This window comes from Ferrimonas aestuarii, assembly GCF_005116665.1.
GTDB classification, from domain to species: Bacteria; Pseudomonadota; Gammaproteobacteria; order Enterobacterales; family Shewanellaceae; genus Ferrimonas; species Ferrimonas aestuarii.
Genome location: NZ_SWCJ01000015.1, coordinates 1 through 57,671, shown reverse-complemented (window position 1 = coordinate 57,671; position 57,671 = coordinate 1). Strand labels below are relative to the sequence as shown.

The window sequence follows — 57,671 nt, the reverse complement described above, 5'->3', positions numbered from 1 at the left end:
AGATAGAACGGCACGCCGGACCAGCGCCAGTTATCGATATCCACTCGAAGCGCCGCAAAGGTTTCCGTGTCTGAGTTGAGGTTTGCCCCCTCCTCTTCTAGGTAACCGGGGACTGGCTGGCCTTTAAGGAAGCCGGCCGAGTACTGACCGCGAACGGTGGTATCGAACACGTTGTTAGCATTGATAGGACGCAGTGACTTTAAGACTTTCACCTTCTCATCACGAATGGAGTCCGCATCCAGATTGACCGGAGGGTCCATGGCCACCAAAGACAACACCTGCAGCAGGTGGTTTTGGATCATGTCTCGCATCTGGCCCGCTTGGTCGAAATAGCTCCAGCGGCCTTCGATGCCCACCTCTTCAGCCACGGTGATCTGCACATGATCGATGGTACGGTTGTCCCACTTCGAGGCAAACAGTGAGTTGGCAAAACGCAGTGCCACCAAGTTCTGAACGGTTTCTTTACCTAAGTAGTGGTCAATACGGTAGATCTGATTCTCTTCGAAGAACTCCGCCACTTGATCGTTGATCACCTTGGAGGACTCAAGGTCATGACCAATGGGTTTTTCTAGAACAACACGGGTGGAGGAGGTAATCAGAGAGCTGGAATGCAAACAGCGGCAGATGGCGCCATAAATAGAAGGGGGAGTCGCGAAATAGTTCACCATGACATTGTCTGGGGCGGATTGCCGCAGTTCATGGAACTGTTGGTAACCTTCTGGCTGGGTGAAATCCATGGAGAGATAGTGACAGCGCTTAAGCAGACGCTGAAGAACGTCGTCATCCACGGCTTCTTTAAGGAATTGACCTAGGGAAGCGCGGATGGCCTCCAGGTACTCCTCTTGACTCATCTCCTGACGAGCTACCCCAAGAATGCGAGTGCCGTCATGCAACAAGCCAGCTTTATCTAACTGGTACAGAGAGGGGATCAGCTTACGGCGAGCTAAATCGCCGCTGGTACCAAAGAGCACGAAATCGCACGGCTTTGCCACCGAGCCGGTAAAGTGGGTCACTATCCAACTCCTATCATCAACTAATGCTATCGCATTGTTTTTGTAAATTTACTACATTAAAGAGAATAATTTTCGAGATTGCAACGGCGGAGTGCACTGAAATGCTAGATAATTTACAACTTCGTTTGTAAACTATTGAGAACTGCATAATTCGGTTTAGCCGCAAGCCGCTCAGTTTCGTCATCGACTGACCCTTATTATAGGACGTGAGTGGCTCCATATTGCAGCCATCTTCTCGGTAAACTGGGCGAAAGATCGCATGAATACACTAGAAAAAATACAATCAAATTTAAGCAACTTCAGTAAGTCCGAGCGCAAAGTAGCGGAAGTCATCTTAACCTCTCCCCAAACCGCTATCCATGCCAGCATCGCGACTCTCGCGAAAATGGCTGACGTCAGCGAACCTACGGTAAACCGCTTCTGTCGCCGCTTAGACACTAAGGGCTTTCCAGATTTTAAGCTACATCTAGCACAAAGTCTGGCAAATGGAACGCCTTACGTCTCCCGTCACGTCGATGAAGACGACGGTCCAGACTCCTACACCAACAAGATATTTGAGTCCTCTATGGCTGCGCTCGACACCGCACGCCAGTCCGTGGATCCGATGGCGGTCAATCGCGCTGTTGATATCTTAACTCAAGCTCAGCACATCTCCTTCTTCGGCTTGGGGGCCTCCTCCTCCGTTGCCCACGATGCGCAGAACAAATTCTTCCGCTTCAACGTACCAGTGACCTGTTTTGATGACGTGTTGATGATGCGCATGAGCTGCATCAACGCCACCACAGGTTCGGTACTGGTGCTGTTCTCCCACACCGGGCGAACCAAAGCCATGGTAGAGGTTGCTAAACTGGCTCGGGATAACAACGCTCAGGTCATCGCAATCACCGCCAAAGACAGCCCGCTGGCTCGAGAAGCCACCTTAGCGATAACCGTAGAAGTGCCTGAAGACACCGACATGTTTATCCCTATGGCGTCGCGCCTGGCCCACCTAACCGTAATCGATGTGCTGGCAACTGGCTTTACGCTGCGCCGCGGACCACGCTTCCGTGACAGCCTGAAGCGGGTAAAAGAAGCGATTCGAGAGTCTCGTTTCGAGAAACCGTCGCACATTTAACACGCACACCTCAAAGTCTGTGCCGCAGTTTAACAAGAACTGCGGCATTTTTTTTCTTATAGCGACTACACTTTTCATCAATATTGGCAGTTTTAGGGTCTTGACCTTGCACTAGGTCACATTTTTGTATTGAACCTACACCTATAATTTGTGTAAGTTTCTTTCAAAATGAACTTTTATCGACTACGGTAAGTTCCAAATTTTTTTTTTATTTTTTATTTCGAGCCTGAATTCTGTATGGAGTCACCTATGCTCAGAAGAACCAAAATCGTAACTACTCTTGGCCCAGCAACCGACCGCGACGGTAATCTTGAAAAGATCATCAAGGCCGGCGCTAACGTAGTTCGAATGAACTTCTCCCACGGCAGCCCTGAAGATCACGTTAAGCGTGCTAATGAAGTGCGTGAACTTGCCGCTAAACACGGTAAGCACGTGGCCATTCTTGGCGATCTGCAAGGCCCGAAAATTCGTGTGTCTACTTTCAAAGATGGCAAAGTGCAGCTGCCTATGGGCCACACTTTCATCTTGGACAGCGATCTGCCTAAAGGCGAAGGCGATGAAAACCAAGTTGGTCTGGACTACAAAAACCTGCCACAAGACGTTGATACCGGCGACATCCTGCTTCTGGATGACGGCCGCGTACAACTGCGTGTAGAGAAAGTAGAAGGCAACAAGGTAATCACTTCCGTTACCGTTGCTGGTCCTCTGTCCAACAACAAGGGCATCAACAAGCAAGGCGGTGGTCTATCCGCTGCGGCGCTGACCGACAAAGATAAAGCAGACATCAAAACTGCGGCTTTGATCGAAGTTGATTACCTAGCGGTTTCTTTCCCTCGTACCGGTGAAGATCTGCACTACGCTCGTGAACTGGCTCGTGAAGCTGGCTGTAACGCCCACATCGTTGCCAAAGTTGAGCGTGCAGAAGCCGTTGCCACTGACGAAGCGATGGATGACGTAATTCTGGCCTCCGACGCCGTTATGGTTGCTCGTGGTGATCTGGGCGTTGAGATCGGCGATGCCGAGCTGATGGGCGTGCAGAAGAAGCTGATTGCTCGTTGTCGTCAACTGAACCGCGTTGTTATCACTGCGACTCAAATGATGGAGTCCATGATCACCAGCCCAATGCCAACTCGTGCTGAAGTGATGGACGTAGCTAACGCCGTTCTTGATGGTACTGACGCGGTGATGCTGTCTGCTGAAACTGCTGCGGGTGACTTCCCAGAAGAGACCGTTGCCGCAATGGCAAGTGTGTGTATCGGTGCTGAGAAGAACCCACGCGTTAAGGTATCTAAGCACCGTCTGGATGAGCGCTTCAAAACCGTTGAAGAGACCGTTGCTCTGGCGACCATGTATGCTGCAAACCACTTGGAAGGCGTAAAAGCCATTGTTGCCCTGACCGAGTCTGGTAACACGCCAATGATCATGAGCCGCATCACCTCAAGCCTGCCAATCATTGCCCTGTCTCGTCACGAAGGCACTCTGGCTCGTATGGCTCTGTACCGTGGTGTGTACCCAGTGAAGTTTGACTCCACTCAACACGAACCTGGCCATCTAGTTAGCGCTGCCATCTCTGAAATCAAGAATGCAGGCCTGCTAGAGAGCGGCGATCTGGTTCTGGTGACTAAGGGTGACATGATGGAAACCATCGGTGGCACCAACACTACCAAGGTTGTAGTGGTTGAATAATCGTTATATTTCCCTGTAACGATAAAGGGTTAGCCAATGGCTAACCCTTTTTTATGCCGTGGCAGAATGGACTAAACAACATTCACAGCCAAACAGCCGAAACACTTGCCTTCACCTCGCCTCATTAAGCCGTCCATCAACGTTAACGACGGCACACTCAACGCTGAGAAAATTCGGCCACCTCACAAAGCGGAGATCATTGGGGACAAGGCCGCTCGCTTTAGTTTGTCTAAAGCTAATGAAACCATTGATGGCTTAACTGACTGGCTTTATGTTGCAACACTTGGAACCAAGTTAGCTCCGCCGCATGCAGTTGATGCTGTGGATCCAAGCCGATGATGCAGTCATTAAAGATACCGCGCGCTGTCTCATAGCTCTCCTGAGCCCGCAGATTATCTCCCAGTTCACCAGCCATCAACTCATCTTCTAGATCGATGTCGTAATGCCGTAATAGCGGGTGGTCCAGCTGCATCTGGTTGGCTTGCAGCTCGTCAATAAAGGCAAGCGGAATCGTATGAAACACCTTTTCTGCACTTAAGGCCTGTTGAGGATCATTGCCTCGTTTGGCCTTCATGTAGCGCTCAAAATAGTGCAGATACATCGGGATAAAATGGCGATACAGCACTTTCTCTGTGACGGATTTCTCCACTAGGTGGGAATCGAGATCTAACCAAGCCCATCGGTCCATGTTTGCAGTCCTCTCGCATCTAAGCTCTCCGAAAGAATGCGACAGAGAGGTGACCGATACCGTGATCAGGATCAATCAAGTTTCCGATTTTGTTATCTGGATCCAGATTCACTCCTAAATAGGTAGAAACACTAGGAGTTTTACCAGCATAAAAAAGGCCAGCAAACGCTGGCCTTCTAAACTGGTCTTTTTAATTACAACGAGGCGAACTCATCCACGTGAATGGCGGTAAGACGAAGCTTCCAAGCGCGCTGTAATTGCTCGGCTTGTGCAGAGCTTATCACGTCCTCATCGGCAGCAAGGTCGATGAGTTCTGGCGTGATTGCCTGCTTAGGCAGCTTGCCTTTCTTCATCGCCTTTTTAATCAGCGCGATCACAGGCTGCATCTCACTTAAGGCCACAAACGCCGACTCCACCTCAGAGATACCATCTTCATGGCCTTCCGGCAGCGCACACAGGTGAGTAATGCGCTCTCGTACCACGTTTGGCTTAGCAACTGTCTGGCACACCGCTTGAGCCAATGCGTCTTTCGGCATGCAGAAATGGTTGCCAACGGGGAAGATAAGCAGTTTCGCCAGCCACGCCATAGGACGAGATGGGAAGTTTCGAATCACCTCTTCCAAAGCATTTGCCGCTTCATAGCAGCACTTTTCGACGCTGTAGTGCACCAATGGCAGGTCGCCCTGCTGACGTCCTTCGGCCTCAAAGTGACGCAGCACGGCAGACGCCAAATACAGTTGACTGAGCACATCGCCAAGGCGAGCGGAGATCATCTCTTTCTGTTTCAAACTGCCACCTAAGGTGGCCATGGCCAGATCCGACATCAGCGCCAAGTTGGCACTCAAGCGGCTCAGATTGCGGTAGTGACGCCCCGTCTCACCGGCAACCGGCGTGCTTTGGATGCGAGAGCCTGTCAGTGCGCTGAGCAAGGACACGCCTGCATTTCTGGCGCCATACAACATATGGGAGAACAGCAGGCCATCAAACACCTTAAGCGCCTTGTCGCTGTCTTCCATCGCCACCGCTTCCATCTCTGAAAGCACATAAGGGTGACAACGGGTAGCACCTTGGCCAAAGATCATCAGATTTCGAGTTAAGATGTTGGCCCCTTCCACCGTGATGGAGACCGGCTGCGCCATGTATTGGTTGCCCAAGTAGTTCTTTGGCCCCAACTGAATGCCTTTGCCCCCATGAATGTCCATGGCGTCGTTAATGATCTGACGGCCAATTTCAGTCATGTGATACTTAGCGATGGCGGTTACCACCGATGGCTTCTGCTTCATATCGATGGCGCCGACGGTGAATTTACGCGCCGCTTCCAATAAGTAGGTGTTTGCAGTAATGCGCGCCAGCGCTTCCTGCACCCCTTCAAACTGACCAATGTTGACACCAAACTGTTGACGCACGCCACAATACGCAGAGGTGGTTCGCGTGGCCACATGGCCTGCAGAGGTTGCCAGTGCCGGCAGAGAGATGCCTCGACCTGCTGACAAACACTCAACTAGCATACGCCAACCTCGGCCAGCGTAATCTTGGCCACCGATGATCCAGTCCAGCGGAATAAACACGTCCTTTCCGCGGGTGGTACCGTTCATAAACGACATATTCAAAGGGTTATGGCGATTGCCAAGCTCCACTCCAGGGTGGGAAGCTGGGATCAGCGCACAGGTAATGCCAATCTCTTTCTTATCGCCTAGCAATCCATCGGGATCGCGCATCTTAAATGCCAATCCAAGTACGGTCGCCACAGGAGCAAGGGTGATGTAACGCTTCTCCCAGTTCAACCTCAGGCCAAGTACCTGTTCGCCTTCGTATTCGCCCATGCACACCACGCCACTGTCGGGAATGGCACCGGCATCGGAGCCCGCTTCAGGCCCAGTCAACGCAAAACAGGGAACTTCGGTCCCATCGGCAAGGCCAGGTAACCAGCGCTGCTTCTGCTCTTCGGTACCGTAGTGAGACAGCAGCTCACCGGGGCCTAAGGAGTTTGGCACCATAACGGTGATGGCTGCGGTTAGCGAACGACTGGCGATGCGCGCCACAATGGTCGACGCGCCCAACGCCGAGAATTCAAGACCACCGTAGCTTTTCGGGATGATCATTGAGAAGAAGCGCTCCTTCTTCAGATAATCCCACACCTCAGGAGCCAAGTCTTTGTTCTCTACCGTCGCATGGTCGTCCAACATGCGCAGCAAGGTGTCGACCTGATTGTCGATAAAGGCTTTCTCGGCATCGCTCAACTGGCCTTGAGGCATGTTGTGCAACTGCTGCCAATCCGGCTTTCCTGAAAACAGCTCGCCGTCCCACCAGACGGTACCCGCTTCCATCGCTTCCCGCTCTGTTTGTGACAGCGGTGGCAGCACTTTCTTAAAGAAGCCAAAAATCGGCTTACTGATAATCTGTCGACGCACGTCAGTGATGCCAAACAGCACAATGACGGCAATGATCAATAGCAGTATGAGAGTCATGACAGTTCCTTAACCTTATTCCCTGACCACCTAGGTGCTGGCGCAACCACGCCAGCGGCCACATAGGGAATCAGTCGTTTGATCACTGACTCCACATCGTTATTTTGAGAAAAATCTGCATGGGCGATGTCGTTTAACGCTTCAAACGACGCCATGGTGAATACCACAGTCCCTAGAGTGAAGTGCAAGCGCCAAAACAGCTCCGCAGCATCGATGTCGTTATCCACTTGGTGAATCAACGCCACGATAAGCTCCAGAGGCTGGCCATAATGGGTAGTCACAAACCAACGCAGGTGACCTTGGCTTTCAATATAACCACGCCCCAGCAACTGCAGAAAGATGCTTGACCCTTTCGGGCGCACGGAGTCTAACGACAGCAATGGCTGCACCAAGCTTTCGAAGATCTCATTCACCGTCAGATTGTCCCGACCTTGCAACCGTTTCAATTCCACCGCAGAGGCTGGCATAAAGGTATCCAGATAACGCGCCAATACTGCTTGGATCAGTTCCTTCTTCGAGCCAAAGTGGTAATTGACTGAAGCCAGATTCACTTCCGCCTTACTGGTAATGAGGCGCAATGATGTGTCTGCAAATCCTCGTTCTGCAAATAGACGCTCCGCGGCATCCAAAATGCGGGATTTTGTCCCTTGCTTGTTAGACATACTTGCGCCTTTCCGATTAAAACACTTGTTTTAACTTACTCGCGACGCTGATTTTTGTCAAAGCGTGATCGAGGCCAATGTTTAATTTTTCTGGGTACGCCAGTAACTTAACCGCCGAGGTTTTGAAGTTTGTTCTCAACTCATACTACCTCTTTATGAGTATTTGGCGTCAAAATTCCCCCTTCCCTGTTTCATTACAACAGCTTAACATTGGCACTTTATAATGATCCGCAAAGGACGATGCGATGAAACTCACTAAGCCCAGTGTCTTAGCTCCGCTATTAACCACCCCAATTCTGTTGGCCTGTTCGCCGGCCCCGCAGACCGAAACCACCAAGCCCACCAGCGCTGAATTTGTGGCTGCTGCCGAAGCCGATCTGGCTCAAGAGATTGAGCGCGCAGGCCGCGCCGCCTGGATCTACAGCAACTTCATCACCGAAGATACCGCCGCACTCGCTTCAGAGGCTGAGCAGGTTTTCAATGACAAAGCGGTGAAATACGCCAGTGAAGCCGCCAATGTCGATGCAAGCAGCCTTAACGACACTGATAAACGCAAATTGGAGATTCTGGGGCGCACCATCACCCTGCCCGCTCCCCAAAACGCGGAGAAAAGCAGTGAGCTAGCGCAAATCAACTCAGAGCTGAACGGCATGTACGGAAAGGGGCGTTACTGCTTTAGTGATGGTCGTTGCCTGAGCCAACCGGAGATCTCCAGCCTGATGTCCACCTCCACCAATGCCGACGAACTGCTTGAGGTATGGCAAGGGTGGCGCGAGATCAGCAAACCGATGCGTCCGCTGTTTACTCGCCAAGTCGAGTTAGCCAACGAAGGGGCAAAAGAGTTGGGCTACGCCAACGTCAGCGAGTTGTGGCAGTCCAAGTACGACATGCCTGCACCGGAGTTTCCTAAAGAGCTGGATCGCTTATGGGGTGAAGTAAAACCCTTGTATGACGCACTGCATTGCTATGTTCGCGGCGAATTGGGTGAACAGTATGGCACCGACGTCATCCCTCAAGACGGCATGATTCCAGCTCACCTGCTGGGCAATCTGTGGTCACAGCAATGGGGTAACGTCTACGACTTGGTGGCTCCTGAGGGCAGCGCGCCAAGTTATGACTTAACTAAAATTTTGGCTGAGCACAACTACGACGAGATCAAAATGGTAGAGCAAGCGGAAAGCTTCTTTACCTCGCTAGGCTTTGAGCCTTTGCCACAAACCTTCTGGGATCGTTCACTGTTTATCGAACCTAAAGACCGCGACGTGGTGTGTCACGCCAGTGCTTGGGATCTGGATAACGAAGACGACATCCGCATCAAGATGTGCATCCAGAAGAACGCTGAGGACTTTGTGGTCATTCACCATGAACTGGGCCATAACATCTACCAGCGTGCGTACAAACACCAGCCATTCCTGTTTAAAGACAGCGCCAATGACGGCTTCCACGAAGCCATCGGTGATACCATCGCCCTGTCTATTACCCCTGAGTACCTGCAGCAGATTGGCCTGCTTGAGGATCTGCCAAGTAAAGAGAGCGACATCGGCCTACTACTGCGCCAAGCCCTGGACAAGGTCGCGTTCTTGCCCTTTGGTTTGATGATCGATCAGTGGCGCTGGAAGGTCTACAGCGGTGAGATCACCCCTGAGAACTACAACCAAGCCTGGTGGGAGATGCGAGCAAAGTATCAAGGCATCACCTCTCCGGTTGCCCGTAGCGAAGAGGATTTTGATCCGGGAGCCAAGTACCACGTTCCAGCAAGTGTGCCATATACCCGCTACTTCCTAGCGCACATTCTCCAGTTCCAGTTCCATCAAGCGTTGTGTGAAACTGCGGGCTTCGAAGGGGATATCCATCGCTGCACCATCTATGGCAATGAAAAGGCCGGTCAACAATTGGCAAGCATGCTGGAAGCTGGCGCTTCCAAACCTTGGCCTGAAGCGTTGGCGATGGTCACCGGCACCAAGCAGATGAGTGGCCAGCCACTGCTGGACTACTTTGCACCGCTGCAAACCTGGCTAGACGAGCAAAACAGCAGCGCCAACCGCCAGTGCGGCTGGTAACCTGACACTGACCGGCTACTCCCTCTAGGCAGTAGCCGGTTAGGCAAACTTTGACTGGGCAATCTGCCAAGGTAGAGTTTCAGTAAGCGCGAGCATGCGCTCCTCACCCCAAGCTCGATTAAGCTCGGCCAACACCGTACTCAATTGCGGACTGCGCTTATCCTGTCGATGGCTGTCGCTGGCCAGATAATCAAACAATCCCCCTTGCATCAATTGCGTTGCCGCCGCCTTTGCTCCCTCACCAAAGTCACCGGTAAATGCGCCGACGGTGCCCTGAAGCAGTGCCCCCGCGTGCTTTAGATCCTGCGCCAAACTCAGGTGCGCCATCACTTCGCGATTGCGCTCAGGATGCGCAATGACCGGTTGAACCTGCTGCTGAGTCAGCCACCGAATCAGCTCAATCGTACCCGCTGGCACCTGACTGTAGGGCATCTCCAATAACAGCACTGGCTTACCGTTTAACTGACCTATAGTGGGCAGTTTTTGCCACGCTGTGCCCATCAGCAGCTCCGGAGCGATGCGCACTTCAGCCCCTAGCGCCAACTGTAGGGGCAACGCTCTCGACTTAACGGCAGCCTGAAAGGCCTCAAACACTGGGGTGAGAGATTCGAGGCTATTGGGGTAGTGGCGCAGATTAATGTGCGGGGTTAACACCATATGAGTGATGCCACAGGCCACCGCCATTCCCGCCATTTCAAGGGCTTCCTCAAGGGTTCGAGCTCCGTCATCCACCTCTGGCAACATGTGGCTATGAAGATCGATCATGCTTTCTCCGTGCCCGTACCGTAGTAACTCTGATAACGCTTGTAGTTAGTGAGCTCTTTGGGGACGCCATTTAAGATCACTCCATCGACACGAACCTGTGCCGCAAACAACCGAGCGATGGAGCGCTTAATGAGCTCGCTGCGCACCTTATTGCTTTTAACCACGTACACCGTGGAATCCACACAGCGGGAGATCACTAAGGCATCACTGACCACATCCACCGGAGCGGTATCGATCACCACTCGATCATAGCGGCCCTTAAGTTGTTCAACCAAATGGGTAAATGCAGTGGATGCGATAAGCTCTAATGGCGTGCTTACCATGGCGCCAGCCACCATCACATCCAGCTGAGAGTCCGGAACACGATAAACGCAGTCTTCCAATTTATGGGTCCCCGTCAACATGTTCGACAGCCCGGGTTTGTAGGCGGGAAGCCCCAACATCTTGCCCATTACCGGCTTTCGCAGATCCGCTTCGATTAGGATCACTCGCTCAAGCTGAGACATCGCTAACGACAAATTAAACGAGGCGGTGGATTTGCCCTCGCCTGGGGCGGTTGAGGTCACGCATAAGCTGTTGCCGCTGTCTTCCAAATGACTCAGCAGGTATCCGGTTCGCACGGTTCGCCAAGCTTCTGCAAACCCTGAAGCCTGCTTAGAGAAGAAGGTCTTATAATCCAAACGGCCTTTGGTTTTCTGCAGCGGAATCACGCCGAGTAACTTAGCCGCCAATTTGCTTTCAACCTGATTGCCATCGGTGATGGTGTCGGTCAAGGCACTGTGAATCAGGGCCACCACGCAAGCAAACAGAAATGAGAGAAACACCGCCGCGATGGCAATTAGCTTCTTCTTAGGCTTAGCAGGATACAGTGGGGGCTCAGCATTATCGGTGAAGCGGGCATGGGCCGCGTCAAAATCGGCCACCGCTCCGGTTTCCTTCATGCGATTTAAGAAGGTTTCGTAGATTCGGCGGTTGGACTCCACCTCTCGCTGGAGCTCTCGATACTCCACCTCAACGCGGTTTTGGTCCTGATACTTATCTTTGAGTTGATTCATCTGCCGCTCAAGGCCAGCGACATTGGCGTTGATGGAGTTGTAGTCCTGCTCGATGCCAGTTACCAGTTTGCGTACCTGAGTGCGCATGTTGGCGCGCACCTCAGCCAATTGCGCCTTGGCCGCAATCATCTTGTTGTGTTTAGGGCCATAACGCTTAGACAGCTCCGCAACGTTACTGGCGGCGGCCACCTCGGCCTTTTTTACTTCTTGAATGACTCGGTGGCCGCTGATCTCCGCCAGCCCATCTAAACTGTCGATGTTGCTGGTGCCCTTCTGGCGCACCACGTTCAGCAGCGAGCGCGCCTCATCACGGCGCTGTCTGGCCAAAGACAACTGCGCCGTCAGCTCATTCATCTCCACACTGGCCAGCCCCAGACTGCCGTCAATCTCAAGCAGACCCTCTCGTTCTCTGAAGTTTTGCAAACGTTCCTCAGACAAGCGCAAACTGACCAGCAACTCATCCAGACGCGCGCTGAGCCATTCCGAGGCTTTACGGGTCACCGCCAGCTTGGCATCCAGATGATTCTCGATGTAGATCTCGCCCATGGTATTGGCCACCAGGGCGGCAAATTTAGGGTCATTGGCATAAAAACCGATATCAACCAGTTGGGTATTCACCACCGGCGATACCGTCAGGCGCTGCTTAAAGGTTTCCAGCAACATCTGCTTTTTAAACTCCAGATTTTTCCCTTCGCCGTCATCACTAAATAAGCCGGGAACCCAATCTAGGTAGGGCTTGACCGATGCCTCAAATGCGGCGGTGTCTTCAGGTAAAACAGGAGATAGCACCCGTTGCCACAGCGGCGGTTTATCGGTAGCAAACTCAGGATGAAACTGCAGGTCCAACCGCTCGATGACTCGCTCAGCCAGCTTTCTGGACTTGATGATCTCAAACTGGGTCTGCAGGTACTCTTTTCGGGAGGAGTCCAAGCCATAAACGTCATCAAATGAGACCGCTTTCGCTTGTTCCGACTCAATCAGCAGGCGCGCCTTGGCTTTGTAAAACGGCGTCATCTGCAGCAGCACCATGACCACCAGCGCACTGACCAGACCGGTGAAAAAGATGATCGGCCACTTGTAGCGCCACAACACAGCGAAGTATTGGGTAAGGTCAATGTCTTTCTCTTTGGAGAACAGTTCCTTCTCCACCGATATCGCCATGTTTGACATCCTAAGTTCCTAATCAAATTGGGCGTAGAATGACCAACGCAAAGACCAAGCCCGCCAACGACGCGCCTGACTCGAAGGTGATTTCATGCCATCAAAGCTAAACTTGCCCTAAAAGAAACTGTCCTTTATCAAGATTGAGTCATCCGGTTTGATGCTGGTGGACATGTTGGCTTTGAATTTACTTTCACGACCGCCAGCCATCCGCGTCACCGTCATCTTGTCTTGAGAAGCTCGCTCAGTGAGACCGCCCGCTAACGCCACGGCACGCTCTAAGGTTAACCCCGGCTGATAGGGGTAGCCTCCGGGGTTTTTCACTTCGCCATAAATATAGAAAGGTCGATACTCGAGAATGCTCACATGCACGCTGGGGTTGATGAGGTAATCCCCTTTGAGGCCACCGATCAGCCGCTGCTCTAACTGGCTTACCGTTAACCCCTTTATTTTGATGCTGCCCAGATAGGGGTAATTGATAACGCCGGATTCCCCCAATCGCGTTTCCAGCGTCAGATCCTCTTCCCCATACACATGGATTGAGATGGTATCGCCCGAGCTCAGGGCGTAGTCTGAGCTGGCAGACACCGCTGCTGAGAACACACTCAGCAACAGCGCCAGCACCACGCCGCTACAGCGCAATTCGAGTCGACAGAAGCCAAACACTCTTGTCATATTCCACCTGCTGCAGATCAGAACTGTGGTCGGAGTAGGCGTAGCTGAATTCAGTCACTAACCAGCGACGCCAGGCGTACTCAAGGCCGACTCGCATGGTCCACTCCTCGTCATCGCGATCAATACCGGTATAGCTCTCATCCAGATATTGAAGGTCAAAGTTGGTGGCCATGCGCTCACGCCACTTATGATGCCAGTTCAGCTGATAACTTTGCTCTTCCACATAATCACCGAAGGTATCTGGGTCTTTGGCTTGGTTACCCGTGGTGAACTCAAACGTCGAATAACTGCGAGGCTTCCATACCACTCTGGCCTCCCAAGCGAGACCATCAAAGTCTTCACGGTCACCGTCGTCAAAATCGCGATTTTCATAACCGACTTTGACCTCCCCAATGGTGTTCGAGGTGGCCTCCCATTTCACACCGCCAAGTAAGGTTTGAGTAAAGCTGTCACGGCTGCCGGTCGCATCACTGCGGTCGTAAGTTTTATCCTCCCCTAACCACTGCAGCACAATGGAGGTCTTTTGCGACAATCGCCAATATCCGGTGATCGAACCTAACACCGCATCGTAGTCACGAAAATCGGAAATGGGCTCAAAATTGGTGTAATCCTTCTGGTAATACCCCAACATAAAATCCGCATTGAGTTTGGCCGTAGGAATACCAAAACCATAGGTGGCGGAAACATCCTGCACATCAAACTCGGCGACTTCATTGACGTTGTTGCCATTGCCCTCGGTAATGCCTTTACCGCGAGCTTCGTGATCTCGGCGATAGGTGTAGTTAAAATCCAGGCGATGGCGGCGGGTAAAGTCGTGGCTAAGATCCACCTTAAATCGATGGTCGGTGTAATCATCTTCACTGCTGGAGAAGTAGTTGCCATCGGTGAGCAGGTAGCCAATTTTATAGCTGGTCACCTCATTTCCCGCATGCAGCAAAAACTCAGGCGCCAGCTCCAAAAACCAGCTGTCAGTTTCATCGCTGTTGGTGTGAGCAGTGTTATCATCAAACCCTACTGCGGCCCGAAGTTGCGGTGTCAATTTCCAACCGGTCCCCAGCTCCATGTTCGCCGGCTTGTACACGTCGATGGTTGCGAAAGCTGGCCACGACATTGCAACAACGAAAATCCCATAACGTGGTTTCATCATACCCATTCCTTAGTAAGCATTCGCTCCGGTAAACCCTTGGCGAATTGTTTTAAAGACAATGCGCAGATCCAGCCAAACCGACCAATTTCGAATGTAGGCCAGATCAAACTCCAAGCGCTTCTCCATCTTTTCCAGTGTGTCCGTTTCCCCTCGCCAACCATTTACCTGCGCCCAACCCGTAATCCCCGGTTTCATGTAGTGACGTAACATGTAGCCGTTAATTAAACTCCGGTACTCTTCGTTGTGAGCAACCGCATGAGGTCTGGGGCCAACAACGGACATTTGACCCTGTAAGACATTAAAAAACTGAGGTAACTCGTCCAACGAGGTCTTTCTAAGTAAAGCACCAAATCGAGTCACCCGTGGATCATCTTTGGTCGCTTGCACGACTTTGGTGCCATTCTCCATGGTATTCATGGTGCGAAACTTCCAGACCATGATCTTGCGACCATCAAGGCCATAACGATATTGCTTAAACAGCACCGGTCCCGGCGAAGTTAGCTTAATACCAATTGATATCAATAACATAGGTATCGACACTAAGGTCAGGATCGCACAAGACAGGGCGATATCCTCCACCCGCTTTAACCAGCTGGATAGGCCATCTAAGGGAAAGTCGTAAACACTCAGAGTTTGAATTTCGCCCACTTCATGCCATCTCGCGTGCAGCAGGTTATAGATAAAGAAATCAGGAAGGATGTGGATGGCTGCAGTGCTGTCACTGCAGTCGATTAAGATCTCATTGATGCGCTTTTCCGCTCGCATTGGCATGGCGATATACAGCACATCCAAAGCACCGCTTTTGGCAAGTTTGATCGCATAATCAACATTGCCCAATAGCGCCTTGCCCTGCTCATCCTCCACCTCGATTCGTTCTGGGGCGCGATCATCAAAAAAGCCCACTAAGCGAATTCCTAATTGTGGGTTCTCTTCCAAGTTCTTAGCTAGCGCGATTCCGGAGCGAGTGATGCCAAGAATGGCGGCGGTCTGCACATTAAAGCCGCGGCGGCGCAGCGAAAAGATCGCCTGTCGGCTAAACAAGCGCAGCAGCACCAACATGGCCGCCCCCACAAACAACCAATAAACCAAAATTGACTCAGTCAATGGCACTCGTTCTGGTACCACAGAGGCACACACCATCAACCACACAATGGTCAGCAGCCATGCCGCAATATTGGTGGTAATCAGTTCCTTAAATCGAGTGGAACGCCATGAGCGATAAAGCGCCAACGATTCGGCAAAAAAGAGGTAACCCGCGATGCCCATGATGGTGACCAGCATCTCATGGGCTGCTATCTGCGCACCGGCGAGCTTGAGCGCCAATTGAAATCCGAGGTGAACGATGCAGATATCTGCCAACCGAAACAGCAGAGCAAAGCCGTGAGATTGAGGATGAACGGCGCTCTGATGGTTACGACCTGAATTAATGCTATCGGACATAATTTATCCCCGCCCCAAATACAGTATCAATGACACATTCATCTACTACTGGCGCAATATTGCGACCAGCTCGCGGGTCTTGCGTCGCATGAGCTCGGCATCGCCAACAGACTCTACGTTAAGCCGCACTACCGGCTCGGTATTTGAGCTTCGTAAATTGAACCGCCAACGACCTTCGGAGCCATTGAAACTCATACTTAGTCCATCGGTAAGGTCCACCGATTCAGCGCTACGGCTGAAGCTCTCTTTCACAGAACTGATGGCCACTTTGGGCTCTGCAATTTTGAAGTTTAGCTCTCCAGATGAAGGATATTGCGAAATGGCCTCAGATACGCACTGGGACAAGCTTTGATTGCGGATGCTCAGCAGCTGCAGCACCAACAGCCAGGGGATCATGCCGCTGTCGCAGTAATGGAACTCTTTAAAGTAGTGATGGGCACTCATCTCACCGCCATACACCGCATCTTCGCTGCGCATTCGCTCCTTGATGAAGGCATGACCCGTTTTGGACATCACCGCTTGACCAGACATGGCCTCAGCAATCGCTTGGGTATTCCAAATGAGCCGAGGGTCGTGAATCACTTTGGCGCCCGGATGGCGGTGCAAGAACGCTTGCGCCAGCAGACCGACAATGTAATACCCTTCGATAAACTCCCCCTGTTCATCAAATAGGAAGCAGCGGTCAAAATCGCCATCCCAAGCGATGCCCATGTCCGCCCCCGATTTCTTCACTGCATCACAGGTCACGCTGCGACACTCCGGCAACAGTGGATTAGGGATACCATTGGGAAATTGGCCATCGGGCTGGTGATGCACCTTAATAAACTCAATGGGCACTTCTAAACGCGCAAATTCAGCCTCAATGGCATCAATAACGTGTCCCGCCGCCCCATTACCGGCGTTTACCACCAACTTAAACGGCCTCAACTGGGCCAAATCCACATAGGTCAGCAGGTGGGCCACGTAGTCAGGAAGCAAATTTTGCTGCCGATAACGACCGCGCTGCTCTGAGGAAACCGCCTCAAAGCGATTCTCCTCCGCCAATCGCTGTATCTCCCGTAAACCGGTATCGCCCGAGATGGGACGGCTTTGTTGTCGCACCAACTTCATGCCATTGAAGTCGATGGGGTTGTGAGACGCAGTGACCTCAATACCGCCGTCAACGCCAAGGTGTGCCGTGGCAAAGTAGATCTCTTCGGTACCGACCATGCCGATGTCGATAACGTCACTGCCGCCATCCAAAAGCCCCTCGGCCAAAGCCAGCTTTAACGGCTCAGAGGTTAATCTGACGTCGCCACCAATCACCACACTTTGCGGCTGAAGATACTGAGCGAAGGCTCGGCCGATGCGATACGCAATGGCGTCATTGAGTTCGCGCCCCAGTTGGCCTCGAATGTCGTAAGCCTTAAAACAGGTTAATTTTTCCATCAGCAGCGCCCATATTTGTCGTCAAAGCGGATGATGTCATCCTCACCCAGATAGGAGCCGGATTGCACCTCAATCAGCTCCAGCGGCACTTTGCCGGGGTTTTCTAAGGCATGCACCACCCCGATGGGAATGAAGGTGGACTCGTTTTCCGTTACCAGAAAGGTACGCTCGCCATTGGTGACTTTGGCGGTGCCAGACACCACCACCCAGTGTTCGGCACGATGGTGATGCATCTGTACGCTCAATTTGGCGCCAGGCTCGACTCGGATGTGCTTCACCTGATACCGCTCGCCGTTATCGATAGAATCGTACTTACCCCAGGGGCGATAGACCTTGCGATGATTGATCACCTCGCTTCGGCCCTGAGCCTTTAAGGTCTCCACCAGATGTTTCACCTGATGAGCTTGGGTACGGTCGGCGACCAACAACACATCCGGAGTATCCACCACGATCAGGTTTTCAAGCCCGATGCCCACCACCAGCTTCTCTCGGCTTCGAAGGAGGCTGTTTTTACAGTTTTCCAGCATCACCTCACCGTGGGTGGCATTGCCATCCTCGTCTTTGGCTGATACCTCCCACAGCGCCGACCAGGCACCGATGTCGTTCCACTGCGCATCCAGCGGCATCACAAGCGCGTCTTGAGTCTGCTCCATCACCGCATAATCGATGGACTCAGACGGGCAATGGCTAAACGCTTCCGCGTCTAAGCGAATGAAGTCCATGTCTTGGGTGGGGGCTAAGGTAGCTAATTGGCAAGCATCAAAGATATCTTTTCGATATCGCTCAAGCTCTCTGAGGTACTGGCTGGCTCTCACCAGAAAAATGCCAGCATTCCAGTAATATCCACCATCGGCAAGATAGGCCGCTGCAGTAGGCTCATTGGGTTTTTCAACGAATTGCGCCACCTGATAACCGCCCTGCTCCGCCGCACCCCGTTGAATGTAGCCATACCCAGTGTGGGGACTGGTAGGCACAATGCCAAAGGTCACCATCTTTCCTGCTTGGGCCGCAGGAATGGCAGATTCAATGGCGTCCACCAAAGCTTGAGGCTTGCCAATGACGTGATCTGCCGCCAATACCAAGAGTAAAGGGTCGTCCTCAGCAAACAGGGCCGACACCGCCATGGCCGGCGCGGTATTGCGGCCACAAGGCTCAAGCACAATTTTTCCGCGGCGATGACAACGCCTGAGCTGTTCAGCAACAATAAAACGATGGTCTTCGTTGCAGATGATGATCGGCTCATCGCAAGCAAGAGGATCCAACCGCTCTAGCGTTTTTTGCATCAAGCTTTGTTCATCAACCAGGGCGAGAAACTGTTTCGGGAAAAGCGTTCGAGACAGGGGCCATAACCGAGTCCCGGAGCCGCCTGCCAAAATTACGGGAACTATGCGAGCCATCTTCCAATACCATCCGTTAGAAAATCGGCGCTACCATGAGCGCGGGTTCCAGTGTCAATTAAGCATAGAATAGTTCCTGAAAATTAGAGGCTTGATTCGCAATAAAGCGATCCTCTTGGTCTACACTCAAAAGGTTTCCGACGTCAAAAGCCGTGATAACGGCATCGGTTTTAGGGAAGGCTGAGTGAGAAAAAACATCACACTGTCGTTTATTGATCAGGGACTGGTTAGCGCATTCAATTTCGCCTTGAATCTAGTGCTGATTAAATGGTGGGCGCCCGAAGAGTTCGGTCTATTTTCGCTAATTTTCGCGATTAGCTTTGTGCTAATGAGCCTGCAAAATGCGCTGATTAATACCCCATACGCCGTATTAGTTCCCGCTTCAGAACACCCTCACGCTTTACGTCATACCTTAAGCCACGCCAACCTCTATTTTGTACTCGTTATCACCGTAAGCCTTGGGGTGCTGCTCACCTTTATCACGCCGTTATCCAGCCAAATCAGTGCCATCAGCATTGCCGCCTTTATTGGCACTCGGCTTCTAAGGGAATACCTTCGAAGCCGCTGGAGTTCAGAGCTGGAATTTAAGCCCGTACTCAAAGTGGATGTGGCTTTTTCATTGTTGATGCTAGTAACTGTTGCAGGGTTAAGCCTGAACAACGCCAACACGCTCATTAATCTAGAGACGCTGCTTTGGGTACTCACCACTTGCCAGCTGCTGAGCGTGTTGACCTTACTCAACCTTGAAAGAAAATTGCTAGTGAGCCTGCCGCTTAAACTCTCAATTCCCGGCTACGCCGCCATCTGGGAGCAGTCTCGGTGGTCACTGGTGGGCGTGACCACCACCGAGCTTCAAAACCGAGGCTATGTCTTTGTGGTTGGTGCGGTATTTGGGCCCGCAAGCCTCGGCCTAATTCAAGCCGCAAGAGTCTTTTTTGGCCCACTAAGCATCATTGCCGGAGCCTGGACTCGAGTGGCTAAGCCAACATTGGCAAGGCTATTTAGCAAACAGCAATACGATGAATTCACCAAGTCGCTGATTCAAGCTGGCATCGCCTTTACGCTGTTCAATCTCGTCTTGGCGCTGACGCTGTATCTGCTTTGGCCATGGCTCAAGTCCACCTTTTTTAATAGCGCCTACGAGCAGATCGGCTTTGTGGTCGCTCAGTGGGCACTGGTGACCCTATTTTTCCAACTGCGCGCCACCACCAGCGTGGGCTTACAAGCGCAGAATCGATTCAAAGAGCTGGCCATGGCCACCGTGTGGGGGGCTGGCGCGGCGATGACATCCCTTGGGATTCTCAGCCTATTAGGTAACGACTCTTGGGTGGTCATGTCGGTCTTTGTTGGCGAGAGTGTTGCCCTGCTCTATCTAATTAAACTATTGCGACAATTTGCCCCTCAACGCATCGATGGGGTATCTGAAGATGTTTGATAGCCTGCTTTCCCGCTTTGTTCAGGCCGATGTGCGAGAGTTCACTCTCAACAATCGCCTCGCCATCGTCCTCATCACCTTGGTTATCGCTTCCAGCTTTGGGGTGTTAACGCCGGATCTGGAGGCCGCGGTTGAACTGGAAGATCTCGAGCTTGATCAACACGCCAGCTCAACCTCTTCGGGAAACCGGTTCAATCAACTGTTTTGGATAACGCTAATGGGGATATCGATATTCAGTATCCTTCGGGATCCGATGCGCTTTCGCAGACTTATCTTCAACCAATGGCCATTGCTGCTACTGATCGCCGTAGCCACAACCAGCGTTCTGTGGGCCATCGCCCCCGGCATCGCATTTCGCCGCAGCATTCTTCTTATCTGCGTTGCCACCAGTATTTTTACTGGCATCTGCTATCTGCGCAGCCCCTATCAGATTCCGCTCATCGTTTACCGAGTTGGTACATTGGGGCTAGGGCTAAACATCCTTGCCATCGGCCTAGGCAGTTTCGATATTGAAGGCTATTTCTATGGCATTCATGGCCATAAAAATGTGTTGGGGGCCGTAGCGCTCATGGCACTGTTTTTTGGATTTGCAGCCAGAGCTTTCAACAAAAGCCAAATTAACTCCCTATTTAACACCCTCTACCTGCTTGGCTGGTTTGGAATCTTACTCATCTCGGTCTCCAAAACCTCCATCGCATTGTTCTTCTTAGTTCCCGGACTGGTGTTTGGGGCACAGTTTTTAGCGCGAAACTTTCGCATTAATTTAGGCCTATTGATGTTATCGACCACCCTGACTCTTGTGGGCATCGTCATGATCATCTTGCTCTACAGCGACCTGCATATTAAGCAATTTTTAGAGTTATTTGTGGCCGATGCCGGCTTTACCGGTCGAGACTTCATCTGGGCGTTTCTGCTAGATCAGATAGACAAACACTGGTATCTGGGCCACGGTTACGGCTCGTTTTGGGGGATAGGCATCCACTCACCAAACATCGTTTATGGACGAGGCTTTTTGACCCTGTTGAATCAAGGGCACAACGGCTATCTGGATCTGTGGGCCAAGCTGGGTATTTTAGGCATTAGCATCTACGCCATCGTATTGGTGCAATTTTCGCGGCAATCAGGCTATATCCAAGATTTATATCCAGGTTTATTTACCCTCTGCTGGATCCTACTACTCTTAACCCTACTGCATAACATCACTGAAAGCAGCATCATGCGCGGCGGCCACTCACTGTGGGTGATACAGCTGCTGATCATCGGATTGATTGCTCGACTGGCCATGGACAAGGAGAAGTACGCATAATGACTGAGGTAACCATCTGCCTTTGCACCTACAAGCGTGCACAACTTTTGGACACACTCGAAAGCATCGAAGCCCAGCAGCTCCCCGATGGCGTGACGCTCTCCCTATCCATTGCCGACAACGATGCCGCAGGCAGCGGCGGTGCCATCGTTGACGCATTTAAAAAACAGAGCCGCATACCGATTCACTATGAAGTTCAGCCAGAAAAAAACATCTCAGTGGCTCGAAACACCACCGTCAGAAACGCCAGTGGTGACTGGCTGGTGTTTATTGATGACGATGAGATTGCCCAGCCTGACTGGATTGCACAGCTACTTGATTGCGCAACGCGCTTTGATGCCGATGTGGTCCTAGGCAGCGTTCAAATTGACTACCCAGAACACTCCCCACAATGGATTGTCGATGGCGACCTATTCAAAAAACACACGGCTCCCACTGGCACTGAGGTGACAGTGGGATCCACTTGTAATGCCCTCGTCAGGCGCAGTCGGCTGCCACACCCAAGTGCCCCATTCGATTTGCAATATGGCATTACTGGCGGCGGTGACACCCACTTCTTTAACCGCATCCACAAAGGCGGCGGCAAGATAGTCACCTGCCGAGAAGCGGTGGTCTCAGAAACCGTGGAAGACAACCGCCTCAACACCGATTATTTAAAACGCAAAGCCACCCGCATTGGCGAAACCTATGCAGTGATCTTCTTTAGCTCACTGCCTCCAATGCAGCGCATTGGTCATTGCCTAAGAGCTGCTCTTCAGGCCGCTGTCGCCGGTCTGCTGGCTCTGCTGACCTCCCCCTTTGGCAAAGCCCGCAGTTTTCGATACGTCATGATGATGATGGCCAATTGGGGCAAGGTTCGGTTCTTCTTCAATACCCCACCGGTCGAAATTTACAAATAGGGTTGCTATGAAACTTGTCCACGTCATTAGGCAGTTCGCTCCCGCCATTGGTGGGCTTGAGAACTTCGTAAAATCCCTTGCTCTGGAACAGATAAAGCAAGGGTTTGAGGTGAAAGTGGTCACCCTCAACCGCCAGTTTCACCAGTCCGGTAGTCTGCTTGCTGATACTGAGACCATCGACGGCATTTCAGTGGTTCGCATTCCCTATCGTGGCAGCTACAAGTACCCCATCGCTCCAAGCGTGTTGTCCCAGGTTGCAGACGCCGACCTCATCCACGTACACGGCGTTGATTTTTTTTGCGACTTTCTGGCACTCACCCGTATCTGGCATCGCAAACCCATGGTGCTCTCCACCCACGGTGGTTTTTTCCATACACCCTACGCGAGTCGATTTAAGACCTTGTTTTTCCACGGCATCACCCGTTTTAGCGTTCAGGCCTATCAGCGGCTATTCGCCTGCTCCGACAACGACTACCGCCACTTCTACAAACTGGGGCACAGCCAGTTACACCTAGTGGAAAATGGCGTCGACACCACCAAGTTTGCCGATGCTGGAGCGGTAGATTGTCAGCCCCATATGGTGTTCATCGGCCGATTCTCACAAAACAAAGGAATACTCAAGCTGCTGGCTGCCTTTAATCAGCTCAAAAAGCAACATCCCCAATGGCAACTAAGCCTCATCGGTAAAGACTGGGACAATCAGCTGCAACTGATTCAGCAGTTCATCAGCGGCCACCAACTTAACGATTCGGTGCACCTGTTAATTGAAGCCAGCGACCAGGAGATCAGTGACCACCTATCGAAAGTCAGCTACCTTGCAAGCGCTTCTGAATACGAAGGCTTTGGTCTCACGGTCATCGAAGGGATGGCCGCTGGGCTATTGCCTTTGGTATCCGACATTCCAAGCTTTAAGGCCATCGTGTCCCAAGCAAAATTGGGCCAAGTTGTTGATTACCAATCGCCCCATCAGGCGGCTGAACAGATTGCCAGTTACCACCAGCACAGACTGGAGGATTACCCCGAAGTTAGGCAGGCCGCAATAGCAGCATCCTCCCAATACGCATGGCCTCAGGTCGCGGAACGTTTTACTTCGTTATATCCAAAAGTCGGCAATCAACCACGCCAGATTCAAGGCGTTAAGATGGATCGTCGAAATGGCGATGAGTTGGTCGCCGAATTGGATCGCCATATAGATGCCAACAGCCAACTTCAACTCGCTTTTGCCAATGCTCACACCATCAACCTGTCTAGAGACGACAATGAGCTAAAGCAGATCCTCAACGACTCACTGGTGGTGAACGACGGTCTCGGAGTGAACATCGCCAGTCGCTGGAAATATGGCTCAGGTTTTGTCGAAAACCTCAATGGCACCGACTTTGTGCCGAGATACCTACAGCAAAGTCAGCGGCACTTGAGGGTCTTTCTCCTCGGAGCCACCGAAGCCAATGTGGCACGCTGCTTTGAAACCTGGCAACAACAGTACCCTAGGCACTCTTGGGTTGGTTACCACCACGGTTTTGAACCCGCCAGTCAACAGGTTGCGCTTTGCCAACGAATCAAAGATTCCGGTGCCAACTTAGTCATTGTTGCCATGGGAAACCCTCTTCAGGAGCGTTGGTTAGCCGAGCACCTAAGCGACACCGGCGCCAACATCGGCATCGGCGTTGGTGCCCTGTTTGATTTTACCGCCAACGCCGTTCCTAGAGCCCCTAGCTGGATACGGCGCTTACGCTGCGAATGGATATTTCGACTGGTTCAAGAGCCCAAACGGATGTGGCGACGCTACATTTTGGGCAACATCACTTTCCTCTATTTCGCATTTAGGGACAAAGCATGAGCACTAATTCGATGAAGCGCGTATTGCACCTGGCCGTGGAGTACCCTTCGCGAAATCGGAAGCACAACACGCCGGCAGTTCGCCACTTTATCCAAGCCAACCCTAAGGTTGACTACCGTGTGTTCGCCCTTCGGCGAACTGCAAACCCGTTTAAATGCAACCTGCTTGAGGGCGATGGTTATGGTGATGACAAAGTCACCTCCATGCGCTATTGGGGTCTCCCGGGAGGCGTGCTGCTGTTTCTGAGCATGACCATCGTAGCTTGGCGCATCCATAAACAGATAAAGCAGTCCGGTGTTAACTTTCACCTAATTCATGCTCACAAGATGGCATTTGAAGGTCTGGCCGGTTGGTGGCTCTCTAAATGGCTAAATCTGCCTCTGGCGCTGTCTGTACGCGGCGAAGCAGAATCCAAAATTCTTAGATATAAACCCCATTACACGCCCTTGCTGCAATCGATGCTCGCGCGAACCGATCATCTATTCTACGTATCCGCTTGGTTTAAGCCGGTGATTAATGGCCGCTTCAAAGTTGCTAAGGAGAAGCAAAGCCTGCTGCCAAATTTTGTTAGCCGGCGGCACTGGTGCCCCAAACAGAGCTTTAATGCCGATCATCTGGTTTCAGTGATGGATCTGAATGTCTATGAAAAAAAGGGCTTGCCAGTCCTACTGGCAGCGATAGCACAGTTAGCCAACACCCGGCCAGAGCTCAAACTGGATATCATCGGCGGTGGCTCTGAAGCTAATGTCGCATTAGTGAATAAATTAATTACTCGCTTAAAGATTGAAAACCAAGTGAGTCTGTTAGGTAAGATAGACAACCAGCAGTTGCTCAACCGATTTGGTGACTATGCTGCAATGGTGCTCCCCAGTCGCAATGAAACCTTTGGCATGGTCTACGTGGAAGCCCTGCTAAGTGGCGTCCCCATTTTGCACTCAAGCCACACCGGTATTGACGGTTTTCTAGAGGGGATCTCAGCTCGCGTTATTGCTGATCCTAAACAAGTCGACTCTGTGGCCAGCGCCCTGAACCAGTTGTTAGACAAACAACATGACTTTCGAATGTGGCTTATCGATAATCACCACAAAGTTGCCGCCCGCTTCGACAGGGCCCCCTACATTGAGCACTACAACCAGTGCTTTAATCTCACTAACGACGAGGCACCAGCAGCTGAAAGTAATGCTTGTACTTCCAAAGTTGAATCAGCGCCCTCAACCCCAAGTAAGCCAGAATCACCAATGACGGCGCCGAGGTGAGCTCAGCCAAGGTCAACGCTCCTTGCCCCCAAAGTAGGCTGACCAACACGGCAAACATCAAGCCATTAATCAGATGCTCCGGCATGCCTTTGCGATCGGCGCCAAAGCGATACGCCACATAGGGAATCCACTTCGACAAGGTGCAAGTTACGATAAAGAGAGCCCCTACGGTCGAGGTGGCAAAAATCAACAAATAACCGCCATTTCGACCCAACTGCAGCAACAGCATCGGGATCAGCCGCCCCTTCTCAGTCAAGCGGTTGAACCACGCAAACACCGCTCTCACGGCCAGAACGAAACTGATAAAAACAAGATAAACCGCGCCAAACGCCGCCGCGCCCTCTAACTGAAAATAGCCCGGAATAAAGCTTGGACCCTGAGCTGCCAGCCACGCCGGAGGAGCGGTTAAAAGCAGAGTGAAAAACCAAGCGAAACTTGGTCGAAACCCTTGGCCAAACAGCGAAAACTCCTTACTTATCTTCGGTTTCTCTTCAAACTTCGCACCTAAATTATCGTTTTCAAAATACCCAATTTCATAGGCGGTAAAATAGGCAATAACAAAACCGAACAGGGCCACCGCAGTATAAAGCGGATAGGGGTTTATTAATGCAAAGGCGAGGATGAGGGTCAGGTAATCATGACCAAGAATCGCTCGAGTAAAGTAAGACTCCGTCGGCCGCTTGACCTTTTTCAAGTACACAAAGGGCAACATTGGCGACATGCCTGCGCGAATCTCCACAGACTCCGGCCACTGACATAGCCACGCATCTTGGCACTGCAATAACAGATCCTTGTCCATCTTGCTGTCGGTAACACAGGCGCCGTGAGTCACCCGTTTAGAACCGATCAATGCTGAAGCTGCCGCCGCTTTGCCTGACATGCGCAGCTGGGCAGCGGTGGTTAAATTAGAGCTGACCAAGAGATTGGAGCCGAGATTGATCTCATCCAAAATCGGTTGAAGCACGAAATCAAAGCCATAGCTGACCACAAACACCTTGCCTTTGTGACGCATCAATGTCTGGTAGAGAGGCTGATTTAGATATTGATCAACAAGTGATTTCGCCTGCTGTTGCCATTGCCGTTTGGCCATCGGATTTAGCCATAAACCGCAGCGAACTCGGTAAAGGTCTCGATAGTGCTTACCTTTACTGCCATGGAGCCAGCGCCAAGGTTTTAGCATATCCATGATCTGCAGCACGATTGCCACCACAACCGAGCGCGCGGCCAATTCAATAAACTGCTCTGTGGAGTTTGTTAGCCAAAGAGTATCGTCAAAATCGACCAAAATTTCCTGCCGCTCAGGAAGTTGACTGACCCCTTCAATGACCGCCTCTGGCGCGGTTAATCCATTTTTCTTTAAGTGCTTGCGATGAAGAAACTCATCCATTCCCAAAACATGATTGTCCATCCACACATACCACTCTGACTGACTCAGTTGATCAAAGTGTAGACCCAGTTGCTTCGCTTCATCAGCCATCACTGATGAGTTTTTAATCACAAAAGCCAAAAATTAACATAATTTTTACACCGCAAAACCGGCTGACAACTAAAGACAATTTCGTTGTCAATTACCTGCAAGCAGAAATAGCCCCGAGATTCGATTGTTATTTACACACCCCTTGTGCATTATGCGGCCACTTGAGCCGTGAATTTGGCTCACTTAAACTCCATTCCGACTGGAATGGTACATCCACGACAGCAGACAAAGGCAAACTCAGCGAAAGCTGAGGACGCAATATCACCGGTCTAAAGATCACCTTGTGATCCATGACAGCGGGATTACCTCATGTCGATGGTTGGACGATTATTACCGAGCTCCGTTAGAGAGCCAGTACGCCCTACCGTCATCTCTTTGTCTGCCGAATAGTTGAGGCAATTGATGACAATTCGGCATAACCCTTCATTGAAGCAAAAGGATTTTGCAAAGCGCACGGCGGCCATTCTACTTAGTGGCTTGTTCCTTCAATACACCCCTGCAGCAACGGCAACCGATTCCGCCTATTTTAACGGCCAGAACGCCTATGCAGAGATCCCAACTTGGCGCCCTACCGGTAAATTCAAGGTTGTTGCGTGGCTGGCTGAACTGGACAGCAACAGTGGCAACCGCAACATTTTGCTCAGTGACGCATCCAGTCACGAGTTTCTTTCATTTACCCACAACAACATTCAAGGTCGCTGGGGCAATGAGTATCCTGGCATCTGGGGCAAATTTGATTTTGCCCAAAGCCGCTACATCGAACTTGAGATCGATTTTGGCCGCCTAACCGCCAGCGATGGCAACAACACTCACAGCATCAGTAATGGCGCCATCGATCCAACCGCCTCGGCCTACCAGTGGCTATTTCGCCGTGGTGGCAACGACTTCTCTCAAGGGGCAATTCAAGGGTTGGCTCTGATCGACCTTGGCAATCCCGCTAACTCAAAAGCGTTTGCATTCGATCAAACCCACGGGCTGGTGGAAGTTGGTGGCAACAGCGATGTGGATGCACTCATTAACGTCGACGGCAGTGACTGGCGACAAGGGCCACACACCATCGTCAACCCTGCTCCAGATCACTTTGATGACGCCCAGTGGGATGCGGCATTTAACGGCGGAAGCGGTGAGGAGCCGGGTGAACCCGAGCCTCCACAAACCGGCAGCGCCACCGCAGTAACGTTCAGTGGCGACAAAGCCTATGGGCAGATCGCCCCGTGGCAAGCCAAAGGCAAATTCCGACTGCAAGCTTACCTAACGGATATGAATCCCGATGCCGGAGCTCGCAACATCCTGCTAAGCTGCTCTCAAAGCAAGGAGTTTCTCTCATTCACTCACACCACCGTTCAAGGTCAGTGGGGCAGCGAGTACCCAGGTGTTTACGGCAAATTTGCCTTTAATCAAACCCAGTATATCGACATCATTGTTGATAACGGCCAGATGACCATCAGTGATGGCATCACCACCCACACCGTCAAAGACGCAGCCATCAACCCAAGCTCTGTGCATTATGACTATTTAATGCGCCGTGGTAGTAATGATTACTCTCAAGTTGGGCTCCAAGCGTTGGTTTTAACCGATCTGGCGGACACCACTAACTCTCGCGCCTACGGATTCGATAGTGAAATTGGTCTGGTTGAAGTCAACGGCAATAACGATAACAGCCTGCACAATGTAGCTAGCAGTGACTACCAAGCAGGCGTGCACACCATCACCAATCCTGACAGCAGCATCTTTGACGATGCCCAGTGGCAAGCCATTTTCGGTGGCAGTGACGTAACGGATCCTGAGCCTCCTGTAGAGCCTGAACCACCTACAGAGCCCGAGCAGCCGGTCGAGCCAACGCCGCAAAGTAATCAAGCGGCCTACTTTGATGGCAGCAACAACTACGCTCAGATCCCCAGCTGGCAGCCAAAGGGCAAGTACAAGGTTATCGCTTACCTAACGGATCTTGAAGATAACTCAGGCACGCGCACTCACCTTATTAGCTCCTCCAAAAGTGGCGAGTTCTTAGGATTTACCCACAACAACGTGCAGGGGCAATGGGGCGGTGATTATCCGGGAATCTGGGGCAAATTTGATTTCAATGCCTCAAAGTACCTAGAGATCACCGTTGAGCAAGGCAAGATGACCGCCAGCGATGGCAATACGGCCGCTACGGTAAACTCTGCCAGCATCAACCCAACGCAGGTTAGTTACGACTGGCTGTATCGCCGCAACGGCAGCTACTCCGAGGGCGGACTACAAGCGCTGATTTTGATGGATTATGCCGATCCATCTAACTCTCGTTCCTATGCATTTTCAGACAGCGGCGAGATGGTGGAAGTAAACGGTAATGATGGCGAGCTTAATAACTTTAGTGACGGCGACTGGCAACAAACGCTGCACAGCATTACCAATCCAGATCCCGAGCACTTCTCACAAGAGCAGTGGGATCAAGTGTATGCGCCTGATGACAGCGGCCCTGAGGAACCGGAGCCACCGGTTGAACCTGAACCACCAACAGAGCCTGAGCCGCCAACTGACCCCACCGACCCAGATCCACAGGTGGACATCTTGCTGGGCGACAACGCTCGAGCCGTTGCCTTTGATGGCAACAGCGGCTACCTAAGCTTTGATAGCTGGAAAGCCAGCGGCGACTATCGTGTGGTAGCTTGGCTGCAGCAGATGGCGGATAACGCCACCACCTATGTGGTCAGCGACGCCAATAGCTATTTTGCGGTCACTGCGAATTCGGCCAGCGCTCGTTTCAATGGCTCTGTGGTACAGTTTGACAGCAACTTTGATTTTGCGGGTCGCGGCTACATTGAGTTTAGCGTCGGCGACGATGAGCTGACCGTCTCCGATGGCAAAACCGAACAGACCATTCGAAACAGTGCCATCAATGCCGTGAGCTTTAGCCAAGCGATGCGTTATCAAAACAGTTACAGCCAAGGTAAGCTGCAGGCACTGGCGCTCATCGATTACGGCAATGACGCCCAGGTACATAGCTTTAGCTTTAACGCCAATGGTCAGATTATCGAGTCCAGCGAGCAGAACAATGACATTGCACGATTGCACAACATCGGCAGCAATGATTTTGTGAGTATCGACACCAACGTCAGCGCCCCAACGGCCATTTTGGCAAGCCAAGCCCAGTGGGATTCGAAGTTTGAGAGTACTTATAAAAACGGCAGACCACTGCTGGATCGTACCGACGGTAACGATGCCAAAAAGTTTGCCTGGGAAGGTCACTACTGGCTTCGCAGTTACCTGACGATGGCCAAAGCCTATCAGGATGACAAGTACTTAGACTATGCGGTCGAACTGATTGACCATATGTTTAACTACACCGACGAAGCCCGTGTGGCCCGTGGCGAGCTCGACCTTAAAGCTCAGCCTTACGATCTGGCACCAAAGAAGTTCTTGAACGAGCGCGGTACTGCCGCTCCAGGGTGGCGTCGTCCCTATAACGGCTGGCGCATCGAAGTACTGAGTGATGGTCAGATCCTAAATGCCATCAGTCGCGTCGCTGATTACATCTTGAGTGAAGGTAAAACCCAGTACAGCGCCAAAGCGATGGATTATTTGACCAAAGCTGAGCGCATCATTCGTAGCCATGACAGCTCTTACAGCAACACTAAGAACAGTGCGATCCAAGGCTCGTACTTCTATGTGAACTATAAGAATTCTGACTACGGTGATTCGGGCCTGTTCTCCAACCCAATGCCATTTAACCACGACATGACCATGGGCATCGCCCTCATGTACGTAAACAAATGGACACAAGGTGGAGTGTACGATTTTGAACGCAAAGTGAGCGACATCGTTGGCTTCTTTACCGATCACATGATCTACAACAGCGACGGTACCTGCACCTGGAACTACGCCTACGATGTGGGGGGCAATAACAAGCTGGAAGACGTTAATCACGCCCACTTGGACGTTGGCTTTATGGTGGCGGCTTACCATGAAGGCTACCTAACTGACGACACAGAGATGAAGTGTTTGGCGAAAACACTGACCAACAAAGTGTTTAAGGCAGGCGGCATCATCAGCTACGACGTAGAGGGCAACAGCATCAGCGGCCGCTGGGATCAAATTGCCACCGGTTACGACTGGTCAGAGCTGCAGCCTTGGGACGATCGCATCCTGCAGATGAACCAACACAGCCTGCGCCAATATGGCCAACTGACCTGGTACCGTCCATACCTAGCCTGGGCCAAAGTACTCTACTGGCAACAGCAGCAGTAATCCGAAAAAAAAGGGTCGCAAACGCGACCCTTTTTCTATCTGTTTCATCCATTACAGACGGTAGGCAAAGTTCAGGCTCAGATTACGCTCTTTACCCGGCATACCACCAAGGAACATCGCCTTTTCGTAGTACTCTTCGTCAAAGACGTTGTTCAGGTTCACCTGCAGTCTCCAATCGCCCATGTCATAGCTGGCACCTAAATCCACCTTGGTGTAAGCGGGCACGTGGCCATCAGGAATGCCGAAAGAAGCCGAGTGAGTGCTGCGCTCATCTTCATAGGTTACGCCCAGGCTCCAGTCGATCACACTTGGCAGAGCAAACCAATCTGACGAATAGGTTACCCAAGCACGAGCGGCAACCTTTGGCACCCCTTTCTGAGGTTGATCATAGGTGCTGCCGGTGGGATCTTTCTTATCACGAGCATCCTGATACATGGCATTGACGTTGACTTTCCACTGCTCATTGATGTGAGCATTGACGTCAAGCTCAACCCCTTTGGTCTCCTCCTCACCATCGTAAACATACTGGTCAACGATTGGGTCGGTTTCATCCCACAGTGGATGGGTGTAACGCAGGTTCGTTCTCGAGGTTTCAAAGACCACCAGAGAGGCCAACAGCTGATCATCAAACGCCTTATAGCGGATGCCCAGATCGTTACTGATCGACTCGGCGTCTTTGCGGTCGCTGTCATCGCCGGACACACTGCCCAAAATGCTGTAGGCGGTACGTCCCTTAGAGTGGTTAACAAAGATAGACAGGTTATCCGTTGGCATGTAAGTCAAGCCAAGGTTGTAAGTTGTGCCATTATCTTTGGTATCTTCTTCAGGCTTTGGCTCCGCTCGGCTTGAGCTGTAGCGAGGGTCAACCCCAAGATGCTGATAGCGCTGTTCAATCTCGTTGAATGCCACCCCAATACGTGTGGTCAATCCCCAATCAAAATAGGCCACATGCTGAATTCCGACGCCCCAGGCACTGACATTCTTATTGTAGTTTTGGGTCATCAGAGGGTCGTAATCATCGAAATTGCCCGTCGGCCAATTTGGATTGCGAATGTCGTAGATGTAAGGCAATTGACCTTGATAGATCTGATTGCCCTCTTTATCGGTAATCACCTTGTCGGCGTCGTAGATGGAGTTCTGTTTAAAGCGAATCTCGCGATCTTCGTAGTTGGCGTTCACCAAAATCTCGTTATCTAGATCGCCTAGGGTGAAATCGTAACGCAAGTCCGCAAAGTACTGCCAAGAGGACTCATCCGCTTCCACTTTACGGTACTCTTGACGACGAGCGGCATACGGGTAGATCACCCCATCTTCCACCAGTGGCGCACGAGGATCCGCGTTGATGGTGCCGCGGCGATTCCAGTACACGTAGTTATAAGCACCAGTTTGACGCACAAATCCGGTGTCATAGTCACGGTATTGCAGCTGCTGATTCAAAAACAGATTCGGCGTGAAGTGGATGTTGTGAGTCAACTTAAAGCGAAGCTCCTCGCCTTTATTGTCCTGAGACATTGGCGACATCAAGCTGGTGTCGCCCAGATCCATAGGCTCGGCGCCATCACCGGCGGAAAGTGACTCAGCCAGCGCTTTGCGCTGCTCGTCCGTAAGCTGCAACCCTTTACCGTTAGGATCGTTAATCAGATCTTCCCAAGTCACATCTTCTGGCGCTTTACCACCGGTAGAGGCGGCGTTGTAGATTCGAATTGGGTGGCCGATGGAGTCAACGCCGATGGAATCATCGATGTAAGCCACGGAGAACATCAAATCCTGATCGTCACCAATCAGTTTTTTCAACGAGGCATAAATCTCATCCCGATCGGTACCGATGTCTCGAAAGCCATCGCTTCGAGCTGACTTAGCAACAATACGGTATGCCAACGAATCGCTCAGGCCGCCGGTAGAATCCAAACCCAACGAGTAGGTATCCCATGCACCCAGCTCAACATCAATCTCATGGTTGGACTCAAACTCGGGCTTCTTCTCAATCAGGTTAATCACCCCACCTGCACTGCCCATGCCATACAAACCCGTTGCAGGGCCCTTGAGCACCTCTACGGATTCGACGTTGGTCATTGAACGAGTCGGGTTAAAGGTGTTCCCCAGACCCGCACCACCGTACATGCCATCATAGGTGTAGTTTGCACCCAATCCTCGGATCTGCAGGTTGTCACCAATGCCGTAGTTGTTACCAGCTTGAGTCAAGCCACTGACGTTACGAATCAGTTCTTGCAGATCATTGGCTCCCTGCGCTCGAATCAACTCTTCATCAACCACGACCACCGCCGCAGGTGTTTCCATCAGAGACATATCCGACTTAGTGGCAAGGCCCGAGTTCATCACCACATGGTTTTGACGGCCGTAAACCGTAATGCGCTCAGGCATCTCGGCGGTAGATTCTTCAGCCATCGCCAAGGAGGGAGACAGCGCAGCGGTACACGCCAGCGCCAAGATTGAATAACGAAACTGCATCATTGTAATCCTATGTAAATTTCGAGCGAACGATAATCACTCCTATTTACAATTGCAATATCAATGTTGTTTAGTTTGATGCAAATCAACCACACCTTTTAACCGCAGTGAAATATTTCGCCCATAAGAACCATTTACCTCGGCTTAAATAAGTCAAAATTCATACCAAAGTTGTTTACAAATGGTTCGATTCATCGAGCCCAGTGGTCAAAACGAAGCCAATTTACCTCAATAAAATTTTCCCCAAAAAAATTTGCCGGACAATCCTCTGAATATGAGGGTGATAATTAAGGGATGCGACAAAAAACCCGACGTGACAGCGCATAAGCGGCAGAGTAAATCACTACAATCAGGCAAGCATGGAAAACTAAAAACCCAATCAAGTACAACTAATCATTAGAATCAAGGCGATTGTTCACCCAATTTAGCCAAGGTGAACAATGCTTGGAAAATGCAAAGACAGCAGGTAGGAGAGCCAAGGCAATGTCCCCGATGCCATCAAAGTGCCAAATGCCACCAAAACGGCAGAGAAAACAGGCATCAGCGTGCGCCCGATGCGACTTAGTTTGGGGATAAAACGACGTAAACGCTCAAAGTAAAACGCCATCAGCAGAAACGGAACCACAAACCCCGCAGCATACAAACTCAACATCAAGTTGCCCATAAAGGCATTGGACTCCACCGCCCCATAGGCGATGATCGCACTGAGTATGGGGCCAGCGCAGGGAGAGCGCCCGAACGCAAACGCAGCGCCTAAACCAAAGCAGGCCACCGCGCTCTTAGGGCGTGCACTGGGTGTGCCCGCACAGGTTCTACATGAACGATGTCTACCGCGCCAATAGGACACCATCGTCATCAGGCCAAAACCGGCAATGAATAATCCAGCCCCCACCTGAAACTGCGTTTGGTAGTGCCACATAAACCGCGCCAGATACCGGGCTCCAACCCCGAGAGCAATGAAAAAACTCAGTAATCCAGCAACAAACCACAAGCTGTAACCAATGGAATGGCGGCTGTGGCTAACGCCCTGTTGTTTGTGACCGCCAATAAAAGAGAGGTACCCCGGTAACAAAATTAACGAACATGGAGAGAGAAACGACACAACGCCCCCCACAAAAGCCCCAAGGGCGCCGACCGTCGCTATGTCTATCACGAAATCAATTCCCTACCATTCATCACGCGTCGGTATCGACATCAGTTTGCGTGGATTCAGTCATCACCGATTCCAAGGCAAATGCCAGAGAGTCCAGAACTCCCACACCGCTGTGAACCCCTCCTTCGGTCGCCTTCGCGGATTTACTGCGAATAAGGTAGCCGGCGTACCCATTATCTTCCGTGGCTGGCACCCCATTCACATGAACCGTAAAAATCCCAATCTCACTGATCAGATCGTCCACCACCTGAGTGCGTGCCTGTCTCACCACCAGAGCCGCCGACGGACGCGGCACCGGCTGTATACGCCGCATCAATGCCCAAGACGGATAATCCGCTACTGACAGTGACTGCAACCGAGGCAAGATCGCCTCATCGAATAAGCAGTGACCGCCGCCCTCTCTCTGGTTTTTAAGCACCCAATCGCTACTTCGCTGAGCCTGAAACCAGTTAATGTTCGCAAGCGTCACCGGGCGAATATCCCCCAAGACCGCTTTAACCAATTTCGCCTCATCAATGTCTAAACCAAAGCGGGAAAAACAGTCGATAGGCATCGCTGCCAATAGGGTTTGCACACGTTTGCTGGTCGCCAACTGCTGACTGACCGTGGCATTAACGGCCACTCGATGACGCTCAATCTGCATTCTGGTTAGCGCCAGCTTTTCGCAGCAATCCTGTTCACTGTCGCTAGGGGAAACGTAATCTTGATACTGATATCCCGCTCTTAAGTACACAAAATCGATGCTACCAACCCCATCCAACATCAACCGTTGTCCAGCTCCCGTCGATAACGCATGGCTAAGGTCATCAAAACTGCGGCGCACGGATTGAATGCCGCGGCGATGCAGTGCCTGCTCCAGTAAGTGCTGGTCATAGACGTTATCTTCGTTCTCTTGCACCACCATTAGAAAGCGAACCGGCCCTTCATCGGCATGCTCTCGCTTTATCTGATGACTTGCCAAGGCAATGCCGTCAGCCAAACCGGTAATCGCCCGATTGGCCACTAACGGCCCTTGATGCGCACTCAACCAGTCACCAAAGGCTTCTGACCACTGTTGCGATAGATACTGATGCAGCTGATGAATCCGCTGCCCAAATGGCCCCATTCCCGCCGCAATGCCATTAAACTCAATTAATTGCGGCCCACGAACTTGGTCATCCATAAAATCGGACCGCATCATCAATACCGGCAATCTAGGGGCATCAGCAAGTTGTTTTTCCATTGCCAACAAGGCTCTGAAAAACGGGTCTCCATCGGCAACCGGCTCAATGGCCTGAATCAAAAACGCGGTATCTTCCGAGATGGCGTGGATAAGTTTGGCCAGCACCGGCGAACTATGACGAATGCGCTCAAACCGAGCCTGCTCAATCACACTAGGGGTAAAACTGAAAGGCACCTGGGTCGCAACGGCGGCGGAACTCTTGAACGCCAAGCCATTGGATAGCCCCCACTCCACCGCCTCTTGAACGGCTCGCTGAGTCATTGAATTAGACATCTTGTTTGATACCGCTTTGTAAATGATGGGCTGGTGAATTCTGGGCGCTGCAGCGAATACAGCGACCTCGGTGAAAAATGGCGTAATCGTTTTGTTGCAGCTGGCACCAGGGTTCATCGGTCAGTGGCTGGGTGGCCACCAAGGAGATAACATCCTGCTCCTGATATTCCGCTGCCAGATTTTGGCTGCCGACGCCGTCGGTAAATTCCACGGAGGCAAAAGGTGCCGTCCGCGTAACCCAAGACAACTTGGTGGCGCAAAAGGCCAACAGGTATTCGCCGTCACTGAGCAGCATATTAAAAACCCCCAGAGTACTAAGGTAAGCCGCTTTCGTGGCCACAAACTCCATCAGTTCCAGGGTATCGCTCGGCGGAGTAACAAAGGTTGTTTTCATCTGATTAAGCAGCCAACAGAACGCCTGCTCACTGTCGGTTTGCCCCAGCGGGTGATGGTCACCGGTATCCAACTGTTCAAACGCATCCAATTGGCCATTGTGGGCATAGTTCCAGCAGCGCCCCCATAGCTCACGAGTAAAGGGGTGAGTGTTTTCCATGCTGACAGAGCCGCGATTGGCATCTCGAATGTGAGCCAAGACCAGCTGGCTGGGGAAAGGCTGCTGTTTTACAAACTCCGACGTTTTTGAGCAGCAGCAAGGATCCGTATCTTTAAAGGTTCGACAACCTCGCCCTTGCTCTCCCTCATAGAAGGTGACGCCCCAACCATCTTTATGGGGGCCGCTGTTGCCCCCTCGCTCTGCCAATACAGAAAACACCTTACGGGAAGAGATCGCCACATTGGCACTCACCCCTAGAAGCTCACACATGACCAACCTCACCATCGGTTAACCTTCGAAGCCCGCGAGCCATAAGGACAATACGCGGAGTCTCAAATTAAACTTCGAAGAAACTAGAAATATAAAACTGATTTTTACGACTTCGCCAGACACTGTCAAGGGATTTAGGCCTGAATTACGCCCACTGATAATTTGAATTGTTTAGGTTATAAGCCTGCCTCGCCTGGTTTATCGAAGGGGAAAAAAATCAGTCACGAGCCAGCTGTGAACTCAATCACTGTTCTTACCCTGCTACGGAAAACCACTATATGGCTCAAATCCACGATTAATTAGTCTGCTAGTAAAGGTCATCAAGACCCATTGCAGAATAATCAATCTACGAGTTAGGAGCCCTCCATGGCAGAACATACTCACCACCTTCGCTACACCCTTACCGCAGCTGCCCTGCTCAGCCTTTTGGCCACTGGCTGTGCCTCTCAAGCGCCACAGGGAAAGTACGTTGATGGTATCCACCAAGTTTCCGGCAAGGGTAAGAAAAGCGAAATCACCCTTGAAGTCGAAGTTAAAGACGGCAGCATTCAAAATGCAGTTACCAAGTCCCATAAAGAGACCGAGTCTCTATATCTCAATGCGGAGCGTCTACTGCCTCAGATCGTAAAAAACAACGGCCATGAAGGTATCGATGCGGTTTCAGGCTCTACCTACTCCTCCAACGGCATTCTGGAGGCGGTCAACAAACTGCCAAGAACCGATGGTTCAAAACCTGAATACCAAAGCGTTGGCGCATCAGAAAAACAGCAGGATGAGTTCAAGTTGAAGTGGTCCATTCAACCACAGCTTGGTTTGATTAAGGGCGACTACTACTACGAGGAAGCTCGCTTTCGTCAGGGGCATCTTGGCAGCATGATCATTGTGCTGGACAGCGCCAATCCAGAGGACGTGATTCTGGCTGAATTTAAGGAGAGCGGCCGTCCAAACTACTACACTCGCTTGTATCAAGACGTGCCCAAACGTATGTCTGAGTACAACTTCTCCATGGGCAAAAAGAAAGGCACCGCCTGGGTTCAATCGGCACTCACTATGGAAAAGATGATGGTCGAAAAAGATAAGCTGACCTTCGAGCCTAACCCAGATTACGACCCGAAACTGGCCAACAAGCTGAATCAGCCAAACCGTCTGAAATACCTAGAGCTGGACATCGTTGCAGGCGCCTCTAACTCCATTCAGCAATCGATGGTACCGCTAACCGCCAAGATCTACGATCGCATTAACGATGGCGGCACCACACTGCGGATGTATCAGAACGCTGAGAAGATGCTTGATAGCAAAGGCCGCTGGACCGGCCTGACCTCAGTACTGCGCTTTGTGGTAGATACCGGCAGCCAAGAGATTGTTGACGTCTACTACGATGAGATCTTTGCCGACTCCAAGTCAGAGATCCGCGACGCTTCCCTGAAGAAGTACTACCGTCAATCCAAATATGACTCCATCAACTACATCGAACCCGCCCGAATTGGCTTTAACGTCATGTTCGATGGTTTAAACGCTCACGTGAAAAACGGCGGCTCCATTTTCGACATCAACGATCTGCCCGCAACCGGAGACAGCGGCAGCTACGCTCAAACCGGCTTTACCAAGCGTTCAGATTCATGGGATCGCTACTTAGAACAGGCCCAGTTGCTCTACAAAGAGATGCGGGCAGACAAGGTGGTTCGCAGCCACAACTAACCCCAAAAGCGAGGCTGGTTTTTCCAGCCTCGTTTGCTTCGTCAAAGGTCTTACTATGACTCCACTCCCAAAATTCTCTTTGGCCGCTATTGGCCTCATCGCCGCTCTTAGTTCCCCTGTGGCCACTGCCCAATCTGAGCCCTTAAATACTAACTTGTGCCAACAGCACGGTCTCATCCAAACTCTGGATGATCGCACCGTGCTCTACACCCTGGACTATTTTGGAACCTCCATTGGCATCGAGATATTCGATGCAGGTACCGCTGATGCCCAAGCGGCTTTATGCCACTCTCTGCAATTGATAAAGCGCTATCACCAATTGGCATCGGATTACAGTACCTATACAGGCGTGACCAACATTAAGTCTCTCAATCTAGCGCCAACACAAACCCATCACGTCGAACCTGAACTATTTGAGCTGATAGAAATGGGCATTCAGTGGCATGAGATCTCCAAAGGCTATTTCAATATCGCCATCGGCCCTGTGGTTCAACTTTGGCGTCAGCAGCGATTTACATGTGAACAGCAAGATGGAGTCCACTGCGCCATCCCGTCCCAACAAGCCTTAGAAGAAGCTGCTACCCACACAAAAATTTCCAATATCACGCTGGATAAAACCAACCACAGCGTCACCATGGCCGACGGCATGAGCCTAGATATGGGCGGTATCGCCAAAGGTTGGATGGTGGAAAAGGTGCTTAATTACCTCAAGCATCAAGGCGTGCGCTCCGTGGTGATTAATGCAGGTGGTAACATTCGCCATTTTGGTCAGCACCCACAAGAGCGTGCCTTTGTCACCGCCATTGAAAATCCAGTTTGTCGCAAACACCAATTCCAACTGCCTGGCTGCGACCAACTGCCTATTCGCTATAGCGAGGTCATTAAGGGGGAAGATATCACCGTAGTGACCAGCGGCAACTACCTTAAGTACTATCAAGTAGGTGACAGGGAATATCACCACATCATCGATCCCACTACGCTCTACCCAAAACAGGGTGGTGTAGCGACCTCTGTAGTGCTGTCCAGCAACCATGTGTTTGCGGATGTACTCTCCACAACTCTCTTTCTTATGCCCACCAAGCAAGCTCAAGCGCTCGCCGAAAGCCTCCCTTATTTGGAAGCGATGTGGACACTGGATGAGTCAGGTAATCGCCTCTATAGCTCAGGCTTCTCTCGCTACACTCAACAATAACCAACCCTAATGGCTTTCAATCGCTCCAGTTGAAAGCCCCCTCCACCTATAGCAAGGCAGCCCCTAAAACACGGCGGCAACAGCCGGCCGCAGTCCCCATCAACCATCGACCGCTAAACGCTGTTAATCATCAGCCCGCTCAACAAGCTTGAATGCCAGATGCAAAAAAGCCCCAGCAACGGAGAACGGTTGCTGGGGCTTTGTCATCACACAATTTAGAAATCGAAACGAAGGCCGACGCTGGTTACCGTGTCATCAAACTCACTGTAATCATCCACCGAGAATTGGCCAACTTCGGTGTGCAGACGCAGCTGTTTGGAGAAGAAGTACTCAGCACCTAACGCCCACTGGCTAACGGTTGGTGCCGTTTCAATGCTGTCACCATGCTTGCCATAGACTCGGCCGGCAATTTTACCGGTACCAGAGTCATCTTCACCATACTGAGCTTTCAGTTTCCAGCCGCCCAGTTTGTAGGTGGTACTTAGGATGTAGCCAAAACCATCTCGCCCCTCATAACCCGCAGCATTTGGGTTTACCAGTTCAGACTGCTGCATGATGGTGCCAAAGGTCCAGTTGTCTAGCTTGTAATGGGCCACAACACGAGTGGCCTCTATGTCCTCAACCCCATCACTGTAGGCAGCAGCAAGGTAGAGGTTGGAGTGACGGAACTTCTTATCACCATAGGTAACCGCTAACTGGTAGTTCCCATTGTCTTTACGAGGATCATTATCGTTGTAGTAGTCGTCTTCCAGAATCAAACTAGCACCAAACTGCACGCCACTAAATACACTGCTGCGATACTCCAAAGAGTCTCCGTGGCGCTTATCACCAGCAAAAAGGCGATCGTGCTTGGTGCTGTAATTATCAAAAGCGTCTGCAAAACCTTTGGTCATCTTAAACACAGGGTCGATGCGGCCAAAGGCGATGGATCCTAACGTCGTATGCTTTAAACCTGCGTATGTTGGGCGAGACGATACCGTATCTTTCGTCTGGTCATCGCCATTCAATCCCACTTCAGCACGATAGAAGAACGCCAGCTGATCATTGATTGGCACTTCACCACGAATACCAACACGGGTGAAGTTGTTCTCCATCGTGGTACCGGACTTACCATCGTGGGTGGCCGAGCCAGAATCACTATTCGTAATCGAATAGTCGATTCGACCATAAAACTGCAGTTCATCCGCTTGAACACCAGTGCCAGCAACGGCTGCCAACAGACCTAACGCAATGGGGGTGAGTTTCATCATTACTCCTCGTGGGCCTTCGCCCTATACTTATCAATCGGTCATTGCAAAGAGAGCCACTGCAATCCTTACTGGCTACTTTCTTCGGCTCACCCTTCCCGGTGAGTCATGCTTTGCGGTTGACCACAGTTCATCAAAGCCGCTGCTTAGCCGATATAGTGGTTTTCCGTATGTCGAGGGTTAAGGTGAACCACCTCACATTCCAAGCCCAAGCTGGCCGCTAAACTGTATTCATTGACAAAATCTGTTCCCATTGACGTGATTAATAAACTGCTAATACCGCTGCTACTGATACTGCTGGCCCAGCCTTTCACCCTCGCCGCCAAAGAGCGAGTACGGATGGCAGTGTTGGCCTTTGATGATCCGGTCAAAGTACGTCAGCGCTGGCAACCCACGGTGGATTACCTTAATCAGCACCTACCGCAGCATCAGTTGGTGCTAGTGGCGCTGCGACCTCATCAGGTAGACCGGTTAGTGGAGAATCAGGCCTTTGACTTTTTCATTGGTAACGCCGTCAAAACCCTGCAACTCAAGCAGCGTCACGGCACCAGCCAACTGTTAACTCTTAAACCACTTAACGGCCGCAACCCAGCACTAGCCGTGGGCTCTGCCGTTGTCATGCGAGCCAACCATCAAGTGGATGATTGGCGAGCACTGCAGTCACTTCAGATAGTCTCAGTGGGCCAACAAGCGTTTGGCGGCTTTATCGCCTTTTGGCGGGAGATTGACCAACATGGATTGTCGCCCTTAAGCGACTTTCCCTACCTCAAATTTATCGGTTACCCGCAGTCCAAGCTGCTGCATAGCGTCATCAGTGGCAGCGCCGATGCCGCCATTGTCCCGACCTGCCTGCTGGAAAGCATGGAAGCGAGCAATCTAATTGCGAAAGGTGAGCTCACCGTGGTACTGCAACAATCCAGTGACAGCCCCTGTGCCACCAGTACCCAGCTCTACCCTTACTCCGCTCTGTCCGCTTTAGGTCATGCCGAACAGGCCTTAGCACGACAAGTGACTCGGCTGCTTCTCGACCTACACCCTCAAGACGACGCCGCCGTCACCGGCCGTTATGGCGGCTGGACAGTACCGGTAGATAACCGCGAAGTTTACGCCCTACTTAAAGACATCCAGCTTTGGCCTTTCGACCTAGAGCTAACCGACTTCTGGCCAGAGCTACTGCCCTATCTAGCCGCCATTGCCGCCCTAGCTCTACTAGCCTACTTGCACCATCTTCGAGTTAGGGCCTTGGTAACTCGCCGTACAGCCCAGCTTAGGCAGGAAATTGACGATCATCGCCTCACTCAAGAGAACCTAGAGCAACAACAGCGAGGATTTTACAAAGCACAGCGGGTTCTGCTAACAGGAGAGATGGCCTCAGGCATCGCTCACGAACTGAATCAACCACTGGCCAGCATTCGTTACCTCACCCAAGGTTGCCAATATCGACTGGAATCAGAGGTAATTAACAAAGATGAGCTGCATCAAGGGCTACAAAGGGTCGGAGAACAAACCGAACGAGCGCGGCAGATCATTCAAAAATTGCGGGATTTCTGTGCCCATAACTCAGAAGCAACTGCCGTTGATATGGTTGAACTCGTTAAAGACACCTTGACGCTGATGGCCCCCGACTGTCGTCATAATAGCTGCCATATTGATCTTGAATATGATCAAAAAACATTGATCATTCAGGGCGACCCAACACTGCTGAAACAAGTCCTAGTCAACTTGATGCGTAACGGCATGGAAGCTATGCAAGATCAGCCTAAAGCCGAGCGTAAACTCAAGGTTAGTCTTACCAGCGACACCTCGTGGTTAACATTAAAAGTGCAAGATAAGGGACCTCAAATCTCCCAAGAAAAACTTGCGCGCCTGTTTCTGCCCTTTGAAAGTGATAAGCCGCAAGGACTTGGACTGGGCATGACCATCTGCAAGCGCATTATTGAAGAGCATCAAGGTCAAATTGAGGCGTGCTCATGCCCTCAAGGTCTGACATTGATCTGCCGACTCCCACTAAGGAAAGCCTCATGAGCTCTATTTTTCTAGTCGATGACGACCATGACGTACGTGAAGCACTTCAGTGGATGCTGGATGCTAAAGGTATCACCTCACAAGGCTTTAGCAGTGCCCGCGAGTTTTTGGACTCTATCGCCCCAGAAACCACTGGGGTGGCCATCTTAGATATCGAGATGCCCGGCATGGATGGCTTGGCACTGCAACAGGAGCTCAGCCGCCGTCATAGTCGCCTGTCGGTACTTATCTTGACCGGTCATGCCAACGTTCCCAGAGCAGTCAGTGCTCTGAAAGCAGGCGCTCTGGACTTTCTCGAAAAACCAGTTAATCCAGATAGGTTGCTACCATTAATAGAAAAAGGATTGTCGCTGTCTGAAGAAAAAAGCCACGACGGCCTTAAAGCCGCGCAATGGCAACAACGAATAGACGCGCTAACCGAAAGGGAAACCCAATTGATGCTGTTGGTAATAGAAGGTAAAACGAACAAAGAGATCTGCGACAAGCTATTCATCGCCCAACGGACAGTCGAAATTCACCGTCATAATCTACTCAAAAAAATGGGCGTTAAAAATGCCGCTGAACTGGCATTTTTAGTAGGGAAAAATCAGTTTTAATCTCCCACTCTCCTTAACGAAAAGCATTGTTCTTCAATACGAAAAAAGCGCCCCGAGGGGCGCTTTTCCGATAGAGTTATCTAATTAGGCTGTGTGAGGGGACCTAATTAGAACTCTACTTTAACAGGCCATTCTTTCTGAACACGCTCTTCCAAGAATTTCTTCTTCTCAGCGTCTAGCTTAGCTTTGTCCAGACCGATAGCAGCTTGAGCAGCGGCTTTGGTGGAGTAATCAGGGTAAGTCACCTTGGTTACACCGTGCTTAGCCAGTACCTTCTTCAGCTTAGCGCGAGCTTCGATGGCGTTTTCTTTCGCAGTACCCAGCGTTTCAACGGCCAACTCAGGGTTGTGAGCGTGGATACCGTGTGAAGCGATGGAGTAATCCCAACGCCACTGAGCGTGACGGATGTCCTGCAGAGCAGCCTTCATCTCAGCTTCAGTCGCACCGGCTTTCCAAGCTTCACCCGCTTCGAAGTGAGCCTTAACAAGCTCGTCTTCTGCAGCCAGTTTGGCAGTTTCAACTTCGTGCTTTTGAGCCGCAAGAGCGTCAACCAGTTCTTGCTTGGTGTCGTGACAACCAGAGCAAGTTGCATCGAAGTTGTCGATGGCGTTGCCAACGTTGTGCTTGGTAAACTCTTTACCAGATGCATTTTCAACTTTCGGCATGTGACAATCGATACAGGTCACGTCCATTTCAGCGTGCATACTGGAAGACCAAGTTTCCCACTCAGGGTGCTGGGCTTTCAGCATTGGCGCTTTAGAAACTTTGTGAGTCCAATCTTTGAAACCCAGAGCATCGTAGTAGGCCAGAATTTCGTCTGCACCCATACCGCCGTTCCAAGGGAACTTCACTTTCTTGCTGTCAGTACCGTCGAAGTAGTATTCAACGTGACATTGACCACAGGCCATTGCAGACTGAATGTTCTCTTCTTGATCTTCAAACTTCTGGCCAGAAGCAGCAAATGCGCGCATTGCGAATGGACGCTGAGGCATCGCTTTGCCGGTTTCGGCATCGTGACAGTCGGCACAACCAATTACGTTGCCCATCTCGTCACCCCAAGCACCCCATTTCTTGCTGGAGAACTCGCCTTCGCCCACTTTGTCGTACATGCGCATCAGGTCAGGAGTCTTACAGCCCCAGCAGCTGGCAGCCATAGGGCCGTCAGTATCGGTCATTGGACCACCGGTACGCAGAGTGCGAATGTTATCGATCAATGCGTAGTAGTGACCACGAGGCTTGTTGTAGTCTTTAGAGAAACCGTAGCCGGCCCACAGAATCACCAGATTTGGATCTTCCGCCAGCGCGTCAGTCAGTTCATCGTCGTCCTTAGTGGTTGCCCAAGAGTTGTACTGTTCAGGGTACTTCTCTTTCCAGGTCAGGTTGTTGGCATCTTCAGGCTTGTTTTTAGCCACTGCGCCGCCAGCAATTGCGGCTGCGGTCATGGCAATAAGCAGTTTGTTCATCGCTTTCATCTCGTCCTCTCCTAGAGGCTTTTTATCTCTCAGGTACATGATAGATAAGCCAAGAATCCGTATGCATACCCCTTAAGGAGTATTCAAACCAAAAGCTGTTTCAGATCAAATTTTTAGCTAAAACCAGACATGATGCCGAAAGAGTTTCACTAACGAATTTATCGATTTATATCAAACGCTTATGACACCACCACAACCTTACTGGCCTTTCGATACTGAACGCGCCACCCGTTCCAGCGTGGCAATTCCCAGCGTTTCGGTCCTGATTTGCGGGTTCCGCTCACATACTCTAGCTCCACAATTTTGCGTCGATAGAGATACTGCACCCTAATTTTTAGCTCAGGTAGCACCAAATTACGAGGGTATTTTTCGTCGAATTCGGATCGTTGCCAGTAGGGAATTCCTACAAATTTAAGATCTTGTGGTTCAATTAGCTCAATATCATCAAAGCCTAACACTCCCAAGTCAGTAAGCGTTGTGGTTAACCAGGCTTCCGGCGTCGAGATAGGTTGCGGATTCTCCTCACAAAGTCCCAAATTAACCCAAAGCTGATACGCATCGATGTCCTGTTGAAGCTCAGCGTACAGCCCTGGGAAAATTCGCTCCTCCTTAATGGCGGTCACCAACAGCGGAATCACATTTTGATTTTCTAATCGTTCGCTCACTCGGCCAATCTCCCGCCCCGCATAGTGCAAAGGAATCACCAAGGTTGCCCCATCTTCTTGCAGCTCCCCAGGCTGAGCCTGACCAATACCGGCGTCAATCAGCTCAGCCAGCGTCACCGGTGCCAGACAGGTACCGAGGTTCAAAGTCTGTTTTACCCCTTTACCCGGCAGGGCGAATTGATCGAAGACCACCGCGGCTTCCGCTCTATCCTCAAGTCGGCTATCGCGGCCAAGTTGCACTTCGCTAAAGCCATTCCCCAGTGCCTGACGACGTTTCGCGCGGCGAACAAAGGCCAAGTCCGGCTGAGCACTGAGCACCTCCCTTAACCAAGGTTTACGCTGGTAGGGGGTGGCTACCGACAACTGGGGCAGCGCCAATGCGGCTCGAATCTGATCCGACAGTTGCCGCGCTTCCTTTAACAGCATCGCATCGGCAATGAGCGCTTCAGGCAAAGGCCGGCGCAACAGTTCAATTAAGGTGGTGGCATCGCAACAGAGAGGTTGCCACTGTTTTAGCGCCTCAACTCCCTCAGCTGAACTTGGTGGCTGCCACAGCCGTTGCCCCAAGCTTAGCGCCGACGCCAGATCCACCATAGCCTCTCGGTGGGGCTGATTGGTCATGGCCGTAATAAGGTGGGCAAATAGGGTATCGATGGGCAGTGGATACAATGCCTTGCCATGCTCCGTCACCCTCCCCTGCTCATCGATCGCCTGCATCTGCAGCAGCTTATCTTTGGCAATCGCAAGGGACTTCTCTGGCAAGCCATCCACAAAACCCAGCTCAGACAGAACAGCGCCAGAGCATGCTGCCGCCAGCATCGGTTCGACCAACTCCTCTCGCTGCATCTCCGGTGGCGTCAACGCTTCCATCGGCGCAAACTGCCCCCACAATCGAAAACAGCTGCCCGCTTGCACTCGACCGGCGCGGCCGCTGCGCTGAGCGGCACTGGCGCTTGAGATACGATGCAATCCCAACACCGTACGCCCATTACGCTGATGAGTTCGGCGCTCAAGACCAGAATCGATAACGCAGGTCACCCCAGGAATGGTCAGTGAGGTTTCCGCCACGTTCGTCGCCAGTATCACCCGTCGTTTTGAACCTTGGGTTAGCGCAGCCCGCTGCGCCTCATTACTGGCGCCGCCGTGCAGAGGCACCAGATGCAGATCCAGCCCCTTTAACTGGCTTTGGCATTGAGCAATCTCTTTTTTCCCCGGCAAAAACACCAAGATGTCCCCTGGCGTTTCGTCGATGGCGCGCTCAACGGCGGCCTTAACTCTGGACTCCAGCCCTCGCACGTCCGCAAGCTGACGGCTGTCTTGAGCTAAATAGGAGATGGCCACATCAAATTGGCGGCCGTCTGCCACCAGACGCTCACCGCCCAAATAGTTGGCCAAGCGCGCGCCATCAATGGTGGCGGAAGTCAAAATTAGCTTATGTTTCTGTTGCCGCTTTAACAGCGCCAGCAGCAGATCCGTATCCCAGCGGCGCTCATGAAATTCATCGATGATCACCACATCAAAATCGCTTAATTCCGTTTCACTCAGCCAGCGCAGCGCCACACCTGGGGTGACGAACGCCACCTGAGTCTGTTCATCCACGGTGGACTCAAAACGGATGGCATGACCAATAATGAGCTCAGACTGACTGTTTAAGTAATCAGACAGCGCCAAACAAGCCACTCGCCGAGGCTCCACCACCAGCACTCGGCCGGTCTCTGCCGCCCAAAGGGGCAATCGAGTGGACTTACCTGAGCCGGTTTGCGACTCCACCACGAGGTGACTTCGTGTTAAAGCCTGATGAAATTCAGCGTAGAGGGCGTCGATGGGAAGGGAGTTTGGTGTCGGCATGGCAATGGTAAAACAGTCTTAGTTGGCGGCCAGTGTACCTCAATCCCGACAACTGAGGTTGCAGTTTTGCCCTCACAGGTTACCCTTGGCCTCTTTGATTTTAGGTTGCTACTGCTTTTTGTTATGTCTGTCTGGTCTCTCTATCTGGTGCGCACCGCCAGCAACCATCTTTATACTGGCATCACCACCGAGGTCGAGCGCCGCTTTAGTCAGCATCAAAACGGCACTGGTGCCAAAGCGCTTCGCGGGAAAGGGCCATTGAGCTTAGCTTTTTGCATTGAGGTGGGCGATCGCAGCGCCGCCTCAAAACTGGAATACGCCATCAAGCAGCTCTCTAAAAAAGACAAAGAGCAAATAGTGAAGTGCCAGCAACTGCCTGAGGCGCTGACCTGCTACCTGCAAACAACCGCCGAGCCGCCGCAACCCTGAAACTTGCCTGCCCCCTACTCCCTAACTGGGCAAGGCATAACGCTTTCCTAGAATAACCATCAAAATGCCGCCGAGTATGATCAGCGCCGATGTCATTAATCGTAAATCGATGGCTTCGCCAACAAAGATAACTCCGCCTAACGCGGCAATGACCGGCACCGACAGCTGCACCACCGCCGCTTGTACCGCCGAGATCTGCCTGAGCACTTGATACCAGATGGCATAACCAAGCCCCGACATCAACGCGCCAGACGCCAAGGCCAAGGCGACGCCTTTACTAGACAGCACCGCAACCTCAGCCGTTGCCATCGTCAGCACCAGCAGCATCGGCATGGTTCGAACGAAGTTATGCATGGTATCGCTGAGCGGGTCGGTTGAACCGCGCCCAGCAAGGGTGTAGAGCCCCCAGGCGATGCCAGATATCGACATCAATACCAAGCCCTTCAGTGAAGGGGTCGCCAGCTCAGGGGCAACCAGATACACAAAGCCAGCAAACGCAGCAATAGTCCCAAGCCACTCCGTCCAATGCAACTTGGTGCCCTTTAGCGCACTCAACAGCAGCATGGTGATCTGCACCGCAGCAAATAGGATCAGAGCGCCAGTTGCCGTCTGCAGACTTAAATACGCGTATGAAAAACACAGGGCGTATAGAAACAGGGCCAGCGAGGCACGCCAACTGCCTTTGGCGTCATCAACAGAGGCCTTTTTTGTCGAGTAGCTCACCCAGTAGTGCAGCACCACTAGGGTGACGGCACCAGAGAGTAGTCGTATGGAGGTGAAACTAGCTGGATCAATGATGCCGCTGCCCAGCGCCATGCGGCACACAATGGAGTTTCCAGCAAAGGCAATCAGGGAGGTGAGCGTGAGAACAACCGCTTTCATACTTGAGTTAACTTGGCGCCTAAAGGGTAAATTATCAAAGGGGTAACAGCATAGAGTATTCCACAATGTTGGGGTTTCACCTTAAAGGCTTATGGTCTTAGCCATAACCTAAAGGCATCGATATCACCTGCCGTTCATTGGCATCGACTTCAGTCGCGCAAGCCCTACAATAGGCAGTCTCAAATCAAAAAATTATCAGGGAAGTACAACATGGCATTTCGAGTTTACCTGTCAGGAGAGATTCATTCCGACTGGCGTCAACGGATCATTGATGCCTGCAAGGCAAAGCAGGTCGAGGTAGAGTTTGTGTCGCCCAATACGGATCACGAATCCAGTGACGCCGCTGGGGATTGCCTCGGAGCAGAAACCCAAAACTTTTGGCGAGACCACAAATCCGCCAAGGTGAACGCCATCCGCATCCAAACCGCGATTCAATCCTGCGACTTGGCGATCATCCGCTTTGGCAACAAGTACAAACAGTGGAACGCCGCCTTCGACGCTGGCTTTTGCGCCGCGCTGGGCAAACCCTACCTCACGCTGCATGATGAAGAGTTGATTCATGCCCTTAAAGAGGTGGACGCCGCCGCCAATGGCTGGGCAACCACCCCAGAGCAAATTGTCGAGATTTTGGACTATACCCTGCGTTAATCTGAGCAGCCACCGATGCAGCCTGAACGGGTTAATGCAAAAACCTCGGCAAAAACTATCCCGCTCAGGCTGAGTCATCACGGCAAAGGCAAACGCAGCCCCAACCGTTAACTACTTTGGCTGCTGTTCAGGTTTGTCTTGGTACTTATCAAACCAAGCCAAGATGTAACCCACTTTGCGCGCCAAGTTCGACGGCTTTGCGGCAATGCCGTGGTACGCCCCTTGAATTCGCACCAACGCACTTTCAACCCCCTGCAAACGCAAAGCGCCGTAGTATTGCTCACTTTCGGCCATCGGCGTGCGCACATCCAGCTCACCGGTAAGCACCATGGTTGGCGTGGTTACATTGCCCACTAGAGACAGTGGCGAGCGGCGCCAGTACTGCTGGTAATCATTCCAGGGCAGATCGCTAAACCAATATTTGGTCATGTAGGTGTAGATGTCTGAGGTGCCAATCATGCTGACCCAATTGATCACCGGCTTGGCCACTACCGCCGCCTTAAATCGATCGGTATTGCCGATGATCCACGCGGTTAGCACCCCACCACCGGAGCCACCGGTGACAAACAGGTTTTGGGTATCCACGTAGCCTTTGGCAATCACCGCGTCCACCATGTCCATCAGATCGTTGTAATCTTCAGACGGGTAATTTTTATCAATCAGGTTCGCAAATTCAGCCCCTTGGGACGTTGACCCTCTCGGGTTGCCATACACCACCACATAACCGGCGGCGGCAAATAGCTGCGCTTCTGCGGAGAACTCAGGACCGTACGCGGTATGGGGGCCACCATGAATCTCAAGGATAAGCGGGTATTTTTTGCTCGGGTCAAAGTGTGGCGGGGTGACCACCCACGCGTTTAGATCCCGTGCATCGACGCTGCTTTTGATCTGAAGTAGCTCAGGCTGGTTCAAGGTTTTGTGATCAAACAGGTCACTGTTTAGGTCAGTCAATGACTGCACCTTGCCGCGACGAGACACCACCGCCAGATCCGCTGGGCGCACACCCGTAGAGTGAGTGAAAACTATGCGGCCATCATCCAGCACATCGTAATGGCCAGAGGTATACGGCCGGCCAATGCTCAAGCCCCCCAGGGCATCGGTTTTAACTGAGATTTTGCCCTTTAGGTTCACATAAGCAACGTGCTTTTTGCCCATGTCATCAAAACTAAAGTACACCCCTTTGCCGTTATCCGCCCACTTAAGATCCCCCACGGAACGGTCTAACTTTGGGGTTAAACTGGTGATGTTCGCACCATCAAGATCCATAACGTACAGCTGATTCACCTGCATCGCCTGGCCGTTATCTTCATAACCAACAAACGCCAGCTTATCCCCCTTAGGGCTCATTAACGGGCTTTGTTCAGGGCCGCTGGCATCGGTCAACGGTGACACTTCACTGGTAGCAACATCGATGCTCAGCAGATCGCTGTTCAGTACATCAAAATCCGAGTCCTCGCGAATGTTGGCGGAAACAATGACTTGCTTGCCATTGGGATGCCATGCAATTGACCCAGTGTAATCATTGGGTCCAAAGGTAATCTGCCTAGGGGTGCCGCCAATCGAAGGCACAACGTACAGCTGCATATTGCCCGGACGCTTCATTCCCAAGCCATCTCGTTGAAATAGGGTTTGATCGATGTAATGGGCATCGTCGGCCCACTTCGCGCCTTCGGGCTTAAAATCTAAGCTGAATAGGGGGTTGGCTTTGGTGGGGGTAAACATGGAAAAAGCAAGCTGCTTACCGTCTGGAGAAAAGCTCAAATGAGTGGGGGTTTTGGCAACGTCAGTGACTCGGGTGGTGTTGCCACTGGCGAGATCGCTAAGATAGATCTGTATCTGTCCCTCTTTGCTCGACAGGTAAGCCATCTTTTTGCCATCAGGAGAAAACAGCGGATTAAAATGGTTTTTGGTATCCGATAGCAGTGGCATTGGGTCACTGCCATCCAACGCCACCGTCCACAAATTGGTGCGCACCCCATCGGTCATAATGTCCATGCTGCTGCGCTGAAATAGGACTCGCTCGCCATCCGGCATCACTACCGGATTGGCGGCGTACTCAAGATTAAACAGATCCTTTAACTCAAGGTATGACGACGGTGTATGTTGCTCTGCGGCCACCGATGCACTAACGCCCATTACCGCGGCCATCGCCACGGCACTAAAAACCCTCTTCCCCATCATGTTGATGCCCTTTTTATAGTGATTCATTCCATTGTTATTTGGCTCATCGACGCAAGCCTTTAGCCAGCAGGCCATGACCTACTGGGAACGAATTAAGGTACGGCAAGGCACCGTTTACGGCATCAACAAATTTGTTAGAAAGTCTGTTTTTTTAATGGCTTGGGGAGTGAAGAATAAAGTGTGAGAGTTGAGAGAGTCAAAGTCCCATGAGAGGGCAAGTGAGGTCTACGGTCATCGGCACCATTTGGCTTTGCTCATGGCTTACCACAAGCAAAGCCGATACACCGGGAGTTAAGCCATACTCGCTTTGAGCTCCAAAGCTTGTTCAAGCAACTCTCGGCTCTCTTTAACAACGATCTCATCTTGATCTTCTTCAATCACAACATTCAATTGAAGGATGGCTTGCTCAAGGTTTTCAAGGCTCTCCTGATCTAGCACGCCGACATACTCTTCCGCCAGGTAGAAATAGGTCTCCGCGAGATCATACTTGTGCTTCGCCGTTGGTTGCAGTTCGATGATTTTTTTACAGATGTCGATGCACTCACCATTGATGCCTTGAGTTGACGTCAGCGACATGTAGAGGTTCAAACAGGCAATGTTATCTGGCTCAATCGCTAGCGCCTGCTCCATCAACTCTGCCCCGCCCACGTCGTCGATATCCAAGTGCAAGTAAAGCGAGGCTTTCTCTGCATAGGCCGCAACGAACTTAGGATCCAGCTCGATGGCTTTTTCGAAATCTGCAATGGCTTGATCGCTATCGCCGTACTCCAGATGAACCAACTTTTCCTTGTTGTAGGTGTAAATGGCACCATGAATAAGCCCGCGCTGGTAATAAGCTTGTGCGCAATTGGGATTCTGCAGCAGATAAGCATCAACAAGGGCTAATCGAGAAGATTCTGGATGCAATTTTAGAGTGTCGAGAAAGTGGTTAAATGATTCCATGTGCGGCGCCATTGAGTAGATAAAACATTACAGGGCAGCCATTAAACAGGGTGAACGCGAGATTGTCCACCTTGTTTTATTAACTAAAAGTCATGAAAATCAATGAAATAGGTTAAAAATAGTATTACAGTCGCAGCGCCTATCGCTGCGGCCAAGCAAGCTCCCTTCACAACTTCATCCTTTTACTCACAACAGGTCACAACTGGTCACTACAATGAAGCTAGCAATCCATTTCATTTCGCCGAGAGACTGTCGTTCTGATTACCCGCGTTTTCACAGGCTGCTGTGACACCTCAGCCCAACGATATTGGGGAAGAACGACAACAAGCCAACTTTAAGCCACTGTTGGGACTGATGGTGTGCAAGCCTGAAAAACGGCTTAAACGAAAAGCCAATCATGAAGTAACCGTCCCGGCATTAAAGCAAACGTACCCGCAACAAGCATGCCTCCGACATATAAGGCCACCATACTCATTTTGTGTCTTTTGATGTTGCCGTTTTTGGCTGAAAAATACGCCACAGGAACCGCATAAATCGTTAAAAAACTCAGTAAATGAATAAACCCAAAGTGCCCTAATACCAATGAACCCACTTGAGCTTCCATAAAAAGAGATGTGGTTGCCGAAAAAAGCATCAGAATCATATAGACTCTTCCGAGCCTTTTATGGCTTGGAGTACCCTTTTTCGTAAAGATCAGATAAGTGCCAATTAAGAATGCAGGAACAACAGTGACAAGATGGATATAGGCAAGTTCAAGATAACTCACGAATTAATACTCCTTATTTTTTTCATAAGCCATTGATATTTAAAAATTAATGACAACCCACCTCCTTGGCGGGCGCCCTCTGCTTAGCTTTAATTGTTGAAATACCAGCGACATGACGGTGGTCAACTTCATGTTCGTCTTAACGCACTGTTCTTCGAAATCTCAGAGATGTAGCGCTTCCTGTCCAGTTTTGGCTACAATTGCACGCTTTATGCTTATAGGTGCGTTAAGCTGGCTTAGGATTACATAGTTTCGAGATTTTACAATGTCCTTATGAAAGATTTTTCTAAGAATTTCTTACTGGTACAAATTGCTGTTTATCGTAGAATCGAAATATTCATTTAAGGGAATTAACAATGTTGGTTAGAAACAACTCTTACAAAGCTCTATTTTATGGGAATGCCCAAAGCATTCCGAAACAAAACCCTAAGATCTCGTCGATGTGGTTTGCTAAAAATGATGAACCGTTTGACCATGCCCCTATCGAAACGGAACTCAACATTAAGTTCCCTGAACTATTTCTATCGTTCATAAAAGAGTGTGGCGGCTTTTACTTTGATCACAGCTGTAATTACTCTTACCCCTGTGCACCAGATGACATGAGCAAATCCCTGTCGATCGGTTTCGATATTGTTGACAACAAACATACGAAAAATATCAAATTTACACTATTTGACGGTTTTTACCTACCGGGTAGTGCAAGCTACTACAATGATAAAGAAACCTTAGATGAGTGCTTTAGCTCTGGTGAATATGATAAAGAGCTTGATGGGCGTGATTGGCGTAAGCTGATACCTTTCGCAAATGATAACGGAGATCTTTTGTGTCTAGACTTTAACGTAAAAGATGAACCCGAAGTCGTTTATATAACTTATGACGGCGTCGATATCTTTCCCGCTCTGACTAGCTTTGAACGTCTATTAATTGAACTAGATTACTAAGGTCTGTTTATCTTTCGTGTGCTTGCTTCGTAGCAGGTTGGATTTAAGTGGAAATTAGTAAGACAGGGGCTGTGACAGCTTATCTAACGATGTTGAGTGCCCCACTAAATCGGGTCAAATTCAAGTTGATCTTGAACAGCTTGTTAGGGTTACTTTATCAGCTCAAAATTATTTATATACTTACTGATATCAACTGTTTTATTAAGCATGAATTTACCTTCATTAATTGAAACCCTGATAGATATAGTATTCGTATCTTTAATTGCACCAGTATTTATAAAAGTCGCAACAACAGAGCTAGGTAATATTACATAATCATGGTGAAAGTGAGAATTCATAAATCTGCGACACAATAAGACATAAAACGTAGGACTTTGGTCATTATTTTCGAATATGTGCTTCTTAATTGAAAAACTAAAACCGCTCGCAGATTCAGATGCGGTTTTGACTTGGATATGGAAATACCTATTACTTTTAGATGCAACTAGATCAATCCCTTCATCAACTGTCATTATTGCAGCGTTGTAACCACGAAATAGTAATTCACTTAAAACGGCATGCTCACCAGCCGCGCCGACAAAATTAGAGCTTGGGGCTTCAATAGGTTGTATAGCTACATGTTGAATTGAATTTGATCGAAATTTTTTAGCTTTATAAATGCCTCGTTTAAAGGAGCCATTTTTATTTTTGACTTTTGAGAATCGCGATTTTGATTTTTTGCTTCTGAACTCAGTCGACAATCGACTCGATAGTTTTGCGGACAGCGAATCTGCATCAATTTTTAGGTTTTGGTATTTTTCCAAAATCAATAAGGCTATTTCATCTACATGTAACCCTTTAGGATTATCTTTCAATATTTCTAATGCCATTTCTGCAATATAAGACATGTAACTCCTTGTAACCCTAACGCTCCACTTAGCGGGAGCAGACTGCCCGGCTATACTCTGCGAGGCACGAGTAAAAGCCAGCCTGGTTGAAATCCGTCTTTAGTGCCTTTTTAACTTGAAGCACTATTATTTTGTTTCTGAAGTTCGGCCTCTAGCCTAGCTACTCGCTCTTCTAGAATCTCAATTCGCTTGTCGGCTCCCTTGAGTTCCCTTACGTCTTCAATGAGCTGCCGAGGATCTACAAAATAGTTCATTACTAACATTAAGATCCCAAAGGCGATCATGAACGATACTAATTCCCACATACCCTAAATTCCCTCTACGAAGTTCCGCTTCAATTTAATGCCTTGCTAAGGTGCCGCTAACACCACGAAAGCCAAGAAAATCAACCGTAGTCACTAAACTCAACCGAAACAAAAATGCCAAAAGTTAGCCGTCACTCTTGAGCAATTTGTTAGGTTCACTTTTGACAATGTTTGGGTTTTCTATACCCAAAGAATTATAGTGATGTTGAACTAGTGGGGCAATTACATTCTCAATATATTCATCAAATGCACTTGAAGGAAGTTTTCCGAACCTTTTATTTATTCTTGCAATTCTATGCCCAACATCTTTTGTAGTACTTCTACCAGATAGCTTTGCCAGTTTTAACAATCCAACTTCAAGATCGTTGAGAGCTTCATTAAACATGAAACCTTTCACATTTGAAAGAAGTGCCTCTTCTTCATCCGAGCTAATTTTTTCTGAGGCAATAGTATCTATATACGAAAGAAGATTTATTAGCATATCATTTTTGTTTAAGTCAAATGCAAGCATTGGATATATTCCAGCTAATTCCTTTACGGATGATTTATATGCTTTCAAAGAGTGACCATCTAAAGATTCGCGATTTCCCATCATCATTGGAATTGATTTCACCATACCTTGCTTTATTAATTTCTTCTCTTTATCCTCTATGCTTTCTGCAGGAAACCGTATTTTTATCTCTTCTATTAATTGGTTTAAGAATGAATCAGAATTACTAAACTTTAGCATAGCTACTAGAGACCAGACGTCTAGTAATTGAAACAATGACTCGTTGACCTTTTCTTTTAATTCTCTTTTTTCTCGAAATAAATATCCAGTCGAACTGATCAATCCACCCAAAACCGCTCCTAATATTACTGATAGTATTTTTATGTCCATATATTCTAAAATTCTCCTTACTTGATAGGTGAACCTAACGCTCCACTTAGCAGGAACAGGCTGGCCGGCTATTCTTTGCGACGTACGAGCGGATCCGGCCCGTCTGGAATTATCTTAAACGCTTTGTTATACTTTTAGTTGCCACAGCGACCAAAGGACTCCTCCCGCAGTAAGCACAGCAACAATTAAACTAAACACCATTACTTTTACTTCAACCTTTCTAGAGCTTATTTCAGTGTTAGAGCTTCTATCTATCGATTTCACTAGCTTTCTTGAGCCTCTGTTTTGATCAAATACCGCTAGAAACAAGTGATTAGTTACGATTGCAAAAAGCAAAGAACCAAAAAACACCCAAAGCCCTTTCTCAACATTTTTATCAATAAAGACGAATTGAACCGTAATAAATCCAGCAGAACCTAAGGCTGTATCTGAAAATAACCTAGCTACCCAATGCGAGTATTTATAAAAGCAATTGTCATGCTCAAACCAAAGTAACAATAAGATCAATATCGGAAGTATTATTGCAGTAACCGCTATGCCATAAAATAGATTAATAACAGTCGCATTACCTTCTATAAAGTCAGTTGATATACCCGTTACGCTACAAAACAACAAAAGAAACAAACTTGCTATTGTCCATATAACAAGCGGACTAGGATCAATTCGAGGGAAGTTTTTCTTAATAAAAAGTCGCATATTTTTCCTTAAAGTATAACGCTCCACTTAGCGGGAGCAGTCTGCCCGGTTAAAATCCGCGAGGCACGAGCAGAGCCGGGCTGGCTGAAATCCGCCTACAGTGCATTGTATGGATAATAACGACTCAATTCGGGTAAGGTGAGGCCCAGACTTTAGCTGCAACTAAAGTTCTCTAATCGGCAGTTCGATACAGTGATGGCTCCTCTATCGAGAGACCGATAACAAGTAAGAA

42 protein-coding genes and 1 riboswitch (1 of these 43 running past the window's edge) are annotated in these 57,671 nt (G+C 50.5%); of the genes, 16 read left to right on the top strand and 26 right to left on the bottom strand.

Going from position 1 to position 57,671, the window contains the following annotated elements; genetic code table 11:
• Positions 1–1,013: the 5' portion of a glucose-6-phosphate dehydrogenase gene (gene zwf / locus FCL42_RS16335; RefSeq protein ID WP_136864500.1), read on the bottom strand. It extends 466 nt beyond the left edge of the window; the window shows 1,013 of its 1,479 coding nt (coding positions 1–1,013); it begins with the start codon at positions 1,011–1,013; its stop codon lies beyond the left edge, outside the window.
• A gap of 259 nt (positions 1,014–1,272) precedes the next feature.
• Between zwf and FCL42_RS16330 the strand changes: the two genes are divergently transcribed.
• On the top strand, positions 1,273–2,127 hold the full coding sequence (locus FCL42_RS16330) for a MurR/RpiR family transcriptional regulator (RefSeq protein ID WP_136864499.1): 855 nt from the start codon (positions 1,273–1,275) through the stop codon (positions 2,125–2,127).
• A gap of 249 nt (positions 2,128–2,376) precedes the next feature.
• Entirely contained in the window at positions 2,377–3,813 is a 1,437-nt protein-coding gene (pyk, locus tag FCL42_RS16325) for a pyruvate kinase (protein WP_136864498.1), read from the top strand.
• Between the two features lie 235 nt (positions 3,814–4,048).
• Here the strand turns inward: pyk and FCL42_RS16320 are convergent, their stop codons facing one another.
• From FCL42_RS16320 to FCL42_RS16310, 3 genes are all read right to left on the bottom strand, one after another.
• Complete coding sequence (locus tag FCL42_RS16320; protein ID WP_136864497.1) at positions 4,049–4,501, bottom strand: hypothetical protein; 453 nt, start codon at positions 4,499–4,501, stop codon at positions 4,049–4,051.
• A 194-nt stretch (positions 4,502–4,695) separates the two neighbouring features.
• Positions 4,696–6,969: an acyl-CoA dehydrogenase gene (locus tag FCL42_RS16315; RefSeq protein WP_136864496.1), complete on the bottom strand. Its 2,274-nt coding sequence runs from the start codon at positions 6,967–6,969 to the stop codon at positions 4,696–4,698.
• Positions 6,966–7,631 carry a TetR/AcrR family transcriptional regulator gene (locus FCL42_RS16310; RefSeq protein ID WP_136864495.1) on the bottom strand — a complete coding sequence of 222 codons (666 nt, stop codon included), beginning with the start codon at positions 7,629–7,631 and terminating at the stop codon, positions 6,966–6,968. Before FCL42_RS16310 ends, FCL42_RS16315 begins: the two co-directional genes overlap by 4 nt.
• Before the next feature lie 245 nt (positions 7,632–7,876).
• Between FCL42_RS16310 and FCL42_RS16305 the strand changes: the two genes are divergently transcribed.
• Positions 7,877–9,691: a M2 family metallopeptidase gene (locus FCL42_RS16305; RefSeq protein ID WP_136864494.1), complete on the top strand. Its 1,815-nt coding sequence runs from the start codon at positions 7,877–7,879 to the stop codon at positions 9,689–9,691.
• Between the two features lie 39 nt (positions 9,692–9,730).
• On the opposite strand, the gene FCL42_RS16300 is transcribed toward FCL42_RS16305, so the two are convergent.
• From FCL42_RS16300 to FCL42_RS16270, 7 genes are all read right to left on the bottom strand, one after another.
• A complete protein-coding gene (locus FCL42_RS16300) occupies positions 9,731–10,456 on the bottom strand; it encodes a tyrosine-protein phosphatase (protein WP_136864493.1) in 726 nt (241 codons plus the stop codon).
• Complete coding sequence (locus tag FCL42_RS16295; RefSeq protein WP_136864492.1) at positions 10,453–12,681, bottom strand: GumC family protein; 2,229 nt, start codon at positions 12,679–12,681, stop codon at positions 10,453–10,455. Before FCL42_RS16295 ends, FCL42_RS16300 begins: the two co-directional genes overlap by 4 nt.
• Before the next feature lie 108 nt (positions 12,682–12,789).
• Positions 12,790–13,347: a polysaccharide biosynthesis/export family protein gene (locus FCL42_RS16290; RefSeq protein WP_136864491.1), complete on the bottom strand. Its 558-nt coding sequence runs from the start codon at positions 13,345–13,347 to the stop codon at positions 12,790–12,792.
• On the bottom strand, positions 13,304–14,494 hold the full coding sequence (locus FCL42_RS16285; protein ID WP_169308424.1) for an outer membrane beta-barrel protein: 1,191 nt from the start codon (positions 14,492–14,494) through the stop codon (positions 13,304–13,306). Before FCL42_RS16285 ends, FCL42_RS16290 begins: the two co-directional genes overlap by 44 nt.
• Before the next feature lie 9 nt (positions 14,495–14,503).
• Positions 14,504–15,934, bottom strand: a complete 1,431-nt coding sequence (locus FCL42_RS16280; protein ID WP_136864489.1) for an undecaprenyl-phosphate glucose phosphotransferase — start codon at positions 15,932–15,934, stop codon at positions 14,504–14,506.
• Between the two features lie 45 nt (positions 15,935–15,979).
• A complete protein-coding gene (locus FCL42_RS16275) occupies positions 15,980–17,362 on the bottom strand; it encodes a phosphohexomutase domain-containing protein (protein WP_136864488.1) in 1,383 nt (460 codons plus the stop codon).
• Positions 17,362–18,759, bottom strand: coding sequence for a mannose-1-phosphate guanylyltransferase/mannose-6-phosphate isomerase (locus FCL42_RS16270; protein WP_136864487.1), 1,398 nt, complete (start codon positions 18,757–18,759; stop codon positions 17,362–17,364). The genes FCL42_RS16275 and FCL42_RS16270 overlap by 1 nt, the downstream gene beginning before the upstream one ends.
• Before the next feature lie 184 nt (positions 18,760–18,943).
• Between FCL42_RS16270 and FCL42_RS16265 the strand changes: the two genes are divergently transcribed.
• From FCL42_RS16265 to FCL42_RS16245, 5 genes are read left to right on the top strand one after another with little or no spacing between them, the layout of a single operon-like run.
• Positions 18,944–20,194, top strand: coding sequence for a lipopolysaccharide biosynthesis protein (locus FCL42_RS16265; RefSeq protein WP_136864486.1), 1,251 nt, complete (start codon positions 18,944–18,946; stop codon positions 20,192–20,194).
• Positions 20,187–21,500 carry an O-antigen ligase family protein gene (locus FCL42_RS16260; RefSeq protein WP_169308423.1) on the top strand — a complete coding sequence of 438 codons (1,314 nt, stop codon included), beginning with the start codon at positions 20,187–20,189 and terminating at the stop codon, positions 21,498–21,500. The genes FCL42_RS16265 and FCL42_RS16260 overlap by 8 nt, the downstream gene beginning before the upstream one ends.
• Positions 21,500–22,399, top strand: a complete 900-nt coding sequence (locus tag FCL42_RS16255; protein ID WP_136864484.1) for a glycosyltransferase family 2 protein — start codon at positions 21,500–21,502, stop codon at positions 22,397–22,399. The genes FCL42_RS16260 and FCL42_RS16255 overlap by 1 nt, the downstream gene beginning before the upstream one ends.
• Positions 22,400–22,406: 7 nt before the next feature.
• Positions 22,407–24,236: a WecB/TagA/CpsF family glycosyltransferase gene (locus FCL42_RS16250; protein ID WP_136864483.1), complete on the top strand. Its 1,830-nt coding sequence runs from the start codon at positions 22,407–22,409 to the stop codon at positions 24,234–24,236.
• Positions 24,233–25,492: a glycosyltransferase gene (locus FCL42_RS16245; protein ID WP_136864482.1), complete on the top strand. Its 1,260-nt coding sequence runs from the start codon at positions 24,233–24,235 to the stop codon at positions 25,490–25,492. The genes FCL42_RS16250 and FCL42_RS16245 overlap by 4 nt, the downstream gene beginning before the upstream one ends.
• Here the strand turns inward: FCL42_RS16245 and FCL42_RS16240 are convergent.
• A complete protein-coding gene (locus tag FCL42_RS16240; protein WP_136864481.1) occupies positions 25,386–26,969 on the bottom strand; it encodes a hypothetical protein in 1,584 nt (527 codons plus the stop codon). The genes FCL42_RS16245 and FCL42_RS16240 overlap by 107 nt on opposite strands.
• A 220-nt stretch (positions 26,970–27,189) precedes the next feature.
• A riboswitch (cyclic di-GMP riboswitch) is annotated at positions 27,190–27,279 on the top strand.
• 92 nt (positions 27,280–27,371) lie between these two features.
• Here FCL42_RS16240 and FCL42_RS16235 point away from each other — a divergent pair.
• Complete coding sequence (locus FCL42_RS16235) at positions 27,372–31,199, top strand: hypothetical protein (RefSeq protein ID WP_136864480.1); 3,828 nt, start codon at positions 27,372–27,374, stop codon at positions 31,197–31,199.
• Positions 31,200–31,250: 51 nt separating this feature from the next.
• On the opposite strand, the gene FCL42_RS16230 is transcribed toward FCL42_RS16235, so the two are convergent.
• The 4 genes from FCL42_RS16230 to FCL42_RS16215 all read right to left on the bottom strand — a co-directional run bounded on the left by FCL42_RS16230 (position 31,251) and on the right by FCL42_RS16215 (position 37,139).
• Positions 31,251–33,671 carry a TonB-dependent receptor gene (locus FCL42_RS16230; protein WP_136864479.1) on the bottom strand — a complete coding sequence of 807 codons (2,421 nt, stop codon included), beginning with the start codon at positions 33,669–33,671 and terminating at the stop codon, positions 31,251–31,253.
• A gap of 421 nt (positions 33,672–34,092) precedes the next feature.
• Complete coding sequence (locus FCL42_RS16225; protein WP_169308422.1) at positions 34,093–34,821, bottom strand: cytochrome c biogenesis CcdA family protein; 729 nt, start codon at positions 34,819–34,821, stop codon at positions 34,093–34,095.
• A 22-nt stretch (positions 34,822–34,843) separates the two neighbouring features.
• Complete coding sequence (locus tag FCL42_RS16220) at positions 34,844–36,316, bottom strand: glutathione synthase (RefSeq protein WP_136864477.1); 1,473 nt, start codon at positions 36,314–36,316, stop codon at positions 34,844–34,846.
• Positions 36,309–37,139 (bottom strand): class II glutamine amidotransferase, encoded by an 831-nt coding sequence (locus tag FCL42_RS16215; RefSeq protein ID WP_136864476.1) that lies wholly within the window; start codon positions 37,137–37,139, stop codon positions 36,309–36,311. Before FCL42_RS16215 ends, FCL42_RS16220 begins: the two co-directional genes overlap by 8 nt.
• 366 nt (positions 37,140–37,505) lie before the next feature.
• Between FCL42_RS16215 and FCL42_RS16210 the strand changes: the two genes are divergently transcribed.
• On the top strand, positions 37,506–38,837 hold the full coding sequence (locus tag FCL42_RS16210; RefSeq protein WP_136864475.1) for an FMN-binding protein: 1,332 nt from the start codon (positions 37,506–37,508) through the stop codon (positions 38,835–38,837).
• 55 nt (positions 38,838–38,892) lie between these two features.
• On the top strand, positions 38,893–40,029 hold the full coding sequence (locus tag FCL42_RS16205) for an FAD:protein FMN transferase (protein WP_136864474.1): 1,137 nt from the start codon (positions 38,893–38,895) through the stop codon (positions 40,027–40,029).
• A 215-nt stretch (positions 40,030–40,244) separates the two neighbouring features.
• On the opposite strand, the gene FCL42_RS16200 is transcribed toward FCL42_RS16205, so the two are convergent.
• On the bottom strand, positions 40,245–41,276 hold the full coding sequence (locus FCL42_RS16200) for a porin (protein WP_229359887.1): 1,032 nt from the start codon (positions 41,274–41,276) through the stop codon (positions 40,245–40,247).
• A gap of 258 nt (positions 41,277–41,534) precedes the next feature.
• On the opposite strand from FCL42_RS16200, the gene FCL42_RS16195 reads away from it, so the two are divergent.
• Both FCL42_RS16195 and FCL42_RS16190 read left to right on the top strand, forming a co-directional pair.
• Positions 41,535–43,301, top strand: coding sequence for a sensor histidine kinase (locus tag FCL42_RS16195; protein ID WP_136864472.1), 1,767 nt, complete (start codon positions 41,535–41,537; stop codon positions 43,299–43,301).
• The gene (locus tag FCL42_RS16190; protein WP_229359886.1) at positions 43,298–43,897 is read left to right on the top strand and encodes a response regulator transcription factor; all 600 of its coding nucleotides are present in this window, start codon (positions 43,298–43,300) and stop codon (positions 43,895–43,897) included. Before FCL42_RS16195 ends, FCL42_RS16190 begins: the two co-directional genes overlap by 4 nt.
• 107 nt (positions 43,898–44,004) lie before the next feature.
• On the opposite strand, the gene nrfA is transcribed toward FCL42_RS16190, so the two are convergent.
• The gene (gene nrfA, locus FCL42_RS16185; RefSeq protein ID WP_136864470.1) at positions 44,005–45,369 is read right to left on the bottom strand and encodes an ammonia-forming cytochrome c nitrite reductase; all 1,365 of its coding nucleotides are present in this window, start codon (positions 45,367–45,369) and stop codon (positions 44,005–44,007) included.
• Between the two features lie 179 nt (positions 45,370–45,548).
• Positions 45,549–47,882 carry a helicase-related protein gene (locus FCL42_RS16180; RefSeq protein WP_136864469.1) on the bottom strand — a complete coding sequence of 778 codons (2,334 nt, stop codon included), beginning with the start codon at positions 47,880–47,882 and terminating at the stop codon, positions 45,549–45,551.
• A 123-nt stretch (positions 47,883–48,005) separates the two neighbouring features.
• Here FCL42_RS16180 and FCL42_RS16175 point away from each other — a divergent pair, with 123 nt between their 5' ends.
• Positions 48,006–48,311 carry a GIY-YIG nuclease family protein gene (locus FCL42_RS16175; RefSeq protein ID WP_136864468.1) on the top strand — a complete coding sequence of 102 codons (306 nt, stop codon included), beginning with the start codon at positions 48,006–48,008 and terminating at the stop codon, positions 48,309–48,311.
• A 21-nt stretch (positions 48,312–48,332) separates the two neighbouring features.
• Here the strand turns inward: FCL42_RS16175 and FCL42_RS16170 are convergent, their stop codons facing one another.
• Complete coding sequence (locus tag FCL42_RS16170; RefSeq protein WP_136864467.1) at positions 48,333–49,193, bottom strand: DMT family transporter; 861 nt, start codon at positions 49,191–49,193, stop codon at positions 48,333–48,335.
• A gap of 210 nt (positions 49,194–49,403) precedes the next feature.
• On the opposite strand from FCL42_RS16170, the gene FCL42_RS16165 reads away from it, so the two are divergent.
• Positions 49,404–49,841, top strand: a complete 438-nt coding sequence (locus FCL42_RS16165) for a YtoQ family protein (RefSeq protein ID WP_136864466.1) — start codon at positions 49,404–49,406, stop codon at positions 49,839–49,841.
• Positions 49,842–49,952: 111 nt separating this feature from the next.
• Here FCL42_RS16165 and FCL42_RS16160 read toward each other — a convergent pair whose 3' ends face one another.
• The 3 genes from FCL42_RS16160 to FCL42_RS16150 all read right to left on the bottom strand — a co-directional run bounded on the left by FCL42_RS16160 (position 49,953) and on the right by FCL42_RS16150 (position 53,730).
• Positions 49,953–51,977, bottom strand: coding sequence for a S9 family peptidase (locus FCL42_RS16160; RefSeq protein ID WP_407644379.1), 2,025 nt, complete (start codon positions 51,975–51,977; stop codon positions 49,953–49,955).
• A gap of 336 nt (positions 51,978–52,313) precedes the next feature.
• The gene (locus FCL42_RS16155) at positions 52,314–52,964 is read right to left on the bottom strand and encodes a hypothetical protein (RefSeq protein ID WP_136864465.1); all 651 of its coding nucleotides are present in this window, start codon (positions 52,962–52,964) and stop codon (positions 52,314–52,316) included.
• A gap of 379 nt (positions 52,965–53,343) precedes the next feature.
• A complete protein-coding gene (locus FCL42_RS16150; protein WP_136864464.1) occupies positions 53,344–53,730 on the bottom strand; it encodes a DUF2306 domain-containing protein in 387 nt (128 codons plus the stop codon).
• Positions 53,731–54,086: 356 nt separating this feature from the next.
• On the opposite strand from FCL42_RS16150, the gene FCL42_RS16145 reads away from it, so the two are divergent.
• Positions 54,087–54,671: an SMI1/KNR4 family protein gene (locus tag FCL42_RS16145; protein WP_136864463.1), complete on the top strand. Its 585-nt coding sequence runs from the start codon at positions 54,087–54,089 to the stop codon at positions 54,669–54,671.
• A 149-nt stretch (positions 54,672–54,820) separates the two neighbouring features.
• Here the strand turns inward: FCL42_RS16145 and FCL42_RS16140 are convergent, their stop codons facing one another.
• The 3 genes from FCL42_RS16140 to FCL42_RS16130 all read right to left on the bottom strand — a co-directional run bounded on the left by FCL42_RS16140 (position 54,821) and on the right by FCL42_RS16130 (position 57,439).
• Positions 54,821–55,558 carry an HTH domain-containing protein gene (locus FCL42_RS16140; RefSeq protein ID WP_136864462.1) on the bottom strand — a complete coding sequence of 246 codons (738 nt, stop codon included), beginning with the start codon at positions 55,556–55,558 and terminating at the stop codon, positions 54,821–54,823.
• A 429-nt stretch (positions 55,559–55,987) separates the two neighbouring features.
• Positions 55,988–56,743, bottom strand: a complete 756-nt coding sequence (locus tag FCL42_RS16135) for a hypothetical protein (protein WP_136864461.1) — start codon at positions 56,741–56,743, stop codon at positions 55,988–55,990.
• 126 nt (positions 56,744–56,869) lie between these two features.
• Entirely contained in the window at positions 56,870–57,439 is a 570-nt protein-coding gene (locus FCL42_RS16130) for a hypothetical protein (protein ID WP_136864460.1), read from the bottom strand.
• Positions 57,440–57,671: the final 232 nt, after the last annotated feature.

Excerpts from the sequence above, each read along its gene's own strand:
- FCL42_RS16330 (WP_136864499.1), top strand. The coding sequence starts at position 1,273 with ATGAATACACTAGAAAAAATACAATCAAATTTAAGCAACTTCAGTAAG.
- pyk (WP_136864498.1), top strand. The coding sequence starts at position 2,377 with ATGCTCAGAAGAACCAAAATCGTAACTACTCTTGGCCCAGCAACCGAC.
- FCL42_RS16320 (WP_136864497.1), bottom strand. The coding sequence starts at position 4,501 with ATGGACCGATGGGCTTGGTTAGATCTCGATTCCCACCTAGTGGAGAAA.
- FCL42_RS16315 (WP_136864496.1), bottom strand. The coding sequence starts at position 6,969 with ATGACTCTCATACTGCTATTGATCATTGCCGTCATTGTGCTGTTTGGC.
- FCL42_RS16310 (WP_136864495.1), bottom strand. The coding sequence starts at position 7,631 with ATGTCTAACAAGCAAGGGACAAAATCCCGCATTTTGGATGCCGCGGAG.
- FCL42_RS16305 (WP_136864494.1), top strand. The coding sequence starts at position 7,877 with ATGAAACTCACTAAGCCCAGTGTCTTAGCTCCGCTATTAACCACCCCA.
- FCL42_RS16300 (WP_136864493.1), bottom strand. The coding sequence starts at position 10,456 with ATGATCGATCTTCATAGCCACATGTTGCCAGAGGTGGATGACGGAGCT.
- FCL42_RS16295 (WP_136864492.1), bottom strand. The coding sequence starts at position 12,681 with ATGTCAAACATGGCGATATCGGTGGAGAAGGAACTGTTCTCCAAAGAG.
- FCL42_RS16290 (WP_136864491.1), bottom strand. The coding sequence starts at position 13,347 with ATGACAAGAGTGTTTGGCTTCTGTCGACTCGAATTGCGCTGTAGCGGC.
- FCL42_RS16285 (WP_169308424.1), bottom strand. The coding sequence starts at position 14,494 with ATGATGAAACCACGTTATGGGATTTTCGTTGTTGCAATGTCGTGGCCA.
- FCL42_RS16280 (WP_136864489.1), bottom strand. The coding sequence starts at position 15,934 with ATGTCCGATAGCATTAATTCAGGTCGTAACCATCAGAGCGCCGTTCAT.
- FCL42_RS16275 (WP_136864488.1), bottom strand. The coding sequence starts at position 17,362 with ATGGAAAAATTAACCTGTTTTAAGGCTTACGACATTCGAGGCCAACTG.
- FCL42_RS16270 (WP_136864487.1), bottom strand. The coding sequence starts at position 18,759 with ATGGCTCGCATAGTTCCCGTAATTTTGGCAGGCGGCTCCGGGACTCGG.
- FCL42_RS16260 (WP_169308423.1), top strand. The coding sequence starts at position 20,187 with ATGTTTGATAGCCTGCTTTCCCGCTTTGTTCAGGCCGATGTGCGAGAG.
- FCL42_RS16255 (WP_136864484.1), top strand. The coding sequence starts at position 21,500 with ATGACTGAGGTAACCATCTGCCTTTGCACCTACAAGCGTGCACAACTT.
- FCL42_RS16250 (WP_136864483.1), top strand. The coding sequence starts at position 22,407 with ATGAAACTTGTCCACGTCATTAGGCAGTTCGCTCCCGCCATTGGTGGG.
- FCL42_RS16245 (WP_136864482.1), top strand. The coding sequence starts at position 24,233 with ATGAGCACTAATTCGATGAAGCGCGTATTGCACCTGGCCGTGGAGTAC.
- FCL42_RS16240 (WP_136864481.1), bottom strand. The coding sequence starts at position 26,969 with ATGGCTGATGAAGCGAAGCAACTGGGTCTACACTTTGATCAACTGAGT.
- FCL42_RS16235 (WP_136864480.1), top strand. The coding sequence starts at position 27,372 with ATGACAATTCGGCATAACCCTTCATTGAAGCAAAAGGATTTTGCAAAG.
- FCL42_RS16230 (WP_136864479.1), bottom strand. The coding sequence starts at position 33,671 with ATGATGCAGTTTCGTTATTCAATCTTGGCGCTGGCGTGTACCGCTGCG.
- FCL42_RS16220 (WP_136864477.1), bottom strand. The coding sequence starts at position 36,316 with ATGTCTAATTCAATGACTCAGCGAGCCGTTCAAGAGGCGGTGGAGTGG.
- FCL42_RS16215 (WP_136864476.1), bottom strand. The coding sequence starts at position 37,139 with ATGTGTGAGCTTCTAGGGGTGAGTGCCAATGTGGCGATCTCTTCCCGT.
- FCL42_RS16210 (WP_136864475.1), top strand. The coding sequence starts at position 37,506 with ATGGCAGAACATACTCACCACCTTCGCTACACCCTTACCGCAGCTGCC.
- FCL42_RS16205 (WP_136864474.1), top strand. The coding sequence starts at position 38,893 with ATGACTCCACTCCCAAAATTCTCTTTGGCCGCTATTGGCCTCATCGCC.
- FCL42_RS16200 (WP_229359887.1), bottom strand. The coding sequence starts at position 41,276 with ATGAAACTCACCCCCATTGCGTTAGGTCTGTTGGCAGCCGTTGCTGGC.
- FCL42_RS16190 (WP_229359886.1), top strand. The coding sequence starts at position 43,298 with ATGAGCTCTATTTTTCTAGTCGATGACGACCATGACGTACGTGAAGCA.
- nrfA (WP_136864470.1), bottom strand. The coding sequence starts at position 45,369 with ATGAAAGCGATGAACAAACTGCTTATTGCCATGACCGCAGCCGCAATT.
- FCL42_RS16180 (WP_136864469.1), bottom strand. The coding sequence starts at position 47,882 with ATGCCGACACCAAACTCCCTTCCCATCGACGCCCTCTACGCTGAATTT.
- FCL42_RS16175 (WP_136864468.1), top strand. The coding sequence starts at position 48,006 with ATGTCTGTCTGGTCTCTCTATCTGGTGCGCACCGCCAGCAACCATCTT.
- FCL42_RS16170 (WP_136864467.1), bottom strand. The coding sequence starts at position 49,193 with ATGAAAGCGGTTGTTCTCACGCTCACCTCCCTGATTGCCTTTGCTGGA.
- FCL42_RS16165 (WP_136864466.1), top strand. The coding sequence starts at position 49,404 with ATGGCATTTCGAGTTTACCTGTCAGGAGAGATTCATTCCGACTGGCGT.
- FCL42_RS16160 (WP_407644379.1), bottom strand. The coding sequence starts at position 51,977 with ATGGGCGTTAGTGCATCGGTGGCCGCAGAGCAACATACACCGTCGTCA.
- FCL42_RS16155 (WP_136864465.1), bottom strand. The coding sequence starts at position 52,964 with ATGGAATCATTTAACCACTTTCTCGACACTCTAAAATTGCATCCAGAA.
- FCL42_RS16145 (WP_136864463.1), top strand. The coding sequence starts at position 54,087 with ATGTTGGTTAGAAACAACTCTTACAAAGCTCTATTTTATGGGAATGCC.
- FCL42_RS16140 (WP_136864462.1), bottom strand. The coding sequence starts at position 55,558 with ATGTCTTATATTGCAGAAATGGCATTAGAAATATTGAAAGATAATCCT.
- FCL42_RS16135 (WP_136864461.1), bottom strand. The coding sequence starts at position 56,743 with ATGGACATAAAAATACTATCAGTAATATTAGGAGCGGTTTTGGGTGGA.
- FCL42_RS16130 (WP_136864460.1), bottom strand. The coding sequence starts at position 57,439 with ATGCGACTTTTTATTAAGAAAAACTTCCCTCGAATTGATCCTAGTCCG.